At 56.4% G+C, this 56431-nt stretch carries 53 protein-coding genes and 1 pseudogene (2 of these 54 only partly in view); 25 read left to right on the forward strand and 29 right to left on the reverse strand.

All coding sequences use genetic code 11. The annotated features are described in order from the left end of the window. The 4 genes from ACP4QI_RS11335 to ymcF all read right to left on the reverse strand — a co-directional run. On the reverse strand, positions 1–758 hold the 5' portion of the coding sequence (locus ACP4QI_RS11335; protein WP_426494607.1) for an ABC transporter ATP-binding protein. It extends 256 nt beyond the left edge of the window; the window shows 758 of its 1014 coding nt (coding positions 1–758); the start codon lies at positions 756–758; the stop codon falls past the left edge of the window. Positions 759–775: 17 nt separating this feature from the next. Then, a complete protein-coding gene (gene ydcS, locus ACP4QI_RS11340) occupies positions 776–1921 on the reverse strand; it encodes a putative ABC transporter substrate-binding protein YdcS (protein ID WP_142489567.1) in 1146 nt (381 codons plus the stop codon). A gap of 293 nt (positions 1922–2214) precedes the next feature. Continuing rightward, a complete protein-coding gene (locus ACP4QI_RS11345) occupies positions 2215–3633 on the reverse strand; it encodes an aminotransferase-like domain-containing protein (RefSeq protein WP_426494606.1) in 1419 nt (472 codons plus the stop codon). A 113-nt stretch (positions 3634–3746) separates the two neighbouring features. After that, positions 3747–3935 carry a cold shock small protein YmcF gene (gene ymcF, locus ACP4QI_RS11350; RefSeq protein ID WP_142489569.1) on the reverse strand — a complete coding sequence of 63 codons (189 nt, stop codon included), beginning with the start codon at positions 3933–3935 and terminating at the stop codon, positions 3747–3749. Positions 3936–4309: 374 nt separating this feature from the next. On the opposite strand from ymcF, the gene ACP4QI_RS11355 reads away from it, so the two are divergent. From ACP4QI_RS11355 to ACP4QI_RS11390, 8 genes are all read left to right on the forward strand, one after another. Beyond that, positions 4310–5338 (forward strand): LLM class flavin-dependent oxidoreductase, encoded by a 1029-nt coding sequence (locus tag ACP4QI_RS11355; protein WP_142489570.1) that lies wholly within the window; start codon positions 4310–4312, stop codon positions 5336–5338. A gap of 178 nt (positions 5339–5516) precedes the next feature. Further along, positions 5517–5999: an Hcp family type VI secretion system effector gene (locus ACP4QI_RS11360; RefSeq protein WP_426494605.1), complete on the forward strand. Its 483-nt coding sequence runs from the start codon at positions 5517–5519 to the stop codon at positions 5997–5999. Continuing rightward, on the forward strand, positions 5996–6472 hold the full coding sequence (locus ACP4QI_RS11365; RefSeq protein ID WP_426494604.1) for a DUF2778 domain-containing protein: 477 nt from the start codon (positions 5996–5998) through the stop codon (positions 6470–6472). Before ACP4QI_RS11360 ends, ACP4QI_RS11365 begins: the two co-directional genes overlap by 4 nt. Beyond that, a complete protein-coding gene (locus ACP4QI_RS11370; RefSeq protein ID WP_426494603.1) occupies positions 6472–6732 on the forward strand; it encodes a hypothetical protein in 261 nt (86 codons plus the stop codon). The genes ACP4QI_RS11365 and ACP4QI_RS11370 overlap by 1 nt, the downstream gene beginning before the upstream one ends. Before the next feature lie 495 nt (positions 6733–7227). Continuing rightward, complete coding sequence (locus tag ACP4QI_RS11375) at positions 7228–8634, forward strand: cytochrome ubiquinol oxidase subunit I (protein ID WP_307762758.1); 1407 nt, start codon at positions 7228–7230, stop codon at positions 8632–8634. Beyond that, positions 8634–9644 (forward strand): cytochrome d ubiquinol oxidase subunit II, encoded by a 1011-nt coding sequence (gene cydB / locus ACP4QI_RS11380; protein WP_426494602.1) that lies wholly within the window; start codon positions 8634–8636, stop codon positions 9642–9644. Before ACP4QI_RS11375 ends, cydB begins: the two co-directional genes overlap by 1 nt. Then, positions 9644–9772, forward strand: coding sequence for a DUF2474 domain-containing protein (locus tag ACP4QI_RS11385; RefSeq protein WP_142489576.1), 129 nt, complete (start codon positions 9644–9646; stop codon positions 9770–9772). The genes cydB and ACP4QI_RS11385 overlap by 1 nt, the downstream gene beginning before the upstream one ends. Positions 9773–9923: 151 nt before the next feature. Further along, positions 9924–10154 carry a DUF2554 family protein gene (locus tag ACP4QI_RS11390; protein ID WP_142489577.1) on the forward strand — a complete coding sequence of 77 codons (231 nt, stop codon included), beginning with the start codon at positions 9924–9926 and terminating at the stop codon, positions 10152–10154. Here ACP4QI_RS11390 and ACP4QI_RS11395 read toward each other — a convergent pair whose 3' ends face one another. Beyond that, the gene (locus ACP4QI_RS11395; protein ID WP_426494601.1) at positions 10155–12119 is read right to left on the reverse strand and encodes a peptidase U32 family protein; all 1965 of its coding nucleotides are present in this window, start codon (positions 12117–12119) and stop codon (positions 10155–10157) included. It abuts the gene before it with no gap. 80 nt (positions 12120–12199) lie between these two features. Next, positions 12200–12727: a helix-turn-helix domain-containing protein gene (locus ACP4QI_RS11400; protein WP_426494600.1), complete on the reverse strand. Its 528-nt coding sequence runs from the start codon at positions 12725–12727 to the stop codon at positions 12200–12202. Positions 12728–12816: 89 nt separating this feature from the next. Here ACP4QI_RS11400 and ACP4QI_RS11405 point away from each other — a divergent pair, with 89 nt between their 5' ends. Beyond that, complete coding sequence (locus ACP4QI_RS11405) at positions 12817–13983, forward strand: benzoate/H(+) symporter BenE family transporter (RefSeq protein ID WP_445730288.1); 1167 nt, start codon at positions 12817–12819, stop codon at positions 13981–13983. Here the strand turns inward: ACP4QI_RS11405 and ACP4QI_RS11410 are convergent. Then, positions 13963–14835, reverse strand: a complete 873-nt coding sequence (locus tag ACP4QI_RS11410) for an AraC family transcriptional regulator (protein ID WP_426494599.1) — start codon at positions 14833–14835, stop codon at positions 13963–13965. The two genes, ACP4QI_RS11405 and ACP4QI_RS11410, sit on opposite strands and share 21 nt — an antisense overlap. Positions 14836–15021: 186 nt before the next feature. On the opposite strand from ACP4QI_RS11410, the gene ACP4QI_RS11415 reads away from it, so the two are divergent. Further along, on the forward strand, positions 15022–15918 hold the full coding sequence (locus tag ACP4QI_RS11415) for a DMT family transporter (RefSeq protein ID WP_426494598.1): 897 nt from the start codon (positions 15022–15024) through the stop codon (positions 15916–15918). 36 nt (positions 15919–15954) lie between these two features. Here the strand turns inward: ACP4QI_RS11415 and ACP4QI_RS11420 are convergent, their stop codons facing one another. Continuing rightward, the gene (locus ACP4QI_RS11420) at positions 15955–16626 is read right to left on the reverse strand and encodes a DUF3313 domain-containing protein (RefSeq protein ID WP_156263854.1); all 672 of its coding nucleotides are present in this window, start codon (positions 16624–16626) and stop codon (positions 15955–15957) included. Between the two features lie 140 nt (positions 16627–16766). Then, positions 16767–18359 carry an ABC transporter substrate-binding protein gene (locus ACP4QI_RS11425; protein WP_426494597.1) on the reverse strand — a complete coding sequence of 531 codons (1593 nt, stop codon included), beginning with the start codon at positions 18357–18359 and terminating at the stop codon, positions 16767–16769. Positions 18360–18473: 114 nt separating this feature from the next. Here ACP4QI_RS11425 and pepT point away from each other — a divergent pair, with 114 nt between their 5' ends. Further along, positions 18474–19703: a peptidase T gene (pepT, locus tag ACP4QI_RS11430; RefSeq protein WP_142489585.1), complete on the forward strand. Its 1230-nt coding sequence runs from the start codon at positions 18474–18476 to the stop codon at positions 19701–19703. An 86-nt stretch (positions 19704–19789) separates the two neighbouring features. On the opposite strand, the gene tehB is transcribed toward pepT, so the two are convergent. Further along, positions 19790–20386, reverse strand: a complete 597-nt coding sequence (tehB, locus tag ACP4QI_RS11435; protein WP_156263857.1) for a tellurite resistance methyltransferase TehB — start codon at positions 20384–20386, stop codon at positions 19790–19792. Further along, on the reverse strand, positions 20383–21387 hold the full coding sequence (gene tehA, locus ACP4QI_RS11440; protein ID WP_285128700.1) for a dicarboxylate transporter/tellurite-resistance protein TehA: 1005 nt from the start codon (positions 21385–21387) through the stop codon (positions 20383–20385). The genes tehB and tehA overlap by 4 nt, the downstream gene beginning before the upstream one ends. Positions 21388–21509: 122 nt before the next feature. On the opposite strand from tehA, the gene ydcK reads away from it, so the two are divergent. Next, the gene (ydcK, locus tag ACP4QI_RS11445; RefSeq protein WP_426494596.1) at positions 21510–22490 is read left to right on the forward strand and encodes a YdcK family protein; all 981 of its coding nucleotides are present in this window, start codon (positions 21510–21512) and stop codon (positions 22488–22490) included. Here ydcK and rimL read toward each other — a convergent pair. From rimL to ACP4QI_RS11465, 4 genes are all read right to left on the reverse strand, one after another. After that, the gene (gene rimL / locus ACP4QI_RS11450) at positions 22485–23033 is read right to left on the reverse strand and encodes a 50S ribosomal protein L7/L12-serine acetyltransferase (protein ID WP_426494595.1); all 549 of its coding nucleotides are present in this window, start codon (positions 23031–23033) and stop codon (positions 22485–22487) included. The genes ydcK and rimL overlap by 6 nt on opposite strands. A 65-nt stretch (positions 23034–23098) precedes the next feature. Beyond that, complete coding sequence (locus ACP4QI_RS11455; protein ID WP_426494594.1) at positions 23099–24754, reverse strand: glucan biosynthesis protein D; 1656 nt, start codon at positions 24752–24754, stop codon at positions 23099–23101. Positions 24755–25006: 252 nt separating this feature from the next. Then, entirely contained in the window at positions 25007–25780 is a 774-nt protein-coding gene (locus ACP4QI_RS11460; RefSeq protein WP_285111808.1) for an ABC transporter substrate-binding protein, read from the reverse strand. Beyond that, the gene (locus tag ACP4QI_RS11465; protein ID WP_426494593.1) at positions 25777–26961 is read right to left on the reverse strand and encodes a pyridoxal phosphate-dependent aminotransferase; all 1185 of its coding nucleotides are present in this window, start codon (positions 26959–26961) and stop codon (positions 25777–25779) included. Before ACP4QI_RS11465 ends, ACP4QI_RS11460 begins: the two co-directional genes overlap by 4 nt. 110 nt (positions 26962–27071) lie before the next feature. On the opposite strand from ACP4QI_RS11465, the gene ACP4QI_RS11470 reads away from it, so the two are divergent. Then, positions 27072–27914: a LysR family transcriptional regulator gene (locus ACP4QI_RS11470; RefSeq protein ID WP_142489591.1), complete on the forward strand. Its 843-nt coding sequence runs from the start codon at positions 27072–27074 to the stop codon at positions 27912–27914. Here the strand turns inward: ACP4QI_RS11470 and ACP4QI_RS11475 are convergent. Together ACP4QI_RS11475 and hglS are read right to left on the reverse strand one after the other, a co-directional pair. After that, complete coding sequence (locus tag ACP4QI_RS11475) at positions 27901–29409, reverse strand: carboxylesterase/lipase family protein (RefSeq protein WP_426494592.1); 1509 nt, start codon at positions 29407–29409, stop codon at positions 27901–27903. The two genes, ACP4QI_RS11470 and ACP4QI_RS11475, sit on opposite strands and share 14 nt — an antisense overlap. A gap of 42 nt (positions 29410–29451) precedes the next feature. Continuing rightward, positions 29452–30795 (reverse strand): 2-oxoadipate dioxygenase/decarboxylase HglS, encoded by a 1344-nt coding sequence (gene hglS / locus ACP4QI_RS11480; protein ID WP_142489593.1) that lies wholly within the window; start codon positions 30793–30795, stop codon positions 29452–29454. Positions 30796–31069: 274 nt separating this feature from the next. Here hglS and ACP4QI_RS11485 point away from each other — a divergent pair, with 274 nt between their 5' ends. Beyond that, positions 31070–31993, forward strand: a complete 924-nt coding sequence (locus ACP4QI_RS11485; RefSeq protein ID WP_142489594.1) for a LysR substrate-binding domain-containing protein — start codon at positions 31070–31072, stop codon at positions 31991–31993. 280 nt (positions 31994–32273) lie between these two features. Further along, positions 32274–34652 carry a glucose/quinate/shikimate family membrane-bound PQQ-dependent dehydrogenase gene (locus ACP4QI_RS11490; RefSeq protein WP_426494591.1) on the forward strand — a complete coding sequence of 793 codons (2379 nt, stop codon included), beginning with the start codon at positions 32274–32276 and terminating at the stop codon, positions 34650–34652. A gap of 41 nt (positions 34653–34693) precedes the next feature. Here ACP4QI_RS11490 and ACP4QI_RS11495 read toward each other — a convergent pair whose 3' ends face one another. The 4 genes from ACP4QI_RS11495 to ACP4QI_RS11510 all read right to left on the reverse strand — a co-directional run bounded on the left by ACP4QI_RS11495 (position 34694) and on the right by ACP4QI_RS11510 (position 38582). Continuing rightward, positions 34694–35146: an energy transducer TonB gene (locus ACP4QI_RS11495; RefSeq protein ID WP_142489596.1), complete on the reverse strand. Its 453-nt coding sequence runs from the start codon at positions 35144–35146 to the stop codon at positions 34694–34696. Positions 35147–35291: 145 nt separating this feature from the next. Next, on the reverse strand, positions 35292–36983 hold the full coding sequence (locus tag ACP4QI_RS11500; protein ID WP_156263864.1) for a methyl-accepting chemotaxis protein: 1692 nt from the start codon (positions 36981–36983) through the stop codon (positions 35292–35294). 175 nt (positions 36984–37158) lie between these two features. Beyond that, a complete protein-coding gene (locus ACP4QI_RS11505; RefSeq protein ID WP_156263865.1) occupies positions 37159–38277 on the reverse strand; it encodes an S-(hydroxymethyl)glutathione dehydrogenase/class III alcohol dehydrogenase in 1119 nt (372 codons plus the stop codon). Positions 38278–38306: 29 nt separating this feature from the next. Further along, on the reverse strand, positions 38307–38582 hold the full coding sequence (locus ACP4QI_RS11510; RefSeq protein WP_032610935.1) for a metal/formaldehyde-sensitive transcriptional repressor: 276 nt from the start codon (positions 38580–38582) through the stop codon (positions 38307–38309). A 290-nt stretch (positions 38583–38872) separates the two neighbouring features. Here ACP4QI_RS11510 and ACP4QI_RS11515 point away from each other — a divergent pair, with 290 nt between their 5' ends. After that, complete coding sequence (locus ACP4QI_RS11515) at positions 38873–39136, forward strand: hypothetical protein (RefSeq protein ID WP_426494590.1); 264 nt, start codon at positions 38873–38875, stop codon at positions 39134–39136. A 68-nt stretch (positions 39137–39204) separates the two neighbouring features. Here the strand turns inward: ACP4QI_RS11515 and ACP4QI_RS11520 are convergent, their stop codons facing one another. Next, the gene (locus ACP4QI_RS11520; protein WP_156263866.1) at positions 39205–40578 is read right to left on the reverse strand and encodes an FAD-binding oxidoreductase; all 1374 of its coding nucleotides are present in this window, start codon (positions 40576–40578) and stop codon (positions 39205–39207) included. A gap of 174 nt (positions 40579–40752) precedes the next feature. On the opposite strand from ACP4QI_RS11520, the gene ACP4QI_RS11525 reads away from it, so the two are divergent. From ACP4QI_RS11525 to ACP4QI_RS11540, 4 genes are all read left to right on the forward strand, one after another. Next, positions 40753–40950: a hypothetical protein gene (locus ACP4QI_RS11525; RefSeq protein ID WP_142489601.1), complete on the forward strand. Its 198-nt coding sequence runs from the start codon at positions 40753–40755 to the stop codon at positions 40948–40950. A gap of 1 nt (position 40951) precedes the next feature. Beyond that, positions 40952–41722, forward strand: coding sequence for a hypothetical protein (locus ACP4QI_RS11530; protein WP_142489602.1), 771 nt, complete (start codon positions 40952–40954; stop codon positions 41720–41722). Between the two features lie 162 nt (positions 41723–41884). After that, positions 41885–42868 (forward strand): DUF1852 domain-containing protein, encoded by a 984-nt coding sequence (locus tag ACP4QI_RS11535; RefSeq protein WP_426494589.1) that lies wholly within the window; start codon positions 41885–41887, stop codon positions 42866–42868. Between the two features lie 27 nt (positions 42869–42895). After that, positions 42896–43927, forward strand: coding sequence for a methionine synthase (locus ACP4QI_RS11540; protein ID WP_285128691.1), 1032 nt, complete (start codon positions 42896–42898; stop codon positions 43925–43927). A gap of 76 nt (positions 43928–44003) precedes the next feature. Here ACP4QI_RS11540 and ACP4QI_RS11545 read toward each other — a convergent pair whose 3' ends face one another. After that, entirely contained in the window at positions 44004–44486 is a 483-nt protein-coding gene (locus tag ACP4QI_RS11545; protein WP_285111800.1) for a glutathione peroxidase, read from the reverse strand. A 344-nt stretch (positions 44487–44830) separates the two neighbouring features. On the opposite strand from ACP4QI_RS11545, the gene catA reads away from it, so the two are divergent. After that, complete coding sequence (gene catA / locus ACP4QI_RS11550; protein WP_285128690.1) at positions 44831–45508, forward strand: type A chloramphenicol O-acetyltransferase; 678 nt, start codon at positions 44831–44833, stop codon at positions 45506–45508. A 126-nt stretch (positions 45509–45634) separates the two neighbouring features. Here catA and ACP4QI_RS11555 read toward each other — a convergent pair whose 3' ends face one another. Further along, positions 45635–46684, reverse strand: coding sequence for an NAD(P)-dependent alcohol dehydrogenase (locus tag ACP4QI_RS11555; RefSeq protein WP_426494588.1), 1050 nt, complete (start codon positions 46682–46684; stop codon positions 45635–45637). 112 nt (positions 46685–46796) lie between these two features. Here ACP4QI_RS11555 and ACP4QI_RS11560 point away from each other — a divergent pair, with 112 nt between their 5' ends. Together ACP4QI_RS11560 and ACP4QI_RS11565 are read left to right on the forward strand one after the other, a co-directional pair. Then, positions 46797–47183, forward strand: coding sequence for a winged helix-turn-helix transcriptional regulator (locus ACP4QI_RS11560; protein WP_231312265.1), 387 nt, complete (start codon positions 46797–46799; stop codon positions 47181–47183). A gap of 146 nt (positions 47184–47329) precedes the next feature. Continuing rightward, complete coding sequence (locus tag ACP4QI_RS11565; protein WP_426494587.1) at positions 47330–49135, forward strand: glycoside hydrolase family 15 protein; 1806 nt, start codon at positions 47330–47332, stop codon at positions 49133–49135. 5 nt (positions 49136–49140) lie between these two features. On the opposite strand, the gene ACP4QI_RS11570 is transcribed toward ACP4QI_RS11565, so the two are convergent. Further along, a complete protein-coding gene (locus tag ACP4QI_RS11570; RefSeq protein WP_426494586.1) occupies positions 49141–49968 on the reverse strand; it encodes a DMT family transporter in 828 nt (275 codons plus the stop codon). 83 nt (positions 49969–50051) lie between these two features. Between ACP4QI_RS11570 and ACP4QI_RS11575 the strand changes: the two genes are divergently transcribed. Beyond that, on the forward strand, positions 50052–50729 hold the full coding sequence (locus ACP4QI_RS11575; RefSeq protein WP_426494585.1) for an SOS response-associated peptidase: 678 nt from the start codon (positions 50052–50054) through the stop codon (positions 50727–50729). 439 nt (positions 50730–51168) lie between these two features. Here the strand turns inward: ACP4QI_RS11575 and ACP4QI_RS11580 are convergent. Continuing rightward, positions 51169–51264 (reverse strand): annotated as a pseudogene (locus ACP4QI_RS11580) (DUF4113 domain-containing protein); the annotation flags it as partial. Positions 51265–51504: 240 nt separating this feature from the next. On the opposite strand from ACP4QI_RS11580, the gene ACP4QI_RS11585 reads away from it, so the two are divergent. After that, a complete protein-coding gene (locus ACP4QI_RS11585) occupies positions 51505–52770 on the forward strand; it encodes a Y-family DNA polymerase (RefSeq protein ID WP_426494584.1) in 1266 nt (421 codons plus the stop codon). A 77-nt stretch (positions 52771–52847) separates the two neighbouring features. On the opposite strand, the gene manA is transcribed toward ACP4QI_RS11585, so the two are convergent. The 3 genes in view from manA to ACP4QI_RS11600 are tightly spaced (at most 50 nt apart) and all read right to left on the reverse strand, a layout consistent with a single transcriptional unit that may run on beyond the window. After that, positions 52848–54029 carry a mannose-6-phosphate isomerase, class I gene (gene manA, locus ACP4QI_RS11590; RefSeq protein ID WP_426494583.1) on the reverse strand — a complete coding sequence of 394 codons (1182 nt, stop codon included), beginning with the start codon at positions 54027–54029 and terminating at the stop codon, positions 52848–52850. After that, entirely contained in the window at positions 54026–55435 is a 1410-nt protein-coding gene (locus ACP4QI_RS11595) for a glycoside hydrolase family 1 protein (RefSeq protein WP_426494582.1), read from the reverse strand. Before ACP4QI_RS11595 ends, manA begins: the two co-directional genes overlap by 4 nt. Positions 55436–55485: 50 nt before the next feature. Further along, positions 55486–56431, reverse strand: partial view of a CBM35 domain-containing protein gene (locus ACP4QI_RS11600; protein WP_426494581.1) — the 3' portion only. The gene runs 1250 nt beyond the window's last position; the window shows 946 of its 2196 coding nt (coding positions 1251–2196); its start codon lies beyond the right edge, outside the window — the gene reads right to left on this strand; it ends in the stop codon at positions 55486–55488.

The raw sequence follows: 56431 nt of genomic DNA on the forward strand, positions 1-56431 counted from the left end.
GTCAGGCCGCAGACGCGCTGCGCCAGGGCGTCCGTGAAAACGTTCGAGGTGCCGACGAAGCTGGCAACGAACGGCGTACGCGGGCGCAGGTAGAGCTCGCGCGGGGTATCCACCTGCTCGATACGGCCATTATTGAACACCGCCACCCGGTCCGACATCGACAGCGCTTCGCCCTGATCGTGGGTGACGAAAATAAAGGTGATGCCCAGCTCCTGCTGCAATTTTTTCAGCTCAAACTGCATCTGCTCGCGCAGTTTCAGATCCAGTGCGCCGAGGGGCTCATCCAGCAGCAACACCCGGGGCTGATTAACCAGCGCCCGGGCAATCGCCACCCGCTGACGCTGTCCGCCGGAGAGCTGAGAGGGTTTGCGGGTTTCCGCGAAGCTGAGGCCGACCTTATCCAGGGCCTCTCGCGCCTGGGCCTGACGGGTGGATTTGTTAATTCCTTTTACCATCAGCCCATAGGCCACATTCTCGAGGATCGACATGTGAGGAAACAGGGCGTAGTCCTGAAAGACGGTATTAACGTCACGCTCCCAGGGCGGCAGCTCGCTGGCGTCTTTGCCAAAGATCGAGATGGAGCCCCCGCTCAGCTGTTCGAAACCGGCAATCAGGCGCAGGCAGGTGGTTTTGCCGGAGCCCGAAGGCCCCAGCATCGAGAAAAACTCGCCGTCACGAATCCGGATCGTTACCCCGTCCACCGCACGCACGTCGCCATACAGGCGTGAGACATCGTTAAACTCTACTGCGTACGTCATAATCCGCTCCCTGGCGCTTAACGACCACCCATAATGGCGATGTAGTCCTGCACCCAGCGGCTGTAAGGCACAAATTTGCCGCCGTTGGCGATGGGCGTTTTCCAGAACATGATTTTGTCGAAATAGTTGTAGCCGTTGGTTTCGCAGCCTTTGTCGCCCAGCAGGGTGCTGGCTTTACAACCTTCCGCCACCACCGGCAGTGAACCGAACCATGCTGCGAGATCGCCCTGCACTTTTGGCGTCAACGACCAGTTCATCCATTTGTAGGCGCACATCGGATGTTTGGCGTCTGCGTGCAGCATGGTGGTGTCCGCCCAGCCCGTCACCCCCTCTTTCGGGAAGACGGTGCCAATCGGCTGATTCTCGCCTTTGAGGGCGTTAGCCTGATACGGCCAGGCGCTGGAGGCAACCACCCCTTCGTTTTTGAAATCACTCATCTGTACGGTAGTGTCGTGCCAGTAGCGGTGGATCAGCGCGTGCTGATCTTTAAGCACTTTCAGGACTGCCGCGTATTGCGCTTCGGTCAGCTGATAGGGGTCGGTGATCCCCAGATCCGGCTGGGTGGCTTTGACGTACAGCGCCGCATCGGCAACATAGATCGGGCCATCGTAGGCCTGAACCCGCCCTTTGTTGGTTTTGCCGTCCGGGAGGTTTTGTTCTTTAAACACCACGCCCCAGCTGTCGGGCGGGGTCGGGAAGGTTTTGGTGTTGTACATCAGCAGGTTTGGCCCCCACTGATAGGGCGTGCCATAGGCCTTACCGTCGACGTTAAACCACTCCCCTTTGACGATGCGCGGGTCGAGGGTTTTCCAGTTGGGGATCAGATCGGGATTAATGGGCTGAACCCGTTTGCCCATGATCAGACGCAGGGAGGCGTCGCCGGAGGCGGTCACCAGATCGTAACCTCCCTTCGCCATCAGGCTGACCATCTCGTCGGAGGTGGCGGCGGTTTTGACGTTCACTTTACAGCCGGTCTCTTTTTCAAAGGCGGTGACCCAGTCGTAGGCTTTATCGGTCTCGCCGCGTTCGATGTAGCCCGGCCAGGCAATGATATCCAGCCGTCCTTCGCCCTGACCGATCTCTTTTGGCGGCTCCGCTGCCTGCGCAGTCAAAACAGTCATGCCGAGCGCGCACAGGCTGCTACGGGCAAATTTTTTGCTCATACGTCTTACTCCTGTCGTAATGAAATCAGAAGGCAGCCGTGCCGATAAGAATATCTTCTGAATTAAACGTAGACCGCGCCAATGCCGCGCACCCGGCGGGCTGTGGAAATTTCACCAGGTTGTGACCGGGGGCGCATTCCCCGGTAACTGGATTATAGACAAGGGGTTAGCAGGCGCTGGCGTTATGCATATTTCCTATGAGCGACAATAAAAAAACGCCGCAAATTAATTGCGGCGTGATTAACGGGATAAGAAAACTTTATTCAGACGCGCGGATCAATCGCGCGAAAATACTATTTTTGCGCGTTTAACATTCCGCTAATTATCTGCGCTAACTGGATCACCGCCTGCTCCTCCCGCTCTCCCCAGGCCCAGGAGGTATTAAAGCGGAAAAACGGCGTCCAGGTGTCGGAGGTGGAGAACATTTTGCCCGGCGCAATGCTGATGTGGTGCTCCAGCGCCCTGGCGCTAAGCTCCCCGGCATCGAGCGGCGCGGGCAGCTCCAGCCACAAAAAATAGCCGCTGTCGCTGTGATGGATTTTCACTTCAGCCGGCAGATGGCGCAGCAGTGCCTGCCACGCCTGCTGTTTACGCTCGGCCAGCGTGCGGCGCAAGCGCCTGAGATGGGCGTCGTAGCGTTTGGTGGCGAGATAATCCACCAGCGCGAGCTGCATCGGTGAGCTGGTGGACAAAGTGCTCATAAGCTGTAGCTGCTGAATACGGCGGGCATGTTTCCCGGCCGCCACCCAGCCAATACGGAACCCGGCGACCAGACATTTGGAGAAGGATGAGCAGTGCAGCGTCATGTCGCTACGGTCCCAAGCTTTGGCCGGGAGCGGCTTTTCGCGGCCGTAATAGAGTTCGCTGTAGACGTCGTCCTCAATCAGCGTGACGTTATGCTCGGTGAGCAAGGCGGTAAGCTGCGCTTTTTTGTCCGCGCTGAGGGTAAAGCCCAGCGGGTTCTGGCCGTTGGTCATCAGCCAGCAGGCTTTGACCGGATAGTCGTTCAACGCCTGGGCCAGGGCGTTGAGATCGATCCCCTCGTGCACGTCGGTAGCCACCGACAGCGCCTTTAATTTCAGACGTTCAAGTGCCTGTAACGCCCCGTAGAAGCAGGGGTTTTCCACAATTACCCAGTCGCCCGGTTCGGTGACCGCCTGCAGGCTGAGATTCAGCGCTTCGAGGGCACCGGCGGTAATAACAATTTCATCCGGGGAGATGTTCATCCCCTGCTGCGCGTAGCGTCGGGCGATGGCGTGACGCAGATCGACGTTGCCCGGCGGCAGGTTCTCGATCACGCTCATGGCGGTGGCGGTCTTGCTGACGTTCGCCAGGGAGCGGTTCAGCTGCTGTAACGGAAAGAGACGCGGATCGGGAAAGGCCGAGGCAAAGGGCACCACCGAGGGATCGCGGCTGGCCTGTAACACGTCGAAGATATAGGTGTTGATATCCACCGCTTCGTCGCGCATCACCTGCGCGGGCGGCATCGGCTGCTGCCCGGTGGGACGGGCCGCGACGTAGTACCCCGACTGTGGACGGGCCACTATGCGCCCCTGGCTCTCCAGCATCTGATACGCATGACCGACGGTCATAAAGCTCATTCCGCTGCTGGTGACCTGCTCACGCAGGGAGGGCAGCTTATCGCCGGGCTGCCAGACACCAAGCTCGATCTGCGAAATGATTTGCTGCGCCAGGCGCTGGTATTTTTTCATCGGGTTCTCCTTGCTGCATCACAGTGTATATCAGCAGGAGAAAAAAGGCAGGATTAATGAACTGTTATAGGTAGCAGTGAAGAATTCAGCAGGCGTGACGGCGCCCGACTGGCTTACTTACGAAACTCAAACGGCACCTGACGCGCATGGCGAGAGGCCGCTAAATGATCGAGGGTGATCATCGATGATTTGCAGAAAATGCACTTCGCGCCGTGTGGATTTTTTTCAGACACGTCGAAAATGGAGGTGCGGAACTGCGAACCATGACAGCACGGGCAACGAAAATGGATAGTAGAACTCATGTAAATCTCCTGAACGTAAAAACGTTAAATACTAAATTGGGCCTTTAAGGCATTAGAGGTCTGAGACAAAACTAATCAGAGCGTTCAGAGCGTAAAGATAAAACCCAAGAGAGGCTGCGGAGAGGCACAACGTGTTGAGAGATGCTTTAAGGTACTGCGACGGATATTTTTTTGGCATTCAAACCGAAAATCCATTTACGCACAACCGAAGAAAGGATGCAAGCGCTTTTCACGATAAAATTCTTTTGGTTAAGCGACTCTCTGTATTCCTTCAAATTTTTTGACCACATCTGTGAAATAAACGGCATTTCTTCTCATCCGGTAATCCGTAAAGTAAAGGTCACTGTTTTTATCTGAACCCAGGAAATCCCGACATGAAAAAGATCGGATTTTTGTCATTTGGTCACTGGACGCCCTCGCCGCAGTCTGGAACCCGCACCGCCGCTGATGCCTTGCTGCAATCCATCGATCTGGCGGTTGCCGCTGAAGAGCTGGGCGCGGATGGCGCTTACTTCCGCGTGCACCATTTCGCCCGTCAGCTCGCCTCCCCCTTCCCGCTGCTGGCGGCAATTGGCGCGAAAACCAGCCGGATTGAGATCGGTACCGGCGTTATTGATATGCGCTATGAAAATCCGCTGTATATGGCGGAGGATGCCGGTTCAGCCGACTTAATTTCCGGTGGACGTTTGCAGCTGGGCATCAGTCGCGGCTCCCCGGAGCAGGTGATCGACGGCTGGCGCTACTTTGGTTATGTACCGGGCGAAGGTGAAAACGAGTCTGATATGGCCCGTCGCCACACCGAAGTGCTGCTGGAAGCCCTGCGCGGAGAAGGTTTTGCCAAACCCAATCCGCAGCCGATGTTCCCTAACCCGCCGGGCCTGCTGCGCGTTGAGCCGCACTCCGAAGGGCTGCGGGATCGGATCTGGTGGGGGGCGGGTTCGAACGCCACTGCCGTGTGGGCCGCGAAGCTGGGGATGAACCTGCAAAGCTCGACTCTGAAAGACGACGAAACCGGCGAGCCGTTCCACATCCAGCAGGCAAAACAGATCCGCGCCTACCGTGACGCCTGGGCCGAAGCGGGACACACCCGCACGCCGCGCGTCTCGGTCAGCCGCAGCATTTTTGCCCTGATGGACGACCGCGATCGGATGTATTTCGGCTCCAGTCGTAACGAAAGCGACAGCGTGGGTTACCTGGATGAGAAAACCCGTGCCATTTTCGGGCGCAGCTATGCTGCCGAGCCTGACAAGCTGATTGCCCAGCTGAAACAGGACGAAGCGATTGCCGAAGCGGATACGTTGTTACTCACCGTGCCGAATCAATTGGGCGTCGACTATAACGTGCATGTGATTGAGTCGATTCTGAAGCATGTTGCCCCGGAAATGGGCTGGCGCAACGAATAAAGAAATAACGTCTCATGTAGGTAATATTATGTGAGGCGTTGACTTCACCGAATTATTAATCCGTATATAACCACATGATTTATTTATAATAACTATAGCACGATATGCCTGGCCTTTGTCATAAAACCAATGTTAAGTAATGCCTGTTTTTTAAGCTAACTGACAAAAGGAGTTTGACATGGCAATACCGGCCTATCTGTGGTTAAAGGATGATGGCGGATCGACTATCCGCGGTTCTGTCGATGTAAAAGATCGTGAAGGTAGCATTGAAATATTAGGTTTTGGTCACGGACTTCATTTACCTACAGACAACAATACTGGCAAAATTACCGGCACGCGAGTTCATAGTGCACTGGTATTCGAAAAAGAATTCGATTCATCAAGCCCATATCTTTATAAAGCAGTTGCCCACGGACAAACATTAAAAGCAGCTGAGTTTAAGTGGTATCGAATCAACTACTCAGGGCAGGAAGAAGAGTACTTCAATATGCTCCTTGAAGGCGTTAAAGTCGTTTCTATCTGCCCTCTCATGCATGACGTGAAAAATCCCTCAACTGAAAAACATAATCACCTGGAGTCCGTTGCCCTTCGGTACGAAAGGATCACATGGAAACATTGTGATGGGAATATCATTTTCTCCGATGCGTGGAATGAGCGATGATCCGTTGCACATTTCATTTAAATGGCGGACAGATGTCGACCTTAAGTTGCCCGGGCGTTGGTTTCTTTCCAGCTTATTCTGGAAACGCAGGAACCCACAGAAACAATCCTGATTCTGTTGCTATTAGGGGTGTTGGCCCTCTTCCGCAGGGTAAATACTTTATCGTTACTCGTCCCACCGGTCTACTGTCCCCGTTAAAAGATTACTTTTCCTCGCAGCTGAGTGGTTCGGACCGAGATTTATGGTTTGGCTTATTCCGTGAGGACAGCCAAATCGACGACACAACTTTAATAGAGGGTATGAGCCGAGGTAGTTTCCGATTACACCCTGCAGGATATCAGGGGATAAGTAATGGTTGTATAACTCTTGCCAGCAGATGTCATTTTTTGGTCCTACGAGCGGCGCTGCTCAACACTGCTCCAGCAATGGTAACAGCAAGCCTTAGAGCTTATGGCACAGTTCAGGTATTTTGATGAAACATTTAAAAAAGGTCTTAATCTGGTATCTCTTCTTTGCGGTCTATATCGCCATTTTCTGTGGGCTTTTTGTTGGCATACCCGAGGAGGCGCTTCATAGGAGTATCTTTGGTCATGCCCGTGAGGTCAGTGAAATTGATTGGGATAATACTCATATGACAATTCTGCTCGTACTTGATGCACTCCTTACAGGAATGTGTATTTTTACCAGTTCTATTATCATCGATAAGCGTTCTGATGATCGGAAAATATTATGAAACCGATAATCAGTATCGTGGTTTGGTTTAGTCAATTGTTCCTTCTTTGCATTGTATATTCGATGCTTTGCGTATTAATGCCGGACATCTATTTATATGACGTTTATACGGATAAGTTTGGTTTTCTTACCGAGGAACAATGGTACGACCGCTATACTTTTAGTTTGTTAGTTTTATCTTTGCTCTTAACGACGTTTTTAATTTGGCTTATCGCACGTTATAGGCATATACGCAAAAACCGCTGACTGTGGCGGGGCCTTGGCCCCGCCATCGCCTTAATCCGCTAACACACAGTCCTGCCCGTTAATCGTCAGCTTTAGAGGATATTCACCTGCCAGTTTTGCTGGCTTACCGTTTTCACCTGTAGCATAACAGAGTTACTATTTAATCTAATTTCATAAAACTGTTATACATAAATTCCCCTTTTCTGTCTCTGATACTCGACTTCCCGTCCCTTTACCATAACAGCCACACCGTTTTACCCTGAGGTTGTGCATGTTTGGTTTAGATGCGTTTCATCTGGCGAGGATCCAGTTTGCCTTTACTGTCTCCTTCCACATTATTTTCCCGGCGATAACCATTGGCCTCGCCAGCTATCTGGCGGTGCTGGAGGGGCTTTGGCTGAAAAGCAAAAACCCTGTATGGCGCTCGCTGTACCATTTCTGGTCGAAGATCTTCGCCGTCAACTTTGGCATGGGCGTGGTCTCAGGGCTGGTGATGGCCTACCAGTTTGGCACCAACTGGAGCGGTTTCTCCCAGTTTGCCGGCAGCATTACCGGGCCGCTGCTGACCTATGAAGTGCTGACCGCCTTCTTCCTCGAAGCCGGTTTTCTCGGCGTGATGCTGTTCGGCTGGAACAAAGTCGGGCCGGGGCTGCATTTCTTTGCCACCTGCATGGTGGCGCTGGGTACTATCATCTCAACCTTCTGGATCCTCGCCTCCAACAGCTGGATGCAGACCCCGCAGGGCTTTGAGATCGTCAACGGCCAGGTGGTGCCGGTGGACTGGTTTGCGGTGGTGTTTAACCCCTCCTTCCCGTATCGCCTGCTGCATATGTCGATTGCGGCGTTTCTCAGCAGCGCGCTGTTTGTCGCAGCCTCGGCGGCCTGGCACCTGCTGCGCGGCAACAATACCCCCGCCATTCGCCGCATGTTCTCCATGGCGCTGTGGATGACGCTGATTGTCGCCCCCATCCAGGCGATGGTCGGGGATATGCATGGTCTGAACACCCTGAAACATCAGCCCGCCAAAATTGCCGCCATCGAAGGCCACTGGGAGAACCCGCCCGGTGAGCCTACCCCCCTGCTGCTGTTTGGCTGGCCCGATATGGAGCAGGAGCGTACCCGCTACGGCCTGGAGATCCCGGCGCTCGGCAGTCTGATCCTCACCCACAGCCTCGATAAGCAGGTTCCAGCTCTGAAGGAATTCCCGAAAGAGGACCGCCCCAACGCTACCATCGTCTTCTGGTCGTTCCGCATTATGGCCGGGCTGGGGATGCTGATGCTGTTGCTGGGGGCCGTTGCCCTGTGGCTGCGCTACAAGCAGCGGCTCTACCACTCGCGGCCTTTCCTGTGGTTTGCCCTGCTGATGGGGCCGTCGGGGTTAATTGCTATTCTCGCCGGATGGGTCACTACCGAAGTGGGCCGTCAGCCGTGGGTCGTGTACGGCCTGCAACGAACCAAAGATGCGGTCTCCGCCCACGGCGATCTGCACATGAGCGTCAGCCTGCTGGCCTTTATTGTGGTCTACACCTCGGTGTTTGGCGTGGGCTACAGCTATATGGTGCGCCTGATTAAAAAGGGTCCGCAGGAAGAAGAGTCCTTCCCGACCGAAAATGATGGTCGCCCGGCCCGCCCGCTCTCGGCAGCGAGCCCTGAGTTTACTACCAAGGAGACACCATAATGGGTATCGATCTTTCCCTGATCTGGTTTGTGATAATCGTCTTCGCCACCCTGATGTATATCGTGATGGACGGGTTTGATTTGGGTATTGGCATTCTGTTTCCCGCCATTCAGGACGCCGACGACCGGGATGTGATGGTCAACAGCGTTGCCCCGGTGTGGGACGGAAATGAAACCTGGCTGGTGCTGGGCGGCGCCGCGCTGTTCGGTGCCTTTCCGATGGCCTATGCGGTGATCGTCGATGCCCTGACCATCCCGCTGACCCTGATGCTGATCGGCCTGATTTTCCGCGGCGTGGCGTTTGAGTTTCGCTTCAAAGCGACGCCCGCGCACCGTCCGTTTTGGGATAAGGCGTTTATCGGCGGCTCGGTGCTGGCCACCTTCACCCAGGGTATGGTGGTGGGCGCGGTGATTAACGGTTTTGCTGTCAGCGGCCGCGCCTTTGCCGGCGGCCCGTTCGACTGGTTCACCCCTTTCAATCTGTTCTGCGGCCTGGGACTGGTGGTGGCCTATGCCTTTTTAGGCGCCACCTGGCTGGTGATGAAAAGTGAGAACCCGTTGCAGGGGCGGATGCGTGAGGTATCGAAGCGTCTGCTGCTGGCGCTGCTGGGGATTATCGCGGCGATCAGCATCTGGACACCGCTTTCCCAGCCCGCGATTGCCGACCGCTGGTTCAGCCTGCCGAACCTGTTCTTCCTGCTGCCGGTCCCGGTTCTGGTGGCGGTGTTGGGCCTGTGGCAGTGGCGCAGCCTGAACAATCCGCACAGCCACCATCTGTCGTTCGTGCTGACCCTCGGGTTAATCTTCCTCGGCTTTAGCGGGCTGGGGATCAGCATCTGGCCGCATATCATTCCGCCGTCGATAACCTTATGGCAGGCCGCCGCGCCAGCGCAGAGCCAGGGCTTTATGTTAGTGGGCGCGCTGTTCATCATCCCGATCATCCTTGTCTACACTTTCTGGAGCTATTACGTATTTCGCGGCAAAGTCCAGCCTGGGGAGGGCTATCACTGATGAATCAACCTGTCTGGAAACGTCTGATGTGGATGGTGATTATCTGGGGCGGCAGCGTGCTGGCCCTGGCGCTGGTGGGGATGTTCTTCCGCGTGCTGATGACCGCGGCGGGGTTTAAAGCGCACTAAATACCCCCCAACCCTCTCCCGGCAAGGGAGAGGGAACAGTCCATGCCCAGACAAATTCTGACAAAACCTTTTCGCGCCTTTGAAGATCCTAATAATAACCTAACTGAACTATCGGCATGATGGCCGCTCAACGTAACCGGGTGGTGGCAGAATGTTTACAAAAACGTTATCGATAGTGATGCTGACCTGCGCGCTTTTTTCCGGGCAGCTGATGGCGGGACACAAAGGGCATGAATTTTTTTGGGTGAAGAACGTCGATCAGCAGCTGCGCCACGAAGCCGACAGCGATGAGCTGCGCGCCGTGGCGGAAGATTCCGCTGAGGGTTTGCGCGAACATCACCACTGGCAGAAGTCGCGCAAACCGGATACTCACTTTCTTTGATTAACTGCCTTTACGCTTCGGCAGCGTTTTCAGCAGTTCGTCAGGGCTGACGGAGGCCACAACGCTGCCCGGCTGAGGCATTTTAAAGATGTGATTTTTCATCTTGCCGATGACGTGCATTTCGCACGGACGGCAGTCAAACTTCAGGGTTAACACCTCATCGCCGTTCACCAGCTGCATAGGCGTGGCCTTCCAGCTCTTGATGCTGCCCTTAGCCTGCTTCGGACAGAGGTTAAAGGCGAAGCGCAGACAGTGCTTGGTGATCATCACCGGCACATCGCCCTTCTCTTCGTGCGCCTCATAAGCGGCATCGATCAGCTCAACGCCATAGCGCTGATAGAAGGCCCGCGCCTTATGGTTGTAGACGTTTGCCAGGAACGAAAGGTGCGTTTCCGGGTAGACCGGCGGCGGTACGGAGACCGCTTTGCGGCTGCCGCGCGGGTAATTCGCCAGACGGGCTTCGTCGAGCATCTCCGCGGTTTCACGGCGGAACTGGTTTAACAGGCTGTTCGGCACAAAGAGTGCGCCAGGCAGGTTGACCTGAATATCCCGGGCGTAATAGATGGTCTGGCCCAGTTTGGCGATGCCGTCTTTCAGATTGTTCAGCGCTTTTTCGGCGTTATTAGCAACCTCAAACATCCCATCCAGGGTGTGGGTCACACTGGTGCCGTCTTCGCTGGTCATGGTGAGGATCAGTTGCTCTTCCCAGCCGCCCAGCTCAATGTCCACCGCAATGCGACGCTCGCTGGAGGTTTTCATCAGCGCCTGCTGCCAGTTATGGTCGAGGTTGCGGTTCAGGGCCGCATGTGGACGCGCTTTATACAGATCGGCAGGCATTTCGTTCGGCCAGACGCGATAGCGGTTTTCAGTGGTTTTTTCCACCGTATTGGCGCGGAAGCCCACCACTTCACGTTTGATCATCACGTTCAGGCCATCACCGTTCGCCAGCGGTTCTGTCACTTCCACGTCGAGATACTCTTTCGTCACCTTCAGCACTTCACCCACCGGCAGGCCAATAAATTTCGGTGAATCGAAGGCGCCGATGTCGTCTTTACGCGCGTTCACGAAGTAGTCGGTGCTGCCGCGGTGGAAGGTTTTATCGGTGGACGGGATAAAGAAGTGCTCGGTGCGCCCGGCGGAGCTGCGGGCCAGGCCGCCGCGATCTTCAATGATGGCATCGAGCATCTGGCGATAATGAGCGGTGATGTTCTTCACGTAGCTCATGTCTTTGTAGCGCCCTTCAATCTTGAAGGATTGCACGCCCGCGTCGATCAGCGCGCCAAGGTTGGCGGTCTGATCGTTATCTTTCATCGACAGGAGGTGTTTATCAAAGGCCACCACGCGGCCCTGATCGTCTTTCAGGGTATAGGGCAGACGGCAGGCCTGGGAGCAGTCGCCGCGGTTGGCGCTGCGCCCGGTCTGGGCGTGAGAGATGTTGCACTGCCCGGAGTAGGCCACGCACAGCGCGCCGTGGATAAAGAACTCGATGGTGGCGTCGGCCGCCTGGTGAATATCGCGGATCTGATTGAGGTTCAGCTCGCGCGCCAGCACAATCTGGGTGAACCCGGCATCAGAGAGAAACTTCGCTTTCTCCACGCTGCGGATATCGCACTGGGTACTGGCATGCAGCTCAATCGGCGGGATATCCATCTCGAGCACACCCATGTCCTGGACGATTAGCGCGTCGACGCCGGTCTGATAAAGGTCGGTAATCAGACGCTGCGCCGGCTCCAGTTCATCATCATGAAGAATGGTGTTCAGGGTCACGAACACCTTCGCCCCGAAACGGTGGGCGAACGGCACCAGGTCGGCGATATCGCGCAGGCTGTTGCTGGCATTATGGCGGGCGCCAAATCCAGGGCCGCCGATATAGACCGCATCGGCGCCGTGAAGAATCGCTTCACGGGCAATGGCGGCGTCACGAGCCGGGCTTAAGAGTTCAAGATGATGGGATGGCAGGCGCATACTTCGTCGTTATCCGTTATGGTCAAAATGGCGGCTATTGTAGTCAGAAGTATGGGCCAGTGAAACAGTTTTGCGTGCCTTTAGCGGGGATAATGGATAAGCGAGTGAAAGTGCACCGTCTGGCCGCTGCTGTTGTGGTAGGCGTGCGGTTTATCTCCGGCAAATCGCAGGCCGGTATCGGGGGCTAACGTCTGCCAGACGCCGTCGATCTGCATCTCCAGCTCCCCGCTGATCACCACCACGTGCTCAATCACCCCGGCTTCGTGCGGCGTGGATTCGCTGAGTGCGCCCGGGGCGAGGGTGATCGAGAAATGATCATACTTTAGCGTCTCGTCCCAGGGAAACAGCGGTTTGACCACCATCGCCTGCTGCTGCGGGTCGAAGACCGGCGGATTCTCCGCTTCGGGGGTGATAAAGGTGGAGAACGGCACGTTCAGCCCGGTGGCAATTTTCCACAGCGTTGAGACTGTCGGACTGGATTCGTTGCGTTCCACCTGGCCGAGCATCGCTTTCGACACGCCGGTCTCTTCTGCCAGCTTTGACAGGCTCCAGCCGCGCGCCTGACGCAGCGCTTTCAGTGTAAAGGCAAGATGTTGTGTGATGTCCATGGGCCCTCCCGTTGTCGCGAGTGTAACACTTGTATGCTATAACGCACAGTGCTACATTCACGGCTGTTATAACGCACAACGGAGTTCTCATGCGCCCCTCCTCACTTACCTTTCCCACGCTGTTATCGGGTTTTGTCGCCGTGCTGGTGGGCTACGCCAGCTCGGCGGCTATCATCTGGCAGGCCGCCGCGGCGGCAGGCGCAACGGCACCACAGATTGCTGGCTGGATGACGTCGCTGGGGATCGGCATGGGGATCAGCACCCTGGCGCTGTCGTGGTGGTATAAAGCCCCGGTGCTCACCGCCTGGTCGACGCCCGGCGCCGCCCTGCTGGCGACCAGCTTGCAGGGAGTAACTCTCTCAGAGACCATCGGCATCTTTATCTTTGCCAATGCCCTGATCCTGATTTGTGGCGTCAGCGGCCTGTTTGCCCGGTTGATGAAAGTCATCCCCCATTCGCTGGCAGCGGCGATGCTGGCGGGCGTCCTGCTGCGCTTCGGGTTACAGGCTTTCAGCAATCTGGAGGGGCATCTGCTGCTGTGCGGCAGCATGTTGCTGGCCTGGCTTATTACCAAAGCTTTCGCCCCGCGCTATGCCATCGTGGCTACCCTGCTGGTGGGCGGTGCGGTAGCGGCCCTGAAAGGTGACGTTGTCACTGATAAGTTAACCTTTGCGGTGGTAATGCCGGAATTTATCGCCCCGACCTTTAACCTGACCACGCTTGTCAGTATCGGTCTGCCCTTCTTCCTGGTGACCATGGCCTCGCAGAATGCGCCCGGGTTCGCCACGCTCAAAGCCTCCGGCTATCCGGTGGCGGTCTCGCCGCTGATCGTCTTTACCGGCGGGCTGGCGCTGCTGCTGTCGCCGTTTGGCGTGTACTCGATCTGCATTGCGGCGATCACCGCCGCCATCTGTCAGAGCCCGGATGCGCACCCGGATGCCGGCAAACGCTGGTTGGCCGCGGCGGCGGCAGGCATCTTTTATCTGCTGGCGGGGATTTTCGGCGGCTCGATTAGCGGGCTGATGGCGGCCCTGCCGTTAAGCTGGATCCAGACTCTGGCGGGGCTGGCACTGCTGGGTACCATCGGTGGCAGTCTGCATCAGGCCCTGCACAATGAGGCCGAACGCGATGCCGCGATCGTGACCTTTCTGCTCACCGCCAGCGGCGCGACGCTTGCCGGGATTGGCTCGGCGTTCTGGGGATTAGTGGCGGGCGGCATCTGCTACGCCCTGCTGTTACGCACCCGACGCGCGTAGCTGGGACGGCGTCAGCCCGGTGGCAGCGCGAAAGCGGTTGCTGAAATGGCTGGCGGAGCTGAACCCGCAGGCCAGCGCGATCTCGGTCAGCGGCTGGCGGGTGGATCGCACCAGGACTTTGGCCTTCTCCATCCGCCGCTGCATCACATACTGGTGCGGCGCCATCTGCATCGACTGACGGAACATGCGGGCAAAATGAAACTCGCTTAAGCTCGCCTGTGCAGCGAGATCCGCCAGGGTCAGCGGCTGGGCCAGATTCTCTTCGATAAACCCCAGCACGTTGCGCAGCACGAACGGCGACAGGCCGCCCGTTGCCGTCGGGAGCGCCCACTGCACGTTGCTGTAATGCTGCACCAGATGGGTAAGAAGCAGCGTCGAGGCGGTACTCAGCGTGAGCTGGTTGGCCGACTGCTGCCAGTCGCAGCCGAGGATAAAATGGCGGTACAGGGCGGTAATGCTGGCATCGTCGCCAAACAGATTTTCGTCCAGGGTAAAGCTGTACGGGCTTTTATCCCAGATCTGCTCCCCGACGTTGCGCAGGTGCGCGTCGGTACAGTAGAGATGGATAAACGACAGATCGTCGCGGATATCCCAGCTGGATTCGCTCTCTTTTGGCATCAGGCAGAAGCGATCCGGGCCGCCGCCGTTTTTCCAGCCCGCGTTGGTTTTGTGATAGCTCTCGTAGCCGTCGGCAATATAGAGGCTCAGGGTGTGGTGATCGCAATATTGCGTAATGGTGTCACGTTTATTTGACCAGGCCGCCAGCTGGATGCCTGAATTCAGCGCCACGGCATTGTGCAATACCGCTTTATGCTTGCGCAGATTTTCAAAGGCACCGTACATCTCAGCCATAGCGACTCACACCCTGATAAATAAGAACCATTGAGTCTAAAAAGATCTTCACTTCAGTGCCAGCCCTGTTCACTCTCCGTCAGGAAAAAAGCGCAAGAATATGCAAGTTCACCGCAAGCCTGTGAAAGAAGGCCCTTCTCCCTGCCGCCATACTGGGGTCAGACTTTGCTGATAAGAGAAAAAACGATGAACGCATTATTGTACGCGCTGGTGGTCGTGATCTGGGGAACCACCTGGATTGCCATCTTTTTACAACAGGGGCCGGTGCCTGCGCCGGTCTCTATTTTCTGGCGCTTCGCCGTCGCCACCGCCACCATTATGGCGGTGCTGTTAATATTGCGACGCCTGCGCCCGCTCGCCTTGCGCGACCATCTGTTTTGCGGCCTGCAGGGCTGCTGCGTCTTCTGCTTTAATTTCTGGTGCTTTTATACGGCAGCGGAATACATCAATACCGGCCTCGAATCGGTGATTTTTTCGATGGCGGTGCTCTATAACGCCCTGAACAGCTTCCTCTTTTTTGGTCAGCGCCCGCCGGCACGCTTTTATCTGGCGGCGGCGCTGGGGCTGCTCGGCATTATCACCCTGTTCTGGAACGACCTGTTAGCCAGCGGCTGGAGCGCCGGTCTGCTGTTCGGCATTGCCCTGTCGGCGCTGGGCACCTACGGCTTCTCACTCGGGAATATGATCAGCCTGCGCCACCAGCGCAACGGGCTGGAAACCATGACCACCAACGCCTGGGCGATGCTGTACGGCACTCTGGTGATGGGGGCGATTGCGCTGATCCGCGGGGATGACTTTACGCCGGTCTGGTCGGTGAGCTATATGGGCGCTCTGCTCTATCTGGCGCTTTTTGGCTCGGTGATTGCCTTTGGCGCTTACTTCACGCTGGTAGGGCGGATTGGCGCGGGCAAAGCGGCGTACAGCACCCTGCTGTTCCCGCTGGTGGCGCTTTCGTTCTCGACGGTGTACGAGGGGTATGTCTGGCACAGCAACGGCATTGCCGGGCTGCTGCTGATCTTAACGGGAAATCTGGTGATGTTTGCCCGACCGGAGAACTGGTTCAGACGGCTGCGTACGGCGTAAAAAAAACCGGCCTGCGCGTTGCAGGCCGGTCTGTGGTTATTTGGTTTTATTCACATCAAACATGGTGGCATCGGTCGCCATGTCATCAACAACCTGCTTGAGGGTCGCGAAGGTCATTGGTGTACTTTCGTTATTCAGCTCTTTCCCTTCACCCTTACGGACGACTTTGATGACCGGCTTGTTGGTCTTAGAGTCAATCAGCTCACCTTCAAAGAAGAGGTGGGTATCCATAGTACGGTGACCGGTTGCCATTTGCGTGCCGGCAACCACCAGCGCCACAGGGACAACTTCATAGAACTGCAGGCCTTCTTTCTGCGAGCTGACACCGGTGATGGCGCCACGGAAGATCAGGCTGCGTGAACCCGGGGTCGTCACAATCGGCTTACGCTGGCCGATAGCGGTTTTCATTTTGGTGTTGGTGTAGTTTAACAGTTCATCCAGCGTGCGTTGGCCAATCTGAGTGGTAGGCTTAGGCGTCGGATAATAGGTGATATTGTTCCAGATAATGCTGTCGTAGTTTGCTTCGTTATAAGACGGATCAACCCAGCGCAGCGTTGGTTTACCCGATGCAGAGGTGGTTTGCTGGAGCCCTGAGTAGTCTTTTAAAAAGCCTGAATATTGTTCAGGCGCAGCCACTTTTGACGCACAGCCAGCAAGAAGCAACAGGCCGGAGAGCGCGGCAACTTTAAATAAAGTATTAGTACGCATAATGGGTGTATCCCTGTTAAGTGCAAATATGCAATTGAAGTTATAGCAAAAGTTGGCTGAAAGAAAAGTGACAAAAAATGATGAAGACAGCACAAATTAAAAAAAAATCGCCCGTCTTGATGACGGGCAGAATTAAACGTTTATTTTATATCCACTTGCCAGAATAAATGTTTACCGAACGGATCAATTTCATAACCTGTGACTTCTTTGCGTACAGGTTCAAAAATAGTTGAGTGCGCAATCATCACCGCTGGCATTTGGTCGTGCATCATTTGCTGTGCCTGCTGGTATAACGCCGCACGTTTATTCTGATCGGTAATAGATTTCGCTTCGGCAATAATTTTATCAAATGGCGGATAACACCATTTGGCGGAATTCGACCCGCCGTTGGCCGAGGTGCAGGTAAAGAGCGGGCCGAAGAAATTATCCGGATCGCCCGTTGCCGTCGTCCAGCCCATCAGCGCCGCCTGATGCTCACCCCCCTTCACCCGCTTGAGGTACTCCCCCCACTCATAGGTGACGACTTTGGTCTGCACGCCGACTTTTGCCCAGTCGGCCTGGATCATCTCGGCCATCCGTTTGGCATTGGGGTTGTACGGACGCTGGACCGGCATGGCCCACAGGTCGATGGTCATCCCGTTGGCAAACCCGGTCTCTTTCAGCAGGGCTTTGGCTTTTTCCGGATCGTAGTCGTAGTCTTTCAACTCACTGTCTGCGCTCCAGACGCCCGGCGGCAGCAGGTTTTTCGCGGCGGTGCCGGTGCCCTGGAAGACGGCCTCGATAATGGCCGGTTTGTTGATCGCCATCGCCAGCGCCTGGCGCACCTTGACGTTATCCAGCGGCGGTTTTTGCGTATTGAACGACAGGAAGCCGGTATTCAGCCCCGCCTTGCTCATGAGATTGAGATCTTTGTTGGCCTTCATCCGCGGCAGATCGGCGGGGTTCGGGAACGGCATTACCTGGCACTCGTTTTTCTCCAGCTTGGCGAAGCGCACCGAGGCGTCCGGAACGATGGTGAACACCAGGCGATCCAGCTTCGCTTTGCCCTGCCAGTACTCAGGGAACGCCGTAAACAGAATACGCGAGTCCTTCTGGTACTTCGCCAGCTTAAACGGCCCGGTGCCGATCGGCTCCATATCCACCTTCTCCGGGGTGCCGGCTTTCAGCATCGCGTCGGCATATTCGGCAGAGAGGATTGAGGCGAAGTACCAGGCCAGGTCCGCCACGAACGGCGCTTCCGGATGGGCCAGGGTGAAGCGCACCGTATGCTCATCCACTTTGTCGATGGCGACGATCAGCTTGCCGAACTCCAGGCTCTCGAAATTGGAGTAGTTACCGTTGGAGACGTTGTGATACGGATGACTGGCATCTTTCTGACGCATAAACGAGAAGATCACATCATCGGCGTTAAAGTCTCGTGTCGGGGTGAATAGCGTATTGCTCTGGAACTTGACCCCTTTGCGCAGATGGAAGGTATAGACCTTGCCATCCTCACTGACGTCCCAGCTTTCGGCCAGGCTCGGCACCAGATCGGTAGTGCCCGGAGTAAAATCCACCAGCCGGTTATACACCGGTACGGCGCTGGCATCCACGCTGGTGCCCGAGGTATAGAGTTGCGGGTTAAAGTTCTCCGGCGATCCTTCCGAACAGTAAACCAGCGTTTTAGCGGCAACGGTGGAACTGACCGTCAGCGCGGCGACCATCAGTGCCAGGGTTGTGAGGTTGCTTTTCATCGCGTTTTCCTGTCTTTTAATTTGACGGCTAATGAATTTTTGTCGTGCCAAACCATAAATAACACTAAAGTGATTGTGCAAACACCTGATAACACAAATAAAGAAGGATCCACCATGGCTCACGCGCTCGCCAGTCAATTAACCCAACGCTTCTTTCGCTACCTGGCTATCACCAGCCAGAGCGATCCGAAGGTGAAAACCCTGCCCTCCACCCCCGGTCAGCATGAGATGGCTCGTGCACTGGCGATGGAGCTGCAAACGCTGGGTCTGGACGACATTGTGATCGACGAATTTGCCACCGTTACCGCGGTGAAAAAGGGCAATGTGCCCGGCGCACCGCGCATCGGTTTTATCACCCATATCGATACCGTCGACGTGGGATTGTCACCGGATATTTATCCGCAGATCCTCACGTTTACCGGAGATGATCTCTGTCTGAACCGTGAAAAAGATATCTGGCTGCGGGTCAGCGAGCACCCGGAAATTCTGGCCTATCCCAACGAAGAGATTATCTTTAGCGACGGTACCAGCGTACTGGGCGCCGACAACAAAGCGGCGGTCACCGTGGTGATGACGCTGCTGGAGAACCTCACCGCAGAGCATCAACATGGCGATATCGTGGTGGCCTTCGTGCCGGACGAAGAGATTGGCCTGTGCGGAGCGAAAGCCCTGGATCTGGCGCGTTTTGACGTCGATTTCGCCTGGACTATCGACTGCTGCGAGCTGGGGGAGATTGTTTATGAGAACTTCAATGCCGCAGCGGCGGAAATTCGCTTTACCGGCGTGACCGCGCACCCGATGTCGGCCAAAGGGGTGCTGGTGAACCCGCTGCTGATGGCCACCGACTACATCAGCCACTTCGATCGCCTGCAAACACCGGAGCATACCGAAGGCCGTGAAGGCTACATCTGGTTCAACGGCATCCAGGCCGGGCAAAACGAGGCGGTGCTGAAGGCCAATATTCGTGATTTCGATCGCGACAGCTTTGCCGCCCGTAAGGCGCAAATTGGCGACGTCGCGCAGAAGATCGCCGCACAGCACCCTACCGCGAAGGTGAGCTGGCATATCGAAGATACCTACAGCAACATCAGCAACGCCGTAGGGGAAGATCGTCGGGCTATCGACCTGATGTTTGAGGCGATGGAAAGCTTAGGCATCACGCCGAAACCGACCCCGATGCGCGGCGGCACCGACGGCGCGGCGCTTTCAGCGAAGGGGCTGTTGACCCCGAACTTCTTCACCGGTGCCCATAATTTCCACTCGAAGTTTGAGTTTTTACCGCTGAAATCGTTCGAGGCCTCGTATCATACCGCGCTGCAGCTTTGTCTGCTGGCGGCACGTTAAGCCGGATGGCGGCTGACACCTTACCCGGCCTACAAAACCCCTGACCTGTAGGTCCGTGCAAGCGAAGCGCCGCCGGGCAATGCCCGTTACGCTGGTTTACGCGCCAGCAGCGTGGCGAAACGCAGTTTAATACGATTCCCCTGGGCGTCGGTGCGGTGTAACTCACCGACGTCCTCGTTGTACTTCAGCTGTTCCCAGCCCGCATAGTAGCCGCTCAGCTCCCCGGTTTTGAACGCAAACGGGAAGCCGACGTTGCACGGATAGTCTTCGGTATCCATTGCCGCCACAATCAGGTTATAGCCGCCCGGTTTGGTGCAGCGCTGCATGTTGTCAATCAGGCCCGGAATAGTCTCTGGCTGGAGGAACATCAGCACGACGGTTGAGAGGATAAAATCGTATTCGCCGTCAAAGCGCAGGCTGTTGAGATCCTGAATCGCCGTCTGCAGGTTAGCGATCCCCTCTTTGGCCTTGATGCTCTCGATGTTATCGATACTTGCCGCATTCTTATCCCACGCGGTAACGTCAAAACCATTAGCCGCCAGGTAGAGGCTGTTACGTCCGTTGCCGCAGCCGAGATCCAGGGTTTTGCCCGGTTTAACCATCCCTGCGCTATACACCACCTCAGAGTGGGTGCGGGTCATGCCATATTTTTCGGTAAAGTAGTTCTCATCAAACACAGTCATTCTCTTTCCTCAGCTTGCATAAGCGTTGCTTTGTCTGCACGGACCAACAGTTTGCCCTGCATCAGCAGGATAAACGTGCGCACCAGTAATAGCGCAATGATGGCATTGGTAAAAATAAACAGCGGGATGGCGATGGCGTGGAAAAAACCGGACGGGCTACTCTGCCCCAGATGCAGACCGGTGGTAGCCAACGCCGAGACGCCGAACGAAAAGCTCCAGAACGACGCATTAAACGGCTGCGACAGATACCAGGGCATCAGGCGCAGGGTAAACAGCAGCTGCAGCAGGCCGTAGCCGAACAGCATTTTAGCGAAGGTATCGGCTTCGCCGCCGTTGACGCTGAACCAGGCGCTACAGGCCACCAGCGCGGGTGCCAGCTGGATCCCAAGGGAGGTGCGCATCGCGGGGGGCAGTTCGCCTGCGCTCCGCAGACGCTGCAAAATCACCGGCTCCAGGCTCAGCCAGGAGAAGACCCCGGCCCCGAGGAACACCAGCCCGGCATCGTGAAACCCGAGCGCGCCGCAGGCCATCGCGCTGATAAAGTTGTTCGCCACCGTAGGCAGATAGAGGCCCGGGGTAGTCGCCTCCTCCGGGTGTTTGCCGCGCCACAGTCCGGCAGACTGCCACGCCGCATAGCTCAGTTGCACCACCACGCCAACGGTGAACAGCGCCAGCGCCAGCGGGCGATACCAGGGCACAAAGCCAATCGCCACCAGCATGGTGGTGGCCGGAAACAGGCTGACAAAACTGCTCATCACCGGATGGCGCATCTCCGCCAGCACGCTGCGCGGAAAACGTATCGCCCGGGTGAGAAAAGCGACGGTCAGAAATGCCCAGATCGCCATCGCCAGCGTCACCAGGATCTCGCCCGGCCAGCGCGTCACCGGCCAGATAGTGCTGGCGTAACGCCAGGCAAAGCCCATCCCAATGGTCCCCAGCACCATCCCGTAGTAGCCCGCGGGTAAATTAAGAACGCGTTCAGTCGGTTGCGTTTTATACATAAATTTTAATCTATAAAATATATTTGAAATACTAGTTTAAGGTGTTTCATTTGCGGATGCCACTGTTTCGATAAAGCTAAAGTTTGCTACGTTTAGTGGAGAGGACAACTGCGGGCAGAGTGATGAAAAAATATCGACTTAGCGATGAAAGCCGTCAGCACTACTGGCAGGACGGCGAGACGAAGGCAGCGGTAGAAGTGCGCCAGATTATCGCCGCGCGTGATTTCAACGATGTGAAGTGCGGCACCCGGGGCGGCTGGATCGATGACGAATCGGCGCTGTCGCACGAGCAAGACTGCTGGATCTACGACGAGAACAGCGTGGTGTTCGCCGGGGCGCAGGTCAGCGGCAATGCGCGCATCACCCGGCCCTGCGTCATCAGCCATCAGGCATCGGTGAGTGATAACGTCTGGGTCGATGGGGCGCAGATCACCCACGGCGCGCGTATAGGTGACAACGTCACGGTGCAATCCTCGATAGTGCGCGGTGAGTGTCATCTTTTCAACAATGCCCGCATCCTGCATAACAGCATGGTAATTGCCGCCAAAGGCTTAACCCCGGATCCGCATCAGATCCTGCGCATTTTTGGCGAAGCCACGGTCAGCCAGTCGCGGGTGGTGCATCAGGCGCAGATCTACGGCAACGCCATCGTCACCTACGCCTTTGTTGAACACCGCGCGGAAGTGTTTGAGAACGCGCTGCTGGAAGGCAACGAGGTGAATAACGTCTGGGTGTGTGACTGCGCCAAAGTGTACGGCAACGCCCGCCTGCTCGCCGGGCTGGAGGAGGATGCCATCCCCACCCTGCGCTACAGCTCCCAGGTGGCGGAAAACGCCCTGGTGGAGGGCAACTGCGTGATCAAACATCACGTCCTGATTGGCGGCGACGCCTGGCTACGCGGTGGGCCGATTCTGATTGACGATAAAGTGGTGATCCAGGGTCGGGCGCGCATTCGCGGCGAAGTGCTGATCGAGCATCATATTGAAATTACCGATGACGCGGTGATTGAGGCATCGGACGGAGAGGTGATTCACCTGCGCGGCGAGAAGATGATCAACGGCGCGCAGCACATTACCCGCACGCCGTTGCTCGGGGCATTATGAGGTGCAGATCCGGGCGTAGATATTCTGGTCGTCATAGCGCCCGTTGAGGAACTCGGCCTCTTTCAGGCACCCTTCCAGCAGAAAGCCGTTGCGCAGCGCCACCTGGTTACTGGCGGCGTTGTCTACGCGGCACTTGATCACGAAGCGGCGGATCTCTCCCCGTCCGGCGTAGTGCTGAATAAACGCCTCCAGCGCCTGAGACAAAATCCCCTGCCCCTGATGCGCTTCATCCAGCCAGTAGCCGATATAGCCCGTTTTATTCAGCGGCTCGATGGAATTGAACGACAGCACGCCTGCCAGGACGTTATCCCTGAAGATAAGGAACATTTTGGCGTAACCGCGCTGATGTAGCATCTGGTTGCTGAGGATGTTCTGGCGGGTGTCCTCTTCTGAGCCCACAAACTGCGGCCAGTTGAGGTAGTCCTGCAGATACGCCCGGTTTTTGACCACCAGATTGTGCAGCTCGGTGGTGTAACGCTCATCGGTGGCGCGCAGTTCGAGATGCGCATTGACGGGGATAATTTCTTCGGTTGTGGTGGTCATTGTGCTTCCTGTGCAATGCCGGGCGGCGCATGCGCTTGCCCGGCCTACGGTTTGTGCCTGTTGCCTTAACGCATTATGCGGTCATCCACGTACTGGCGCTTATCGGGCGCCGGTGGGAAGTAGTGATACAGCCAGGTTTCGCTGATCGCCTCGCCCTGGCAGCGCAGGAACATGCGCATGTCCACCGTATCGGTGGAGTCGCTGGTCGGATACCAGTCAAACAGAATGCGATACCCATCGAACGGCTCCACGTACAGGATCTCAACCTGCTTCGCTTCGCCGCTGGAGAGAGTGATCACCGGCTCAATCCCTTTCGGTGCAGCCGCTTTCAGATCGCCGCCAACAAAATCGATAGCGAAACGGCGCGCCCACACCTTCGGATAGTTTTCACCCGGGGCCCAGCCTTCCGGGAAGCCGCCCATCCCGGTACGGGTCGCCATCACGTTCGCCAGCGGAGAACGGACCGGCGGTTTGGCGCTCCAGTAGAGACGGTACTGGAAGTCCAGCTTGTCGCCTGCTTTCACCGGTTTTTCCGGCTGCCAGAAGCAGACCACGTTATCCAGGGTTTCACCGGTGGTCGGGATCTCCATCAGCCCCACGGTGCCCTTGCCCCACTGGTTGCGCGGCTCGACCCACAGGCCTGGACGTTTGTTGTACCAGCCCATGATGTCCTGATAGTGCGAGAAATCGCGATCGAGCTGCAGCAGACCAAAGCCTTTCGGGTTCTTATCGGTATAGGCGTTGAACTGTAACTTCTGCGGGTTGTTCAGCGGACGGCAGACCCACTCGCCGTTACCGCGCCACATCGCCAGACGATCGGAGTCGTGGATCTGCGGATGAATGGTGTCGCACATGCGGCGCTCGTTGTTGCCGCAGGCGAACATGCTGGTCATCGGCGCGATCCCCAGCTGCTGAATGTCCTTTCGGGCATACAGGTGGTTTTCGACGTCCATGATCACCTGAGTCTTCTCGCAGTGGATCACGAACTTATAGGCCCCGGTGATACTCGGGCTGTCGAGCAGGGTGTAGACCGTAAAGGTGGTCGCACCCGGTTTGACGGTTTCAAACCAGAACGAGGTAAAGTCCGGGAACTCTTCCTGCGTATCGGCATAGGTGTTGAGCGCCAGACCGCGGGCAGAGAGGCCGTACTGATAAGTGTCATCCACCGCGCGGAAGTAGCTCGCGCCCAGGAAGGAGACGATATCGCGACGCGCCAGCTCAGGGGATTTAAAGGCGCGGAAACCGGCAAAGCCTAAATCGCTCTGGCCTTCCAGCTGCTTCGTATCAACGCCCGCGTCGTGGTAGTTGAACAGCTCCGGGCGGAAGTGAATTTCACGCGCCTGCGCGGTCTGATTATCCACCGAGAACATGCGCACCCGGCGGCGGAAGCCCATTCCGACGTGGAAGAACTGCACGTCGAGCTGGCGGTTTTCGATGTTGTTCCACAGCGACTGCTTCGCATCGTACTGGATGCTGTTATAGGCCTGCGGCGTCAGCGTCGCCAAGGTATCCGGCAGCGGACGCGGCGCACCGCCCCAGGGTGTTTGCGCCAGGTCGTGCGCCATGGATTGCAGCACGGAGAAGTCGAAACGACGGCTCGTACCGTCCGCAATATCCGACTCAGCCGCACTGGCTGCCCGGGAAAAAAGCGCGGCGAGGCCGGAAGTCCCGCTCAGGGCGGCAACAGCCAGGGAGCCTTTTAAAAAACGTCTGCGATTCATGCCTGGAAAAACGTCCTTATGGTCGTGGGGAGGTGGATTTCGCTCAGGGCGAAACAACGGCAAGAAAGAACATCATTAAGAGGGCACAGCCTAAACAAAAACGGTTAAGAATCCAATAATTGACAGGCGAGAATATGCGCAATGGGAGAAAGATTTTTATGTCGAGGAGAATTGCCTGAATCGGGGGTAAAGAAACGTATAAAAAGGCCCCTGCCGGACATTAACGACAGGGGCTAAAAAGTCAGATTGTCGTTATTTTACGCTGACATCGATACCCGGGAAGTACTTCTTCGCCAGCTTATCGATAGTGCCGTCAGCGCGGACTTTATCAATGGCGGCATCAAGCTGCTTTTTGGTGGCCTCGTCGCCTTTACGCAGGCCATAGCCGATCCCGCTGCCGAGAATAGTGTCATCCGATACTGGTTTGCCGATAAAGCCGAAGCCCTTCCCCTGCGGCTTGCTGAGGAAGCCTGCCTGCCCGGCGGCAGACATCACCAGCGAGGCATCGATACGGCCATTGAGCAGATCGCCCCAGGCCATGTTCTGATCTTTATAGGACACCACGGTGACGCCCTGTTTTTCCCAGTGCTCCTTGGCATAGGTCTCCTGAATGGAGCCCTGCAGCACGCCGATGGTCTTGCCTTTCAGCCCTTCCGGCGTAGCGTCGACCGCGCTGCCGGTTTTGCCCACCAGCTGGGAGGGGATCCGGTAAATCGGCTGGGTAAAGTCGATGCTCTGACGGCGCTGTTCGGTAATGTTCATCGCCGAGTTAATGGCGTCGAATTTCTTCGCCACCAGCCCCGGGATCAGCGCGTCGAACGAGGTTTCAACCCAGCTGCATTTCAGCGCGGCGGCGGCGCAAATGGCGTTGCCGAGCTCAATATCAAACCCTTCCAGCTCACCCGAGGCATTGCGGCTCTCAAATGGCGGATACTCGGCTTCGACGCCGTAACGTAATTCTGTTGCCGCGAAGGACGAAAACGAACACAGCAATCCCAGGCCGACAACGAAGGCTTTTAATTTCATGACTGAACTCCTAAGCGTGGTGTTACCCGACACAGGGCCTGCGCACCTGCCCGTAATGTCGCCTCATCTTTGGCAAAAGAGAGACGGATTAATTTGTTATCTGTCCCGTCGGTATAAAACGCCGACAGCGGGATAGTGGCAACGCCGTGATCCACAATCAGCCGCTTCACCATCTCGCTGTCGCGCTCGTCGCTGAAGTGGCTGTAATCCGCCAGCAGGAAGAACGAGCCTGCGCTCGGCAGCAGACGGAAGGGTGATTCGGCCAGCAGATTGACCAGCAGATCGCGCTTGCGCTGGTAAAATGCCGCCAGCGACAGCCAGGTTTGCGGATCGGCCATATGCTCGGCAAAAGCGTACTGCATAGGGGTATCGGCAGAAAACATTAAAAACTGATGGATCTTGCAGATCTCCTCCATCAGCTCCGCCGGGGCCACGCAGTAGCCCACGCGCCAGCCGGTGACGTGGTAGGTTTTGCCGAAGGACGAGACGATCACGCTGCGTTCCGCCAGCCCGGGATGGGTCGCCATGCCGTGATGCGGCACGTCGTCAAACACCACGTGCTCGTACACTTCGTCAGAGAGAATAATGATATCCGTGTTACGGGTGACGAGCGCGAGCTGCTCCAGATCGGCGGCCGAGAAGACCTGCCCGCTCGGGTTATGCGGCGTGTTGATGATGATCATCCGCGTGCGCGAGGTGATGGCGGCACGCACTTCATCCCAGTTCACCGCGAAATCCGGCACGGTCAGCTTGATGGCGACCGGCGTCGCGCCCTGCAGACGCACAATCGGCGCATAGCTGTCGAATGAGGGTTCAAAGTAGATGACTTCGTCGCCGGGATGCACCAGCCCGCTGATGGCCGAATAGAGCCCTTCGCTGGCGCTGGCGGTGATCAGCACTTCGCTGGCGGGATCGTATCGGGTGCCATACAGCGAGGCGATTTTATCGGCGATGCGCGCTTTCAGCGGCGCCAGCCCGGTCATCGACGCGTACTGGTTGTGACCCGCCTGCATCGCACGGTGAACGCCGGCAATCAGCGCCGGATCGCATTCGAAGTTCGGCGCACCCTGGGAAAGGTTGATGGCATTGTGTTCAGCGGAAAGCTGACCGATAACGGTAAAAATCGTGGTGCCAACGTCCGGCAGTTTGGAACGGGGTTGTATCGGGGTACGCAGCGTCATCGGAAATTCCTCTGGTGGAGAATGCATAACTATTCAACCCGAACGCTATTGTGGCGACAATCGAATTGTTGTCATAATAGCCATGACAAAAAATCATACCTGGAGGTTCTGTGTCGCGTCGTTCGTTCCCGCTTACCGCCGTTGAGGCTTTTATTATCACCGCGCGGCATCTGAATCTGACCCATGCCGCAAAAGAGCTCTGCCTCACCCAAGGGGCGGTGAGCCGCAAGATTGCCGCTCTTGAAAGCTGGTTCGGTTTTCCGCTCTTTGAACGTCACGCCCGCGGGCTGCGCCTCTCCCCCCAGGGCAGCGCCCTGCTGCCGGATCTGCGCGCCTCCTGGGAACACTTTCTGACGGTGGCGGACCAGGCCCGCGCCCAGCAAACCGTGGTGCGTCTGAAGGTTCCCACCTGCGCCATGCGCTGGCTGGTGCCGCGGCTGCTACAGGTGGAGCGCGAGCAGCCCGAGTTACAGATTGCCCTGACCACCACCAACGAGCACAGCGTTAATTTCAAAACCGAATCCTATGATGCCGCTATTGTCTTTGGCACCCAGCTCAGCGCCGGGGATCTGCTGTTTGAAGAGGCGTTAACCCCGGTGGTCAGCCCTCTGCGCCAGGGCCCGGCGCTGGAGTCGCTTACCTTTCTGCATCCGACACGGGATAAGACCGACTGGTCGCTGTGGCTGGAAAAACAGACCACTTCGCCGCCTGTCATGCACAAAAATCAACACTTCGACACCATGGATCTGGCGATCACCGCCGCCATTCAGGGGCTCGGGGTCGCCATTGCCGACGAGACGCTGGTGGCAGAGGATATTCGCGCCGGGCGGCTGGTGCGGCCTTACGCCAGCAGCGTCAGGACCGGCGCCAGCTACCGGCTGGTGCTGCGGGAGTCGCGCGGCAAAGCGGCCGGGCTGGCCGCCTTTCGCGAGTGTCTGCTCAATCCAGGCTGACGTGGTGCTTCATCACCCGTTTAAACAGCGCCATGCGGGCGCGCATAAAGCGGTTTTCAAGCTTAAATCCCGCATGTTTATTCACTCCGATGCGTAGCAACACGTCCCGCCCGTGGTGACAGGCAGGCCAGCGCGTCGGGCCATCCAACGCGTCGCACTGCTGGCTGGCATGGCGGGCGAAGTTGACCCAGTAATCGGCAACCTGGGCTGAGAAGGCCAGGTCGTTGTCATTCACGTAGCGCCGGGCGGGCTCGGCCAGAGTGAGCGTATCAAACACGTACGGTACCTCGTTGCCATGCCACGCCCCGTTGATATAGGTGGCATGCTCGGCTTCGGCCACATAGTCGAACCAGTAGCGCCAGCACGGCTGCCCCACCCGACGCTGGGCCTGCATCACCACAAACCCCAGGGTAGTGAAGGCCATATCGCGGCACACCTGGCGTCCGAGTTCAGCATCGTCTTTGATGCCGGGATAGAGCAGCTTGATCAACCCCAGTCCCAGCCGCCGCTCCCGGCGCAGCTTCTGGATCTGCCCTGCGAGATCGATACCAAACACCGCCATCACGCTGGCTTCGTCGCTGTTGGAGCCGACCATGATCGGCACCGGATGCTGACGAGCGGCAAAAAAGACCTCCAGCATCGGCTCCGGCAGGACGCAATCCCCATTGATCGGCGCAGGGGCGACGTTAAGCGGGGCCGTCAGCGGCCAGAGCGCCTCGGGCGGGATCGCCCGCAGCTGCTCTGCGGTGGCATCTTCCAGCCCAAAATGGGCCGCCAGCGCCTTGCCTTTTTTGAGCGCCTGCTCCCGGGGCGTGTCCGGCAGGGTATACCCGCTCTGGATAATCGCCTTATGAAACAGCCCTAACGCCAGCGGCGAGGCCAGCAGTGACAGCACGCTGCGCGCCCCGGCGGATTCACCAAACAGGGTGATGTTGTTCGGGTCACCGCCAAACTGCGCGATGTTGTCCCGCACCCACTCCAGGGCGGCAATCTGATCGAGCAGAGCAAAGTTATGCACCACCCGCTCCTCTTCCCCTGCCAGCGCCGGATGGGCAAAAAAGCCCAGATGGCCCAGCCGGTAGTTCAGCGTCACCAGGATCGCGCCGCGCTGCGCCAGCGCCTTCCCGTCATAGGGCGGCAGTCCGCCTGCGCCGATGGTGAAGCCGCCCCCGTGCAGCCAGACCATCACCGGCAGCGGCGCCGGGCGTTGAACCGGGGCCCAGACGTTCAGGTAGAGGCAATCTTCCGAGAAACGCCCCGGATCGCCCCCGCCCAGCTGCTGGCAGTACTCGCTGCTCTGCCAGCTCGACGGCGAAAAAGTGGTGGCCTGACGCACGCCCTGCCAGCGCTCAACCGGCTGCGGCGAACGCCAGCGCAGGGCGCCCACCGGCGGCGCGGCGTAGGGAATGGCGCGCCAGACCTGCACATCGCCATCCGTGATGCCGCCCAGCGCCCCCTGGCGCGTGGTGATTATCGGGGATGAGCCGTTTTCCATACTGACCTCAGGTTGCAATCACATCCCCGCAGAGTACCGTTTTCAGAGCAAACCGCAACGCCGCTTGCTGCGTTCTTCCGCCTCCCGATAGAGCGTGAACTCATCCAGCACCGGACAGCCCAGCGCCTCCTCGAAGGCATCGCGGCTGGCGTTGCCGTGGGTGCGGGCCTGCGTCTCGTTACCGAGGTTCGACTGGAAGATCCCGGCGGCGCTTACCGGGAGGAAATCTTCATAGGTAATAGGCTGCGCCACCACCCAGCCGCGCTCAATCAGCGGCTGCGGATCGTCCCCGGGGCCAAAGGAGTGACGGTGCGACTCCCCGGCCGGGGTCAGGCGATAGCGGAACCACGCCAGCCCCTGACGGCGCAGGAAAATATCGCTGTCGGGAAAGGCCTGGAATACCTCCTGCAGATGCAGCTGATGAGTCAGGTTGTCCTTGCCCGTTCCGGCTTCGTTAAGCAGGCGATCGTAGAGTTCACGCCCTTTCGGGGTTAAGGCCACGCCGCGCTGCTCGATCTCACCGAAGCGGGCGGTATGGGTTCCCCGATGTTCGCCCGCAAACAAAATCGGTTCCTCCAGCGCCTTAAAGCTGGTCTGACGCAGCAGGAGCGGCATCTCCCGGCGCGGCGGCCCTTCAATCAGCATCTTCGGCTCAATACCGTACTCCGGCATCAGGGACTGTACCCGGTCGATATCCAGCGTGCGCGGCGTCAGGTGGTTGATATGACAGCCCGGGAAGCAGACCACGTCGGCAATCAGCCGGTGTTCGTTGTGCAGCGCCTGATAGGTTTCATGATCGACCGTGGCATGACGATGCCAGCGGAAGGTCTCCAGCGCCTGCTGGACAAACTCCTCGGCCTGCGCCGGGGTGAACGCCCCTTCCGCTTCGTGCAGGGCAATCAGCTCCAGACAGCGGGGGGTGAAGATATTGCGCCGGGCAAGGATCGCCGCCGCCTGTTCGCGCAGGGCGACGTTATCAATCAGATCGAGGCGCAGCAGCGAGGTGAAGATCCGAAACGGATTGCGGCACAGAGCGGCATCGTCAACCGGACGAAACGCGGTCGAGTGGACCGGCACCCCGGCCTGAGAGAGGTCGTAATAGCTGACCGGGAACATGCCCATAATGGCGAACATCCGCCGCAGGGTGGCCAGCTCCAGGGCCGTACCGACACGGATCGCCCCGTGGCGTTCGAGGTTGAGGCGAGCCAGTTCATCCGCGTTGGCCAGTTGCTCATGCAGCTTCGGGTTATTTTCCAGTACCGCCAGATTCACATCCGCGACCAGCTCCAGCAGCGTCCCGTATTGCGGAACTTCCTGCTGATACATTGCCGACATCGCCTGTGAAAAGTTCTCCCGAATATCATCAGCCGTGATGTTGTTCGCCATGATTTAATGCCTCCAGTGAATATTATCTGGAGTGTAGAGAAGGCCATTAAGGCCGTCTGGAAGAATTTACGAATTGTGATCCAGGTGGAGAGGTGCTCATTTCCTGACTAGCGGCGATGTGAAGCGATTCAGGCGTCTGCACAACTATTTCCGTGCAGAACCAAAAATTGCTTGTTACTCAATTAGATTGAATGTTAATAATATTTTGCTAGCAGGTTATCAAAATTAAACAACTTTACTTGTCACTCCGCTACCTCTGTTTTTAACATCGCCTATGGAAAAAAATGGTTTGTTTAGTCAGCGCATTCGTCTGCGCCATCTGCACACTTTTGTGGCCGTCGCTCAACAGGGAACGCTGGGGCGTGCGGCTGAAACTCTCAACCTGAGCCAGCCTGCGCTCTCAAAAACGCTGAATGAGCTGGAACAGCTGACCGGCACCCGCCTGTTCGACCGGGGACGACTGGGTGCACAGCTGACGCTGGTGGGAGAGCAATTCCTGACCCACGCCATTAAAGTGCTCGATGCCCTGAATACGGCGGGCCAGTCCCTGACGCGGCGCAACGACGTGCCGGGAGATGTGGTGCGCATCGGTGCGCTTCCTACCGCAGCGCTGGGCATCCTCCCTGCGGTCATTGGCCAGTTCCACAAGCAGCAGCGCAACATCACGCTGCAGGTCGCCACCATGAATAACACCATGCTGCTGGCGGGGCTGAAATCCGGAGAGCTGGATATTGGCATCGGCAGAATGTCGGACCCGGAGCTGATGAGCGGTCTCAACTACGAACTGCTGTTCCTGGAATCCCTGAAGCTGGTGGTGCGCCCGCGTCACCCGATCCTCAACGATACCGTGACCCTCAGCCGGGTGATGGAGTGGCCGGTGGTGGTCTCCCCGAAAGGTACCGTTCCGCGCCAGACCGCGGAAACGCTGCTGCAAACCCAGGGGTGCAAACTGCCGTCGGGCTGTATCGAAACCCTGTCAGCCTCCCTGTCGCGCCAGCTGACCGTCGATTATGACTATGTCTGGTTTGTCCCTTCCGGTGCGGTGAAAGAAGATCTGCGCCAGGGCACGCTGGTGGCGCTGCCGGTGACAACCTCCAGCCCCGGCGAACCTATTGGGGTATTAACCCGCGTGGAAGCCCCGCTCTCCACTGCCACGCAAACGCTCCTCAGCGCGATTCGTAAATCCATGCCGGTGTGATCACACTCCCTCTACGCCCGTCTTGCTGACGGGCTTTTTGTTTCCGTTACTCAAATAATGCGAAATCATTCATTAACAATTGCGCTAAACAATTTAACAGATTTATCATACCCGCCGATTTCACCAAATGGTTCATTCAAATAACGCAGCGGTGATTTCCCTGACGCTATAACGGCGTCACGCCCGACTTTTTCATCATGAATCTTCTCTTCTATTACCCATTTGGTTCAGGCCGGGTTCTGCCTGTCCAGTGAAGACAAGATTATTTCAGGAGACAGAAATGGCTATAGGTAATTCGCTACGTGGGTTCCCCCGGATCCTGCTGTGGCTGCTGGTCGGTCTGATGGTACTCATCGGACTGGCCGTCGGTGGGCTGGGCTTTAAGCTCGCCACCGTAGGGGGAAGCTGGTACTTCCTGATCATGGGCGTGGTGATGCTGATCGCCGCGTTCCTCATTGCGCGTCATCGCGCCAGCGGCATCATCCTTTACGCGGTGGCGTTTATCGCCTCGGCGATCTGGGCCGTCAGCGACGCGGGCTGGGATTTCTGGCCGCTGTTCTCGCGCCTGTTTACCTTTGCGGTGCTGGCATTCCTGGCCGCGATCGTCTGGCCTTACCTGCGTGGCGCGGATCGGCCGGTCAATAAAGCCCCGGCGTTCGGTATTGCTGCCGTCCTGGCCGTAGTGATGCTGGTGAGCTTCGGCTGGATGTTTAAGCCGCAAACCCTGGTGGCCGCTAACGAACCCGTCCCGGTTAAACCGGTGCCTGCGGGGCAGCAGCAGAAGAACTGGGCGCACTGGGGTAACACCACCCACGGCGACCGTTTTGCCGCGCTGGATCAGATTAACAAGCAGAACGTTAACGATTTGAAGGTGGCCTGGGTTGCCCATACCGGCGACATTCCGCAAAGCAACGGCTCCGGCGCGGAAGACCAGAACACCCCGCTGCAGATTGGCGACACGCTGTTTGTCTGTACCCCGTACAGCAAGGTGCTGGCGCTGGACGTGGACTCCGGGAAAGAGAAGTGGCGTTATGATTCGAAAGCCACCGCGCCAAACTGGCAGCGCTGCCGTGGCCTGGGTTATTTCGAAGAGACCTCCAGCGTGACAACGTCACCGACAGCGACTCAGCCTGCCGCCTGTGCGCGCCGTCTGTTCCTGCCCACCACCGATGCCCGTCTGATTGCCCTTAACGCCGACAATGGCCAGCTGTGCGAAGACTTTGGCGACCACGGCGTGGTTGACCTTGGCGTAGGCATGGGTGAGATCAAGCCGGGCTACTATCAGCAAACCTCCACTCCGCTGGTAGCGGGTAATGTGGTGGTTGTGGGCGGACGCGTGGCGGATAACTTCTCCACCGGCGAACCCCCGGGCGTGGTCCGGGCGTATGACGTCCACACCGGTAAACTGGCCTGGGCCTGGGATCCGGGCAACCCGAACCTGACCGGCCTGCCGCCGGAAGGCCAGACCTATACCCGCGGGACGCCGAACGTCTGGTCAGCCATGTCCTATGACGCGAAGCTGAACCTGATCTATCTCCCGACCGGTAACGCCACCCCGGACTTCTACGCGGGCGAACGTACCGAACTGGATGATAAATACAGCTCCTCAATCGTGGCGGTGGATGCCGCTACCGGCCAGGTACGCTGGCATTTCCAGACCACCCACCACGACCTGTGGGACTTCGACCTGCCGTCTCAGCCGCTGCTGTACGATCTGCCGGATGATAAAGGCGGTACCACTCCGGTGCTGGTGCAGACCAGCAAGCAGGGCATGATCTTTATGCTCAACCGCGAAACCGGCGAGCCGGTCGCGAAAGTGGAAGAGCGTCCGGTGCCTGCCGGGAATGTCGAGGGCGAGCGTTACTCCCCTACCCAGCCGTACTCGGTCGGCATGCCGATGATCGGCAACCAGACCCTGCACGAATCGGATATGTGGGGCGCGACGCCGGTTGACCTGCTGCTGTGCCGCATCCAGTTTAAAGAGATGCGCCATCAGGGCGTCTATACCCCACCGGGTCTGGATCGCTCCCTGCAGTTCCCGGGCTCGCTGGGCGGGATGAACTGGGGCAGCGTCTCGGTGGATCCGAACAACAGCCTGATGTTTGTTAACGATATGCGCCTGGGGCTGGCGAACTACATGGTGCCGCGCGCCAATGTGGCCAAAAACGCCAGCGGGATTGAGATGGGGATCGTGCCGATGGACGGTACGCCGTTCGGCGCGATGCGCGAGCGTTTCCTGTCCCCGCTGGGCATTCCGTGCCAGAAACCGCCGTTCGGCACCATGTCTGCCGTGGATCTGAAGTCCGGCAAACTGGTGTGGCAGGTGCCGGTAGGTACCGTGGAAGATACCGGTCCGCTGGGGATCCGCATGCATATGCCTATCCCGATCGGCATGCCAACCCTGGGCGCATCGCTCTCTACCCAGTCCGGCCTGCTGTTCTTCGCCGGTACGCAGGATTTCTACCTGCGCGCGTTCGATACCGCCAACGGAAAAGAGATCTGGAAAGACCGTCTGCCGGTGGGCAGCCAGTCCGGGCCGATGACCTACGTGTCACCGAAAACCGGGAAGCAGTACATCATCATCAATGCGGGTGGCGCACGTCAGTCACCGGATCGCGGAGATTACATCATCGCGTACGCCTTGCCTGATAAGCAGTAATGACCCAGCCGGCCACCTTGCGTGGCCGGTTCTTTTTATCTTTATGGCGTGCCTGACAAGGAATTCTGCATCCAGGTCGCCGTTTTGCCGCCCTGGTAGTTCACGACCCAACTCTGTCTGACGCCGGCTGGCCAACAGCTGCGCATCACCGCCCGCTTCGTCTCGTCGAAGAAGGGTTTATCTCCCGCCGCCTCGTAGTCCGCCGCCCGCCCGTTCAGCTTGACGTTAAACGACGCTGTCACCCTGCCGGAGTAGTTCTGCGCCGCGGCCTGCTCTGGATAGCGGGGCTGCACGCGGTAGACATCACCCTCGCAGTCCGCCAGCCCGTTGTCCGCCGTTGAGGTGCTGCCGCCCACCGGAAAAGAGAGTCCAACCCCTACGCCGCCGCTGCCACCGCCCCCGCCTATTCCCACGCCGCCAATCCCCACGCTGCCGCCGGAAGCACACCCGGCCAGCAGCCATGCGGCGCAAACCACCTGCGTAAATCGTTTCATCGTCTTGTTCCTCTTCAGCCCTTACAACCATCATAGCGGGGAATAAAAAAAGGGTTCATGTCGAAACATGAACCCTTTTTGCCCGGCGGCAAGGGAGCCCCTCTATTGCCGGGTGGCGCTGCGCTTACCGGGCAGGGTTAGCAAATCAGAAGGTTTCCCAGTTATCACCATCGGCTACCGCCGGGCGCAGCGGCGCGGCAGGCGTAATCGGTGCCGCTTTACTGCTGCTGCGGGCCTGGGTCATACCGTGCAGACGGAAGGTGCCAACCGCTTCGGTCAGGCGGGCAGCCTGATCTTCCAGCGAGGCCGCCGCCGCAGAGGCTTCTTCCACCAGCGAGGCGTTCTGCTGGGTGACTTTATCCATCTCCGAGATCGCCTGGCTGACCTGCACAATGCCACGGCTCTGCTCGTCGGAGGCGGCTGCGATCTCCAGCATGATATCGGTGACGCGTTTAACCGCTTCCACGATCTCGTTCATGGTATTACCGGCGGCCACCACTTCACCGGAACCCTGGTCAATGAGGGACACCGATTCGTTGATCAGCCCTTCAATCTCTTTCGCGGCGTTGGCGCTGCGGCTGGCCAGGGTACGGACTTCGCTGGCGACCACGGCAAATCCACGCCCCTGCTCACCGGCACGGGCAGCTTCCACCGCGGCGTTCAGCGCCAGGATGTTAGTCTGGAAGGCGATGCTGTTGATCACCGCGGTAATTTCAGAGATTTTCTTCGAGCTGCTGGAGATATTGCCCATGGTTTTCACCACGCCGGAGACCATCTGGCCGCCACGGCTGGCTTTACCGGAGGCATCTTCCGCCAGTTTGCTGGCGTGATGCGCGTTATCGGCGTTCTGCTTCACGGTGGCGGTCAGCTGTTCCATGCTGGCAGCGGTCTGCTCAATGGCGGCGGCCTGCTGCTCGGTACGTGATGAGAGATCGGTGTTGCCGGCGGAGATTTCGCTGGTTCCGCGATAGATCTCTTCCGCACCCTGACGCACGGTGCCTACGGTGCCCACCAGCGAACGCTGCATGGTTTGCAGGTCGTGGGTCAGGCGGCCAATTTCACTGCGCCCGGTCAGATCCTCCGCCAGGGTCAGGTCGCCTTTGGCGATATGGGCAATACGGTTCGCCGCGCGCTGCAGCGGGTTAATCACCGTGCGACGCAGCACGATAAAGGTGATCACCGTCAGCACCAGCGCCAGACCAAAGGCGCCGATCATAAACATCAGCCCCAGCTGGGTGCGGGTATGCGCCTGTTCGGTCAGCATATTGGCGCGGTCGGTGCGGATCTTGATCGCCTTCAGCAACACCTCGTTATAGGCGTCATCCAGCGGGCGCGCCGATTCATTTTCATGGTTGATGATGGCTTCGAACATGCCGTTTTTGGCATATTTCAGCATCGGCTGCATGCCGTCGATATAGGCCTGATAGTTCGATTTCAGCTCGCCATCCAGCGCTTCATCCGCCGGAGTACGAACGCCGCGGTTCATGTAAATGGCAAAGCTGTCCTGAGACTGTTTGATACGCTGTTCGGCTTCCGCGATGTTCTTTTTCATCGCGTCCATTTCCGCGATACGGCTGGCGGCACCCGCGTGGATCATGTTGATACGCGCCGTACGCAGGTGGTTAGAACTGTTTGATAACCCGGTACGCACCTGAATTTCAGCGGTGACATCCTGCTGATCTTTGTCTGCCTGCAGTAAAAAATAGCCTGCCAGCCCGGCGCTCAGGGCAAACAGCAAAATAATACCACCCAAAATCGAGGAGATAAGCGGAAGCAGCCTGATGTGATGCAGGAAGCCCAGCTTATGTTGCGCCCGAACTGTTGTTGTTTTGTCCATAGCCGTTGACTCTCTCATAGGTAAGATGCGTGGGAACACGCCTGTAAAATAGTCATCGGCACTACACTGAATTTGATTACGCCTAAAATCGCAACACTGGTCACACTTTCGCAATGATTTTTAAAGAAATGTCGTCCCGCTGCCCGTAAAGGCGCAGCGGGAGAGAGAGGGTCTGTTAGTTATCGCCGAAATGGATAACGGTGCGGATGGATTTGCCTTCGTGCATCAGATCGAAGGCTTCGTTGATCTGCTCCAGCGGCAGGCGATGGGTAATGAACGGGTCGAGCTGAATTTTGCCCGCCATTGCGTCTTCGACCATGCCCGGCAGCTGGGTGCGGCCTTTGACGCCGCCAAAGGCGGAACCACGCCAGACGCGACCGGTCACCAGCTGGAACGGACGGGTTTTGATCTCCTGCCCGGCCCCGGCTACGCCGATGATCACGCTTTCACCCCAGCCCTTATGACAGCACTCGAGCGCCGCGCGCATCACGTTGACATTCCCGATACATTCAAAGCTGAAGTCGACCCCGCCGTCGGTGAGTTCAACGATCACGTCCTGCACCGGCTTGTCGTAGTCGTTCGGGTTGATGAAATCGGTCGCGCCCATTTCCCCGGCCAGCTTGAATTTCTCCGGGTTAGTGTCCACCGCCAGAATACGTCCGGCCTTCGCCTGCACCGCACCCTGGATAACCGCCAGACCGATCCCGCCCAGACCGAAGACCGCTACGGTATCGCCCTCTTTCACTTTCGCGGTGTTGTGTACTGCGCCAATGCCGGTGGTGACGCCGCAGCCCAGCAGACAGACTTTATCCAGCGGCGCCTGCGGGTTCACTTTCGCCAGCGAGATTTCGGCGCAGACGGTGTATTCGCTGAAGGTGCTGGTGCCCATGTAGTGATAGATCGGCTCACCGTTGTAAGAGAAACGGGTGGTGCCATCCGGCATCAGGCCTTTGCCCTGGGTGGCGCGAACCGCCTGGCAGAGGTTGGTCTTGCCGGATTTACAGAACTTACACTCGCGACACTCTGCGGTGTACAGCGGGATGACGTGATCGCCCGGCTGCAGGCTGGTGACGCCCTCACCGACTTCCACCACCACGCCGCCGCCTTCATGGCCGAGCACCGCCGGGAAAACGCCTTCCGGATCGTCACCGGAGAGGGTGAACGCATCGGTGTGGCACACGCCGGTATGGGTGATTTTGACCAGCACTTCACCTTTCTTTGGCGGTGCTACATCAATCTCAACAATTTTCAGCGGCTGGCCTGGGCCAAATGCAACAGCAGCACGTGATTTCATCTTGCTTTCCTTTTAGTGATGTCAGGTGTTTATTTTAGATAAGAGCGCAGCAAATGACCGACTTCTGCCATTCTGACGGCCCGCTGATCGGCGGTGGTTTCGCCTGTCACCAGCTCATCTTTGAGGTGAATTTCAACCATCTCGCCCATCAACCCGTTAGCCGCCCCGCGCACCGCGGCGATTTGCTGCAGGATGGCGAGACAGGGTTCGCCGGACTCGAGCGCCCGCTCCAGGGCATCGACCTGCCCGCGAATGCGGCGCACGCGCGTCAGGACACGTTTTTTATCTTCAGGTGAATGTGGCATGGAAGGGGCTCCTGGATACTGTAGGGGGGTATGGTATGCGATCTGCTACAGCGATGTAAACCGTGATATCTGCGCAGCCCGGTAAAGGTGACGTCCCACTGGCTTACCCAACTTTGCGCTTTCTTACTTTATCGCTCGAATAAATATCAAAGCGGCATGTCATCATGTTGGCAAATACCACCACGACGACGTTGCGACACGTCCGGATAATGAAAAAGGCCTGCACCACTATGATCAAACTTACCCCAGCCCTCCTTCTTGCGGGAAGCGTTCTCCTCGCGGGCTGTGATATGGAGCTCTCGCAGGAAGCGAAATCCAAAGTTGAAGAGACGACCCAGGAGGCGAATGCCTCGGTTGAAGCGTTAACCAACTCCGTGAACAGCGAAATGGAAAAAGCTAAACAGAGTGCCCTCGCCTCTGGGCTATCGGAAGAGACGAACAAGCAAATCGACAGCGTTAAGCAGAAAGCCGAGGAGATCGGCAATATGAAAGTCTCCGAACTGCTCAGTTTTGGTGGCGATAACGACGCGGAAAGTGAATCTGAAGAGAACTGATCCCGGTTAATGCTAAACGCCAGTCCGACTAGCTGCGGACTGGCTTACCTGCTTCGTCCTGACCGACCTCATACCGGCTTAATATTCTGATTCATCCGGAACAGATTTGTCGGATCGTATTTACTCTTCAGCTCCACCAGCCGGTTCCAGGTCGCCCCGTATGCAAAGGCGATGCGGTCGGTCTCCTCCTGGGTGAGGAAGTTGATATAGGCCCCGCTGCTGGCAAACGGCTGCGATCTGGCGAAGAACTCCCGCGCCCAGGCGATGCAGCGCTCATCCTCGGCGGCGGTTTCCCAGCGCCCGTGTACGTTCATCACGTAGTTCGCGTCACGGCTGGAGTAGGCCATGGCCTCGGGCGCGACGCGGGTCGTCTGACCGCCAATGGTTCCGATGAATATTTCACAGTGCGGGGACGGTAGCCTGGCCGCGTATTCGATGATGGCATCGATCACGCCGTCGCTGATTTGCGCGAAGTTGTGCGACTTCCAGTAGTTGCGCGCCCCTTTCGCCAGCAGCGGATCGAAGGCCTGCTGCCAGGCGGTATAAGGCTGCACGCCGACGTGCTCGCCCAGCACCGTACCGAACTCGCGCAGCGGCGCGATAATCCTCTCACCCTCTTCCGGATCGCCCACATAGCACAGGGCCAGCGCGATCATCTCCCTGCCGTGAACCTCTGCGGGCAGGAACGGCAGCGGCGGCGCCTTGCGCGTCACCATCCAGACGTTGAGCTCCTCCGGCATGGTCTCGGTGAAGCGGGCAAACTGCGAGATCACCGATTTGGCCTGCTCAAACGGGAAGACGATCAGCCCGCTCAGCACCTCCGGCCCGACGGGATGGAGCTGAAAATCAAAGCGCGTCACCACTCCAAAGTTGCCGCCGCCCCCGCGCAGCCCCCAAAAGAGATCCGCATTTTCCGATTCGCTGGCGTTCAGCTGCCGGCCGTCTGCCGTAATGACTTCGGCCGAGAGCAGGTTATCGATGGTCATCCCGTATTTGCGACTCAGCCAGCCGAACCCGCCGCCGAGCGTCAGGCCGGCCACCCCGGTGGTCGAATTGATGCCCAGCGGCGTGGCGAGACCATGAGCCTGCACCACCCGATCAAAGTCGGCAAGGGTGCAACCGGGCCCGACGCTGGCGGTACGGGTGGTCACGTCTACCTGCACGTCCTTCATCAGCGAGAGGTCGATCATCAGGCCGTCGTCGCAGACGGCGTTGCCGGCGATGTTATGCCCGCCCCCGCGGATCGAAATGAGCAGATTGTGCGTGCGGCCAAACTGGATGGCCTGCATCACATCTTCCGTTGACGTACAGCGTGCGATTAACGCGGGTTTGCGGTCGATCATGGCGTTCCAGATCTGGCGCACCTCGTCGTAGCCGGCATCGTCCGGAAGAAGCACTTCCCCCTGGAAGTGCGTTTTAAACTCGTCAATATTGTCCTTCATGATTGTCACCTGGCGTTGTTTAACCCTACTAATTATGGTGGTTTTTATGCACCCTGGCAGGTTAATTCACCCTCCCCTGTGTGGCCCTAAGCTAAACATTTTCAGCATAACCTTAAGGCAGCGCCTGCGCGGATCGACCAGACTTAACCTTTTTGTTTATAAGGATGCCACGCGATGAGACGTCTGGTTATGTCGATCTTCTCCAGCCCGGAGTCGTTACTGCAGGTGATGAGTCAGCAGGAAATTATTGAAGCCGTCGAGGACGGGGACCGCATTATTATCGATCAGGACGGTAACGCCTCGGTCAATTACAAAAGCAAAGAGGTGCGACAGGACTTTCTGCGCCATGTTAACGCGCTGAAGAGGGCCTGATATGGGAACGGCGATATTTATGGTGCTGATGGTGAGCGGATACTGGTACACCAGTCGCGACCTCTCCACCCGGTTTAAAATTAAGCGCTCCTTCGGCTGGGACGTCTATTTTCTGGTCGCGCTGTACGGCTGTATCTTTGTATTGCAGGGCGTAATCGCCACCGGCCTGCTCTGGTTGCTGCTGCTCGGGCTTTCGTATGCTGCCAATACGTTCCACTTAACCGCCCAGGACAACGCTAACTGGCAAGTGGATTTTATGAACTGGAGCTTTCTGGGCATCCAGGCGCCGGTGGTGGTGATGCTGGCCTTTGCCATCCTGTTTTGTCTCTATCGCTCTAACTGGGCAGGCAGCGCCAGGCTGGACGGCGAAGGCCGGAAACAGCTTTATAAGCGCCTGTCGCAATCCAGCGGTATCGAACAGCTGCTTTACCAGTGTATGGAGGAAGGCGAACTGGCGCTGGTGACCCTGAAGTCGCGGCGAATTTATGTCGGCATGATCCATACCGCGACCCTTGAATATGAAAAGACCGCCAATATCGTGCTGATCCCGATGCTCAGCGGCTATCGTGACGGTACGACGCTGAATCTGTGCATTGAGCATAACTACAGCAAGTGGTATGCCGAACATGATATTACCCTCGATTCACAGCCCAGAAGCGCAATGGCCTTCCGCAAGGTGATTATGCTGGATCAAATTGAAAGTCTTTCACTCTTCGATCCCGCCAGCGCCAGCGCGCTGGATCTGGAGCAGCGTTCGGAGAAAAGTGACTGATCGGTTCGCCGATCATGAAGATGGCTCATGTTGTAGTGAAATTTAGTCGCTTTCACTCGTTCCGGGGCTCTGGCATAAAAGATGCATTAACGTATCAGCAACATAAAGATTGAAATGAGATAGCTTCAGTCCTTATGCCAGAGCTCAGGAAGTGAGATAACGATGAATAAAGACTTCACCTTTACGATTAAGCGCAGTCGTTTCGATGAGAATTATAACCCCTCAGAAAACACGCGTATTACCACCAACTTTGCCAATCTGGCCCGCGGCGACAACCGTCAGCAGAACCTGCGTAATACGTTAGCGATGATCGACAACCGATTCAACGCCTTAGCGCACTGGGATAACCCTAAAGGCGATCGTTATACTGTCGAGCTGGACATTATCTCTGTCGAGATGAATATTGATGCGGAAGATAATCGCTTTACCTTCCCGGCAATTGAAATATTAAAAACCAACATCATTGATAAACTCACCAACGAGCGTATTGAAGGCATTGTCGGGAATAACTTCTCTTCCTATGTCCGGGATTATGATTTCAGCGTGTTACTGCCGGATCATAATAAGCATCAGACAGCGTTCAGCATTCCGGCGGATTTTGGCGCGTTACACGGCAATATCTTCAAACATTTTGTTAATTCGACCGAGTATCAGCAGAACTTTAACAAGCCGCCGGTGATCTGCCTCAGCGTATCCAATAAAAACGTCTATCAGCGCATCGGGAATGAACATCCGGTTTTAGGCTTCGAATACCAGCAGCAGGGTTCGTCGTTAACGGAAGCGTACTTCAAAAAAATGGGCCTGCAGGTTCGCTATTTTATGCCGCCAAACAGCGCCGCGCCGCTGGCGTTTTATTTCATCGGCGATTTACTGAGCGACTACAGCTTTATTGAGCTGATCGGCACCATCAGTACGATGGAGACGTTCCAGAAAATCTACCGTCCTGAGATTTACAACGCTAACTCGGTCGCCGGGCAACACTATCAACCCAGCCTGACGAACCAGGATCACTCCTTGACCAAAATTGTTTACGATCGCGAAGAGCGTAGCCAGTTAGCGATTGAGCAGGGAAAGTTTACTGAGAAACACTTCATCAAACCGTACAAGAATATTCTTGAGCAATGGTCTGCTCAGTACGCGCGTTGATTAATTAAAACAATAAGGTCACCTGTTATGAAAACATTGCTCCCCACGTCTACTGCCGGCAGCTTGCCGAAACCGTCCTGGCTTGCCCAACCGGAGACCCTGTGGTCTCCCTGGAAGCTGGAGAATGAGGAATTACTCGCCGGTAAGCAGGATGCGCTGCGTTTATCCCTCGACGATCAACTGCGGGCCGGCATTGATATCGTCAGCGACGGTGAGCAAACGCGTCAGCACTTCGTCACCACCTTTATTGAGCACCTCAGCGGCGTCGATTTTGCGAAGCGCGAAGTGGTTAAAATCCGTAATCGCTATGATGCCAGCGTGCCGACCGTCGTGGGTGCCGTGGCTCGCCAGAAGCCGGTGTTCGTTGAAGATGCCAGATATTTACGCCAGCTCACCACGCAGCCGATCAAATGGGCGTTGCCGGGCCCGATGACGATGATCGACACCCTCTATGACAACCACTACAAAAGCCGCGAAAAGCTGGCCTGGGAGTTCGCCAAAATTCTCAACCAGGAAGCCAGAGAGCTAGAGGCGGCAGGGGTGGATATTATCCAGTTTGATGAACCCGCCTTTAATGTGTTCTTCGATGAGGTGAATGACTGGGGGATCGCCGCGTTAGAAAGAGCCATTGAAGGGCTGAAATGCGAAACGGCGGTACACATCTGTTATGGCTATGGCATCAAAGCCAATACCGACTGGAAAAAGACGCTGGGCTCAGAGTGGCGGCAGTATGAAGAGGCGTTCCCTAAACTGCAAACCTCCAGCATCGATATCATCTCGCTGGAGTGCCATAACTCGCGCGTGCCGATGGATCTGCTGGAGCTGATCCGCGGTAAAAAAGTGATGGTTGGCGCCATCGATGTAGCCACCAATACCATCGAGACGCCAGAAGAAGTAGCCAGTACCTTACGCAAAGCGCTGCAGTTCGTTGATGCTGACAAGCTCTACCCTTCGACCAACTGTGGGATGGCGCCGTTATCCCGCCAGGTTGCCAACGGCAAGCTCAACGCGTTAAGCGCGGGGGCGGAGATTATCCGCAGAGAACTGGCGACAAAATAAGGTCCGCCACAGGGCAACCGTTGCAGTATCCGGGCCGGGCAAGCGAAGCGCTCCCGGCCTTCCCTTTCTGGCCCACTTAGATTTCAAGTGCAGCAAGGATAGCGGCTTCCATCTTCTCCGGGGTGGAGATCGGTGCAAAACGCTTCAGCGGTTTGCCGTCGCGCCCCACCAGGAACTTTGTGAAGTTCCACTTGATCCGCCCACCCAGCACGCCGGGCAACTCCTCTTTCAGATAGCGAAATACCGGGTGCGTAGCCGCGCCGTTGACCTCTACTTTCTCGAACATCGGGAAGCTCACACCGTAGTTGATATGGCAGGTCTGCGAAATATCGTCGGCACCGCCGGGCTCCTGTTTACCGAACTGGTTACAGGGGAAACCCAGCACCACCAGCCCCCGATCGGCATACTTTTTATAGAGCTTTTCAAGGCCGGCGTATTGGGGTGTGAAGCCACAATGGCTGGCAGTGTTCACCACCAGAACCAGCTTACCTGCATAGTCGGCCATAGAGACGAGCTGGCCGCGCAGGCTGGTGGCAGAAAGTTGATGAAAGGTCGTCATGTCGGAAACCTCAAAGCATTACCTTTTTCAGGACTTCTGAATTATAGGATCTGGACTTTAACACGTCTGCTTCTGGCGCGAAGCGAACAAAAAGCAAGGTTATCAGGTCCATCATGAGTGAGGAGCGGATATTCCAGAGCATTTTCTCGACAGGAAAACACCCGCAGATTGCACAATCTACTTTTATTATCTGACATATTTAACATTTAACATTTTCTTTCCTCCTGTATAAGGATAGGCTACTCTCATAAATGCGTTCGCGACCAAAACGGTTCGGGACCTGTACCCTTGCTTAATTTATGACAAACTTAGTCTGATATACGATTGCTTAATAAGGATGAAAAATGAAAAAAACAATCCCGGAATATACCACTGTTGATTTATCCCGTTGGGCAAGGAAGGAGCATTTTGAGGTATTTCAGTCGTTTGCTCAAAGTACAATTAACCAAACTGTTAATTTAGATATTACCGTGCTGCTAAAACATATTAAAGAGGTGGGCTGGAAATTTTACCCCACTATGATTTCCCTTCTTTCTAAAATTGCAAACAGCCATCCGGAATTTCGTATGGCCATGAAGAACAATGAGCTTGTCATTTGGAATGAAGTTCATCCAAGCTATACCATTTTCCATAATGAAACGGAGACGTTCTCATCATTATGGAGCCCGTACGATGGCAATATTCAAAACTTCCAGACGGTTTATTCCGAAGACGTTGCACGCTATGGTAATAATCTTTCTTATTGGCCTAAGGGCGAATCTCCGGAAAATATATTTTTCGTCTCGTCTATTCCATGGGGAAGTTTTACCAGTTTTAATATTAACGTGGCTAACATGCAGAACTTTTTTGCCCCTATGTTCACGTTTGGAAAATATTTCAACCAGGATGGGAAAGTACTGCTGCCTGTCGCCGTTCAGGTCCATCACTCCGTGTGCGATGGTTTCCATGTGGCAAGACTCTTCAATGAATTGCAGGCGTTGTGTGATGACTTACCGCACCTTTCAGAGGGGCGCAATGCCTGATGCGCCAGTCGTCTTGATATCTCCTTTTACAGGGAGTGGGCAGCATCGATAGCCGTCATGTCTGCTCTACTGATTTACGCTCAGGCGCAAAGCGGCCTGCAATGGCCGCCCGAGACTCCCGCTCCACTACCAGGTCGTAGCCTGCATATCAATGACAAAGCGGTACTTAACGTCTCCCTTAAGCATACGGGCAAAGGCAGCCTCGATGTCCTCGCCACCGATCGTTTCAATATCAGCGGTAATATTGTGTTCGCCGCAGAAGTTCAACATCTCCTGCGTTTCCTGAATGCTGCCAATCGACGAACCGCTGATGCTTAAACGCCGGAACACCATGGGCGTAATATTCGGCGAGTTGTGCGGCTGGTCCGGAATGCCTACCAACACCAGGCGGCCATTGGTTTTCAGCATTGCCAGATAGGGATCCAGATCGTGCGGTGCCGCTACGCAGTCAATGATAAAATCCAGCGAGGTCTGGCAGGCAGCCATTTGCGCGGCATAGCGCGATACCACCACCTGTTTTGCCCCCAGACGAAGAGCATCTTTACCCTTCTCCGGGGTGGTCGTAAACAGCGTCACTTCCGCCCCCATCGCACTGGCAAGCTTCACTGCCATATGGCCTAACCCCCCCAGCCCCACAACACCCACACGGTTGCCTGCTTTGACGTTGAAATGGCGCAGCGGCGACCAGACAGTGACGCCGGCACACAACAGCGGTGCAACCCCGGCAAGCGGCAGGTTTTGCGGTACCGAAACCACAAAATGCTGATCGACAATCACGCTCTGCGCATAGCCGCCGCGGGTTCTTTCGCCGGTATATTTATCAATACCGTTGTAGGTAGCGGTAAACCCCGCCTCACAGTACTGCTCTTCGTGCTGCTTGCAGAAATGGCACTCGCGGCAGGCGTCGACCATCACGCCCACTCCAACGATATCACCGGGTTTAAAACGGGTGGCCTCGTCCCCAACCTCCACGACTCGCCCGACAATCTCATGCCCTGGCACCAGCGGATACTGGCTAACCGCCCATTCGTTACGCGCCATATGGAGATCGGAGTGGCACACGCCGCAGAAGAGGATCTCGATTTTGACATCCTGCTTTTGTAACGCGCGCAGCGAAATCTGGCCTGATGTTAAGGGTTGTGCCGCGTCATGGGCGACTAATGCGTTGATTTTCATCTTACCTCAGGAATGTGCTGGTTCTGGCTAACTCAAGGGGGCAGACTATAGTCAACAGGGTTCCATATTGATAGTAGTCACCATTTGGTGACCATAAGCAGAGGACATAACAATGCCTGCCTGGGTCGAGGGTAAACTCTTTTTCTACGCGGATTCGCCGCCGCGCCGCCTGATGGAGCTCTTTTCAGTGAAATGGAGCACAATGGTGCTGCATGCGCTGTATCACTGGCCGGATGAACGCGCCCGTACCGGTGAGTTACAGCGTAGCCTGCAGGGGATTTCCAAAAAAATGCTGTTCCAGACGCTCAAAGAGCTGGAGCAGCGAGGATTGATTGCCCGCCATGTGTATGACGTGGTCCCACCAAAAGTCGATTACCGCCTGACCCCACTCGGCAGAACCTTTGCCGAACCCATTGAGCAAATGTACCAGTGGGGGTTGGAAAATCAGTCCGCACTGGATCAAATGGAAGCCTGTTATCAGGCGGCGTCGTTCAGTTAACGGGCTGAATTCTCAAATGTTCCTCCTGAAAGCGCGATATTCATCACATTATGCCAGGCTTTATATGCACCACCACAAGGTGACGATAACGCGGCCTGCTGCGCCAGACTAAAGGGATGACTCATTTGAAAAATGCTAAATACACAATGCCTTTACGCGAGGAAGGGTTCATTGGTCTGGGAGATTATGCCGCGATCGGCGAGGGCCGCTCCGTTGCGCTCATCGCCCCGGATGGCTCGATTGACTGGTGGAGCGCGCCCAATCTTGATTCCCCGCCCCTTTTCGATCGGCTGCTTGACCCAACCATCGGCGGTTTTTTCAGCCTGACGCCCGCGGTTGACTATACCGTCTCCCGCGCCTATCGCGAGGACAGCAATGTGCTGGAAACCCGCTTTGAGACGGAGGACGGCACGGTGCTGTTAACCGAATCGATTAACAGCACGCTGGCGGGGCGTCTGCCCTGGAGTGAGCTGGCGCGGCGGCTTGAGGGCGTGCGCGGCACCGTGCCTTTCAGGCTCCATTTGCGGTTTGGGACGATGGTCGAAACGCGATCGCCCTGGCGATCGGATACCTTTAAGGGCAGCGTTTACCATATCGGCGACCTGATGGCGATGCTGCACACCAGTGAAAACGTCGTCATTACGCATGCTGATGACGAAGAGATCGAAGCGGAGATCACCCTTAAAAAGGGCAGCCGGGAGGTTGTCGCCCTGCTCGTGACCCAGAGTGAACCGCTGGCCGTGCCGGACATTCAGGCGATTGATAACCGCATCGAAACCAGCCATGCTGCCTGGCAGGACTGGGTGCAGGGGCTTAAATATGATGGCCTCTATAAAGATCACGTCATTCGCTCCGCGCTGGCGCTGAAGTTCCTCTGGTATTCGCCAACCGGCGCGCTGGCCGCGGCCGCGACCACCTCTCTGCCGGAAGGGATCGGTGGAAAGAAAAATTACGACTACCGCTTTGCCTGGGTGAGAGATGCCTGCCTGATTATCAAAGCCTTTACCTATCTGGGTACCCTCGAAGAGTGTAAAGCGGCCTTTTCCTGGCTGTCGAAAACCATCATCAGGCACGGCCCGGAGATGCAGGCCTGCTACACCCTCGAAGGCGAGCTGGTCCCGGAAGAGCGGTATGCAGAACTCCAGGGCTACCGGGATTCGCAGCCGGTACGGGTAGGTAATAATGCCCGCAACCAGCGCCAGCTGAGCATGTATGCCGATATGCTTGGGGTGGCAAAACTGTTTGTCGAAGCGGGCCATATTCTGGATACGGGCACCTCGCGTTTCCTCGGACACCTTGCCAATCAGTGTGCTGACCGCTGGCGCATGAAGGACTCGGGGATCTGGGAGCTGCCGGAAGAGCGCCATTACACCCACTCCAAAATGTCCTGCTGGCTGGCGCTGGACTGCGCCGTGGTGCTGGCGGAGCACAGCCATATCGAACCTACCTGGAAGGCGCGCTGGGAACGCGAGCGGGACCGGATCCGCGACTGGGTGGAAAAGCACTGCTGGTCTGAAGCCCATCAGTCCTACTGCTTCTACGTTGGCGACGGCGGGCAGCTGGACGCCTCGCTGGCGCTGGTTTCACGCTACGGCGTGAAGGTGAATCCGAAGCGCATGAAGCTGACCTATCAGGCTATCCACCAGCAGCTGGGCCATAACAGCGCGATGGTCTATCGCTACAGCGGCGTTGAGCAGGAGGAAAGCACCTTCATCGCCTGCTCATTCTGGCTGGCAGAGGCCTGGGCATCGATGGGCGAGCCGGCGGCTGCCGCAGAGAGCATGGATGAAATACTTAAGACGCTGTGCCACCGCGGCAACGTGGAAACCTTCAATGAGATGTTTGATACCCGAACCGGCGAGTGGGTCGGCAACATGCCCCAGGGCCTGAGCCATCTCGCGCTGATCTGCGCGGCGCAGGCTATCAGCGAGCATCAACGGGAGAAGAAATAATATCCTCAGGCGCGGCCCGCCCGGATAACCATCAGGATGCCGAGCAGCACGGCGCACATCGACAGCAACATGCGCAGGCTGAACGTTTCGCCCAGCAGTGCCACGCCACCCAGGGTGGCAAGGCACGGAACACTCAGCTGAACCGTGCTTGCGGTCATGGCTTTCATCCTCGGCAGCAGCGTATACCACAGGGCATAGGCCGCGCCTGAGGCCAGCGCCCCGGACGTTATGGCTAACAACAGTCCGGGCGCGCTGGTAACTCGTTCCACCGACGGTAAAAGAGAGAGAATGAGGGTGAAAGGCACGGCCAGTATAAAATTCCCCGTCGTTGCCGGTATCGCCTCCGGCATGCTTTTCCCTTTCACCGAATAGTAGGCCCAGGCCAGCCCGGAGCCGATCATCATCAGCGCACTGGTCGGTTCCGGGGCATGCGCGCCGGGGAGCAGGAGCAGCACCGTTCCTGCCACCGCCAGAAACAGCCCCGCCCCCTTCAGTACACCGACCTTTTCTCCCTGCCGCCAGCCATAGATAACCATTGCCGTCTGAACGGTGCCGAACAGCAACAGCGCCCCGGTTCCGGTATCGATCCGGAGATAGGACCAGGACATCGCCAGGACATACAGCGTCAGGGCCAGGCCGCTGTGCCAGTCATAATGTATTTTCGATGCCGGCTTTTTTCTGACGCTCATCAGAATAACCAGGAACAGGGCTCCGCTGACGATCCGCACATCGCTGAAGGTCGCCGGATCGATGTATCCGCCGGTCAGCGCCACCCTGCACAGGACGGAGTTCGCGGCAAACGCCAGCATGGTAAGTATTATTTTTCCTGTCATATCGTCTCTCATAAGTGAAACCTGCCCGAAGCCCTTCAGCTATGCCCCCTATCCTATACTTAAGCAAACCTTCGGAGGTGACTATGTGTGGACGTTTCGCCCAGGCCCAGACCCGGGAAGAGTACCTTGCCTTTCTTGCCGATGAAGCGGATTGCAACATCCCCTACGATCCGGAACCTATCGGGCGCTATAACGTCGCGCCCGGCACCAAAGTCTTACTGCTCAGCGAGCGCGAGGACCAGTTGCATCTCGACCCCGTCTTCTGGGGTTACGCTCCCGGCTGGTGGGACAAGCCACCGCTGATCAATGCCCGGCAGGAGACCGCCGCCAGCAGTCGGATGTTTAAACCGTTGTGGCACCATGGCCGGGCAATTGTCTTTGCCGACGGCTGGTTCGAGTGGAAAAAAGAGGGGGATAAAAAGCAGCCTTACTTTCTCTATCGCGCCGACGGGCAACCTATTTTTATGGCAGCCATCGGCAGCACGCCGTTTGAACGCGGGGATGAGGCTGAAGGATTTCTGATCGTTACCGCCGCGGCGGATAAAGGGCTGGTGGATATCCACGACCGACGTCCGCTGGTGTTAACGCCAGAGGCGGCGCGGGAATGGCTGCGCGAAACGGTGAGCGGGCAAGAGGCAGAAGAGATCGCGCAGGCCGGTGCAGTCCCCGCGGACGAATTCCACTGGCATGCCGTGACCCGGGCGGTGGGAAATGTAAGAAACCAGGGGCCAGAATTAATTGAGAACATCGGTGAGGTGTAAAATAACGTCAATGGCATTGACAGCTATTATTTCTTGAACTTACTAACACCCAAAAAATATAAAAAATGTCGTAAGCGAAGCGGCAAAATAATATCCAGGAGGGCCTGAATCAGGCCCCCGCTTTACACTTAAACAACCTGTTTTGGCCAGCGTCTCCTTTTTGGGAGTGGCACGCATGAGTGGGTAGTGAGTCGGGTTCCACAGACGGAACAAACAGCACCATGAGGTTGGGTTTGCGCTGGACTAAACGTGGTAAAACGAAATCGCTTACTTGTGCAAACCGGGCACTCAAATTTTAGGTTGGGAATAGCCCCTCCGGGCAGGTGAGTAGAACGACCACCATAACGTAAATATCAATCGACCAGGGATATATCGTTTAAAAAACTTCCTTTTTGCCTGGATTTCTTTCGTATATCCAGAATGTTTCAGCGATAAAGATTTATCTCACCCGCAATAAATCAGAAAAACGCGTGGTATATCGGGGAGATAGCATCTCTCTTTTCATTTGCCATTGCTGTTCGATGCCCTGCCCCGCACTATCTTGCCGCCATGACCTACCAATAGCCGAAGTGTCCAGAAGGTTCCCGCCCCTTGATCTTTGCTACCGACATACAATACTGTATATAAACACAGTAAATTTAGCGGTAAGCATAATGCTGTTTTTCATTTCTACCGGGTTACACCAGATCGTGGCATTGCGTATGTTCAGTGATTTTAGTCCCTGCGCTTTACCAGGCCCCGCACAGACCGATGTCGTGAAAATCTGGAGCTGATCATGTTTGCACTCTGCGATGTGAACTCTTTCTATGCTTCCTGCGAAACTGTTTTTCGCCCGGACCTGAAGGGCCGGCCAGTCGTCGTTTTATCAAATAACGACGGTTGTGTTATCGCACGTTCTGCAGAAGCGAAACCCTTTGTGAAAATGGGTGAGCCATATTTCAAACAAAAAGATCTCTTCAGGCATCATGGGGTGGTTTGCTTCAGTAGCAATTATGAACTCTACGCAGATATGTCCAACCGGGTGATGACCACGCTTGAAGAGATGTCTCCCCGCTGCGAAAGATACTCAATTGACGAGCTTTTTTGTGACCTTACAGGTATACGTAACTGTCGCGATCTTACCGAGTTTGGCCGTGAAATCAGAGCCACTGTTTTACAGCGCACGCATCTGACCGTTGGGGTAGGAATTGCACAGACTAAAACCCTGGCGAAGCTGGCGAATCATGCGGCAAAACGATGGCAGCGCCAGACCGGAGGCGTGGTTGATTTATCGGATGTGGCTCGTCAGAGAAAACTGATGGCAGTGCTGCCCATTGAAGATGTGTGGGGTGTGGGTCGACGCCTGACAAAAAAGCTTGAAAGTATGGGTATCAAAACAGTATTACAGCTGGCAGATACCGATATAGGGTTCATCAGAAAAAACTTCAGCGTCGTGCTTGAGAGAACGGTCCGTGAATTACGCGGTCAACCCTGCCTTGAGCTGGAAGAGTTCCCGTCCGTAAAGCAGGAGATTATCTGTTCTCGGTCATTCGGCAGCCGCATCACAGAATATGAAGAGATGCGCGAGGCCATCTGTAGTTATGCGACCCGGGCAGCAGAGAAACTACGTAATGAACATCAGCATTGTCGATTTATATCGGTATTTGTTAAAACCTCTCCGTTCACAATTAACGAACCGTATTACGGTAATAGCGCATCGGTAACGCTGCTCACTCCGACCCAGGACAGCAGAGATATCATCGGCGCTGCTACCCACTGTCTGGATGTAATCTGGAAAAACGGACATCGATATCAGAAAGCGGGCGTCATGCTGGGAGATTTTTATAGCCAGGGCGTCGCACAACTTAATCTGTTTGACGAAAACCCACCCCGTAAAAATAGCCAGAAACTGATGAATGTCCTGGATTATCTGAACGCTAAAAACGGGCATGGGACGCTTTATTTTGCCGGACAAGGGATCCAGCAACAATGGCAGATGAAGCGGGAAATGCTCTCCCCGCGATATACCACCCGATATGCTGACCTCCCCATCGTTAAGTGAGACAGGTAGCTCTTCATGGCTGAACGGATTAATTAAGCAAACACTAATGAGGGGGCTGTGCCCCCTCTGATTTCACATTAACACGATACTCGACCGACTTTCCCTGTCGTAGTCAGCAGCCATTGTCCAGTGGAGGCAGGGATAAACGCTGACTGCCCGACGTGAAGCAAAAGGCTCTCGCCGCTGGCATGGCTTAATGTCGCGGCACCCTCAATCACTAACACAATTTCAGCGCTGGATGTCATTATCATTTGATTGTCCACCGCAGTGAAAATACTGAAGCGGAAATCCTCAACCGGAACAGGATAGCGCGCTTCTGCGGCATGCTGCTCCGGTAACATACGCAGCGAGGCTGCCGCGGTCGGTGTGAAGTTGGTGCACTGAATCAACTCGTCCAGATTGATCTTCTTCGGGGTGAGTCCAGCGCGTAGCACGTTGTCGGAACTGGCCATCACCTCAATTGCCGTGCCGTGAACATATGCATGCAATGTACCCGGATAAAGAAACATCGCTTCGCCGGGTTGCAGAGTAATACAGTTGAGGAACAGCGGTGCCAGCACGCCAGTATCATCCGGATAGTGTTGCTGTAAGCGCCGGAAAATCCCGCCAGTCACCTCACCGTAAAGCGCCTCTCCCCGCGCGACCGCCTGCGTGATGGCCTGCGTTTTGAGGGCGGGAGGGAGTTGCATTATGGCGGTGAAGAATGTGCGTAATCCTTCACCGTCCGGCTGTGCGAGCAGACTTGTGGCAATGATCTTTAGCTCGGGGATATCCAGGGCAGCCAGGTTCGCGGCAATCGTTTTCGCATCACGAAAGCCGTTCATCGCCACAAATGGGGTGATGGCGTAGACCAGCTCCGGTTTGTGGTTCGCGTCGTTATAATCCGGCACCTCACCATCTTTCAACTGCTGCACGCGCGCAAACCCACGTTCAGCCTGCGTTTTAGTGGGGTGAACCTGAATGGACAACGCCCTTTCAGCGGCAAGGATTTTCAGCAAAAAGGGTAAGTCTTTAAAACGCTTATGCGTTACCTCGCCAAGCATTGACACTGGCTCTGAAGCCAGTAAATCAGAGAGCGCCACCATTCCCTGCGCGTTTTTCACATATGAAATCCCTGCCGGATGAACCCCCATCCACAGTTCGGCCTGCGGTTGATCGTCCGGGTTCAGAATGTTGAAACGCTGATTTAGCGCGTGTCGGCTTCCCCAGGGATAATTTTTTACTACATTGGTAAGCGGATAAAAACAGGCCCGACTCATGATGGCGTGTCCTCGCTGCTGAATTGATTGCTCAACGCCAGCTCCCGGAACCACAGCGCATTACGCTTAATGCAGCGCTCACCCGTTCCCAGATCCAGACGATAAAATCCGTAGCGGCGCTTGAAGGCGTTTATCCACGACCAGTTATCGATAAACGTCCACTGGTGAACACCAAAGCAGTTTGCTCCATCGCGAATGGCGTGGTGGAGTTGCACCAGATGTTCTTTCATTAACCTGATGCGGAAACTGTCATCAATGACACCGTCGGCTTGTACCGGACCTTCTGATTCCAGATCCATCGCGATACCAATCTCAGCGAGATACCACTTAATATTGCCGTAATTGTCGCGAATATTGCGGGCAATATCGTAGATAGCAACGGGAAGGATTTCATTATTATCGCGGTAAGGGTTAAAGCGTCCGTTCGGATCAACATAGTTCTCGAAGTAATATTCCGGGGAGAAGTAGTCGAGCGTGTAAGCTGATTCTCGCGCCTGAACGCGGCGTGGTACGTAATAGTTCACGCCGAGAAAATCAATTCTGGAGTCGGTAATCAGACGCACGTCTTCCGGGGCCGCCTCTGGCAGACAGTGGTGAAACGCCAGAAGCTCGCACAGCTCTTTTGGGAACTGGTGTTTAACCAGGGGATCAAGGAAGCTGCGGTTAAACAGCAGGTCGGCATACCAGGCCGCCTTTATATCTTCCGCTGAATCACTACGTGTGTAGGTCGGTGTCAGATTCAGTACCACGCCAATTTCGCCGCTCTCTGCTCGCTCACGGAACACCTGCACCGCTTTCGCATGGGCCAGCATAATATTAAAGGCGACCTGTACCGCCAGCTTCCCGTCTTTTTTACACGGATAGTGGAAGTCATACAAATACCCACCTTCCACCGGGACAATCGGCTCGTTGAAGGTGATCCAGTATTTCACTTTGTGGCCGAACAAAGAGAAAGCGGTACGTGCGAAACGGGCAAACAATTCCGCCACATGCGCAGATTCAAAGCCACCATATTTTTTCTGCAGTATCTCTGGCATATCAAAGTGATACAGGTTGACCATCGGCTCGATACCGTTGGCGATCATCTCATCGAGATAGTCGTTATAGAAGCGAACGGCATCGGCGTTCGGCTCTCCGGATTCAAAGTCGTCGATCAGGCGTGACCACTGGATAGAGGTCCGGAAAGAGTTAAACCCTGTCTGCTTCATCAGGGCGACATCTTCTTTATATTTGGTGTAAGTCTCGCAAACACGTTGGGGACCTGTTTGCTGATAAAAACGCTGGGGTTCTTCAGAAAACCAGCTATCCCATATTGAACAATGCTGTTTACCTGCCGTGCCTTCCGTTTGTGGGCCAGATGCTGCTGCACCCCATAAAAAACCGTTCGGGAATGAATACCGGGTCATGACGCCTCCGTTAATAAAAAAACCGCGCCCGATGGACGCGGTCAAAAACACTACTCTGCGTATACTTCGATAGATTTGATAAACATGTAGCCCCAGTCGCCGGCGAAACGACCAAAATCGATGCTGTTTTTACCGGCTTTCAGCGTCACCGGGATCGCCAGTTGCTGGCCTTTTTCGTCGGTCTGTGGGAACTCAATAGCAACTGGCGCACCGCTGTTCACCACGAAAGAGTTCTTTTTACCGCCCCACTTACCGCTAAAAGTGACGCGCAGGGTATATTGCCCCTCCCAGGGCACGTTAACCTGCCAGCTCACCTTATCCCCCTCATTGGCAAAGGGGCCAAGGAAGCCATCGTCATCAATGGCGAGGGCATTTTCTTTACTCTTCACCACGTGCAGTTTGCCTTTGTCCACTTCCAGCACACCTCCGGCAAAGTGGCAGTAATCCGCGGGAACTTCTCCCAGCGCCTTTTTTACCGTGACACTGGCAGTTTTACTGCTTTTCAACAGGCCATCGTCGGCTGTAAAGGTCAGCGCATACTCACCCGGCGCGGAGAACCATGCTCGGGTGTGCGCTTTCGTCGCATCGCAGAAATGTACGTTCGCATTTTCCCCGCTCTCCCAACCAACTTTTACCTCGCGGTCCGGCAGGTTGTCGTCCATCCATGCCGCCTGCAACCACACGCCTTTATCCAGTGTGGCCGTCAGGGCATCTTCGAGGGTGACCACCGGAGCCTGGTTCTGCTGCGTGTGTTTCACACCGATCACGTTGGACGGCGAGGAGGCTCCACTCTCGTTTTTAGCAGTGACGCGGTAGTAGTAGGTTTTCCCCAGTTGCAAACTGCGGTAATCATCGCGGAACAGATCCATGGTTGCCGGGTTCCACTCATTTACTCCGTCTGAGATGTTCTCTCCAACCCGCGTCCATGGACCGGTCTCCGCCTCAGCACGTTCAACGTCATAGCTACGTCCGACGGCTGCGCCCATCCAGTTGATG

The organism is Leclercia sp. TB492, from assembly GCF_049974505.2.
In the GTDB taxonomy this organism is placed as follows: domain Bacteria; phylum Pseudomonadota; class Gammaproteobacteria; order Enterobacterales; family Enterobacteriaceae; genus Enterobacter; species Enterobacter adecarboxylatus_C.

Excerpts from the sequence above, each read along its gene's own strand:
- ydcS (WP_142489567.1), bottom strand. The coding sequence starts at position 1,921 with ATGAGCAAAAAATTTGCCCGTAGCAGCCTGTGCGCGCTCGGCATGACT.
- ACP4QI_RS11345 (WP_426494606.1), bottom strand. The coding sequence starts at position 3,633 with ATGAAAAAATACCAGCGCCTGGCGCAGCAAATCATTTCGCAGATCGAG.
- ymcF (WP_142489569.1), bottom strand. The coding sequence starts at position 3,935 with ATGAGTTCTACTATCCATTTTCGTTGCCCGTGCTGTCATGGTTCGCAG.
- ACP4QI_RS11355 (WP_142489570.1), top strand. The coding sequence starts at position 4,310 with ATGAAAAAGATCGGATTTTTGTCATTTGGTCACTGGACGCCCTCGCCG.
- ACP4QI_RS11360 (WP_426494605.1), top strand. The coding sequence starts at position 5,517 with ATGGCAATACCGGCCTATCTGTGGTTAAAGGATGATGGCGGATCGACT.
- ACP4QI_RS11365 (WP_426494604.1), top strand. The coding sequence starts at position 5,996 with ATGATCCGTTGCACATTTCATTTAAATGGCGGACAGATGTCGACCTTA.
- ACP4QI_RS11370 (WP_426494603.1), top strand. The coding sequence starts at position 6,472 with ATGAAACATTTAAAAAAGGTCTTAATCTGGTATCTCTTCTTTGCGGTC.
- ACP4QI_RS11375 (WP_307762758.1), top strand. The coding sequence starts at position 7,228 with ATGTTTGGTTTAGATGCGTTTCATCTGGCGAGGATCCAGTTTGCCTTT.
- cydB (WP_426494602.1), top strand. The coding sequence starts at position 8,634 with ATGGGTATCGATCTTTCCCTGATCTGGTTTGTGATAATCGTCTTCGCC.
- ACP4QI_RS11385 (WP_142489576.1), top strand. The coding sequence starts at position 9,644 with ATGAATCAACCTGTCTGGAAACGTCTGATGTGGATGGTGATTATCTGG.
- ACP4QI_RS11390 (WP_142489577.1), top strand. The coding sequence starts at position 9,924 with ATGTTTACAAAAACGTTATCGATAGTGATGCTGACCTGCGCGCTTTTT.
- ACP4QI_RS11395 (WP_426494601.1), bottom strand. The coding sequence starts at position 12,119 with ATGCGCCTGCCATCCCATCATCTTGAACTCTTAAGCCCGGCTCGTGAC.
- ACP4QI_RS11400 (WP_426494600.1), bottom strand. The coding sequence starts at position 12,727 with ATGGACATCACACAACATCTTGCCTTTACACTGAAAGCGCTGCGTCAG.
- ACP4QI_RS11405 (WP_445730288.1), top strand. The coding sequence starts at position 12,817 with ATGCGCCCCTCCTCACTTACCTTTCCCACGCTGTTATCGGGTTTTGTC.
- ACP4QI_RS11410 (WP_426494599.1), bottom strand. The coding sequence starts at position 14,835 with ATGGCTGAGATGTACGGTGCCTTTGAAAATCTGCGCAAGCATAAAGCG.
- ACP4QI_RS11415 (WP_426494598.1), top strand. The coding sequence starts at position 15,022 with ATGAACGCATTATTGTACGCGCTGGTGGTCGTGATCTGGGGAACCACC.
- ACP4QI_RS11420 (WP_156263854.1), bottom strand. The coding sequence starts at position 16,626 with ATGCGTACTAATACTTTATTTAAAGTTGCCGCGCTCTCCGGCCTGTTG.
- ACP4QI_RS11425 (WP_426494597.1), bottom strand. The coding sequence starts at position 18,359 with ATGAAAAGCAACCTCACAACCCTGGCACTGATGGTCGCCGCGCTGACG.
- pepT (WP_142489585.1), top strand. The coding sequence starts at position 18,474 with ATGGCTCACGCGCTCGCCAGTCAATTAACCCAACGCTTCTTTCGCTAC.
- tehB (WP_156263857.1), bottom strand. The coding sequence starts at position 20,386 with ATGACTGTGTTTGATGAGAACTACTTTACCGAAAAATATGGCATGACC.
- tehA (WP_285128700.1), bottom strand. The coding sequence starts at position 21,387 with ATGTATAAAACGCAACCGACTGAACGCGTTCTTAATTTACCCGCGGGC.
- ydcK (WP_426494596.1), top strand. The coding sequence starts at position 21,510 with ATGAAAAAATATCGACTTAGCGATGAAAGCCGTCAGCACTACTGGCAG.
- rimL (WP_426494595.1), bottom strand. The coding sequence starts at position 23,033 with ATGACCACCACAACCGAAGAAATTATCCCCGTCAATGCGCATCTCGAA.
- ACP4QI_RS11455 (WP_426494594.1), bottom strand. The coding sequence starts at position 24,754 with ATGAATCGCAGACGTTTTTTAAAAGGCTCCCTGGCTGTTGCCGCCCTG.
- ACP4QI_RS11460 (WP_285111808.1), bottom strand. The coding sequence starts at position 25,780 with ATGAAATTAAAAGCCTTCGTTGTCGGCCTGGGATTGCTGTGTTCGTTT.
- ACP4QI_RS11465 (WP_426494593.1), bottom strand. The coding sequence starts at position 26,961 with ATGACGCTGCGTACCCCGATACAACCCCGTTCCAAACTGCCGGACGTT.
- ACP4QI_RS11475 (WP_426494592.1), bottom strand. The coding sequence starts at position 29,409 with ATGGAAAACGGCTCATCCCCGATAATCACCACGCGCCAGGGGGCGCTG.
- hglS (WP_142489593.1), bottom strand. The coding sequence starts at position 30,795 with ATGGCGAACAACATCACGGCTGATGATATTCGGGAGAACTTTTCACAG.
- ACP4QI_RS11485 (WP_142489594.1), top strand. The coding sequence starts at position 31,070 with ATGGAAAAAAATGGTTTGTTTAGTCAGCGCATTCGTCTGCGCCATCTG.
- ACP4QI_RS11490 (WP_426494591.1), top strand. The coding sequence starts at position 32,274 with ATGGCTATAGGTAATTCGCTACGTGGGTTCCCCCGGATCCTGCTGTGG.
- ACP4QI_RS11495 (WP_142489596.1), bottom strand. The coding sequence starts at position 35,146 with ATGAAACGATTTACGCAGGTGGTTTGCGCCGCATGGCTGCTGGCCGGG.
- ACP4QI_RS11500 (WP_156263864.1), bottom strand. The coding sequence starts at position 36,983 with ATGGACAAAACAACAACAGTTCGGGCGCAACATAAGCTGGGCTTCCTG.
- ACP4QI_RS11505 (WP_156263865.1), bottom strand. The coding sequence starts at position 38,277 with ATGAAATCACGTGCTGCTGTTGCATTTGGCCCAGGCCAGCCGCTGAAA.
- ACP4QI_RS11510 (WP_032610935.1), bottom strand. The coding sequence starts at position 38,582 with ATGCCACATTCACCTGAAGATAAAAAACGTGTCCTGACGCGCGTGCGC.
- ACP4QI_RS11515 (WP_426494590.1), top strand. The coding sequence starts at position 38,873 with ATGGAGCTCTCGCAGGAAGCGAAATCCAAAGTTGAAGAGACGACCCAG.
- ACP4QI_RS11520 (WP_156263866.1), bottom strand. The coding sequence starts at position 40,578 with ATGAAGGACAATATTGACGAGTTTAAAACGCACTTCCAGGGGGAAGTG.
- ACP4QI_RS11525 (WP_142489601.1), top strand. The coding sequence starts at position 40,753 with ATGAGACGTCTGGTTATGTCGATCTTCTCCAGCCCGGAGTCGTTACTG.
- ACP4QI_RS11530 (WP_142489602.1), top strand. The coding sequence starts at position 40,952 with ATGGGAACGGCGATATTTATGGTGCTGATGGTGAGCGGATACTGGTAC.
- ACP4QI_RS11535 (WP_426494589.1), top strand. The coding sequence starts at position 41,885 with ATGAATAAAGACTTCACCTTTACGATTAAGCGCAGTCGTTTCGATGAG.
- ACP4QI_RS11540 (WP_285128691.1), top strand. The coding sequence starts at position 42,896 with ATGAAAACATTGCTCCCCACGTCTACTGCCGGCAGCTTGCCGAAACCG.
- ACP4QI_RS11545 (WP_285111800.1), bottom strand. The coding sequence starts at position 44,486 with ATGACGACCTTTCATCAACTTTCTGCCACCAGCCTGCGCGGCCAGCTC.
- catA (WP_285128690.1), top strand. The coding sequence starts at position 44,831 with ATGAAAAAAACAATCCCGGAATATACCACTGTTGATTTATCCCGTTGG.
- ACP4QI_RS11555 (WP_426494588.1), bottom strand. The coding sequence starts at position 46,684 with ATGAAAATCAACGCATTAGTCGCCCATGACGCGGCACAACCCTTAACA.
- ACP4QI_RS11560 (WP_231312265.1), top strand. The coding sequence starts at position 46,797 with ATGCCTGCCTGGGTCGAGGGTAAACTCTTTTTCTACGCGGATTCGCCG.
- ACP4QI_RS11565 (WP_426494587.1), top strand. The coding sequence starts at position 47,330 with ATGCCTTTACGCGAGGAAGGGTTCATTGGTCTGGGAGATTATGCCGCG.
- ACP4QI_RS11570 (WP_426494586.1), bottom strand. The coding sequence starts at position 49,968 with ATGACAGGAAAAATAATACTTACCATGCTGGCGTTTGCCGCGAACTCC.
- ACP4QI_RS11575 (WP_426494585.1), top strand. The coding sequence starts at position 50,052 with ATGTGTGGACGTTTCGCCCAGGCCCAGACCCGGGAAGAGTACCTTGCC.
- ACP4QI_RS11585 (WP_426494584.1), top strand. The coding sequence starts at position 51,505 with ATGTTTGCACTCTGCGATGTGAACTCTTTCTATGCTTCCTGCGAAACT.
- manA (WP_426494583.1), bottom strand. The coding sequence starts at position 54,029 with ATGAGTCGGGCCTGTTTTTATCCGCTTACCAATGTAGTAAAAAATTAT.
- ACP4QI_RS11595 (WP_426494582.1), bottom strand. The coding sequence starts at position 55,435 with ATGACCCGGTATTCATTCCCGAACGGTTTTTTATGGGGTGCAGCAGCA.